Annotated in this window: 48 protein-coding genes and 6 tRNA genes (2 of these 54 running past the window's edge); 3 read left to right on the top strand and 51 right to left on the bottom strand. The window is 43.5% G+C overall.

Going from position 1 to position 57,671, the window contains the following annotated elements; translation table 11 throughout:
* The 21 genes from HMPREF9625_RS07880 to HMPREF9625_RS11380 form a co-directional block, all read right to left on the bottom strand.
* On the bottom strand, positions 1-1,390 hold the 5' portion of the coding sequence (locus tag HMPREF9625_RS07880) for an ABC-F family ATP-binding cassette domain-containing protein (RefSeq protein WP_009534164.1). The gene continues 440 nt to the left of window position 1, outside the view; only the first 1,390 of its 1,830 coding nucleotides appear in the window; the start codon lies at positions 1,388-1,390; the stop codon falls past the left edge of the window.
* A 113-nt stretch (positions 1,391-1,503) separates the two neighbouring features.
* Positions 1,504-3,105, bottom strand: coding sequence for an MATE family efflux transporter (locus HMPREF9625_RS07875; RefSeq protein WP_009534163.1), 1,602 nt, complete (start codon positions 3,103-3,105; stop codon positions 1,504-1,506).
* A 74-nt stretch (positions 3,106-3,179) separates the two neighbouring features.
* Positions 3,180-3,250: transfer RNA gene (locus tag HMPREF9625_RS07870), tRNA-Trp, on the bottom strand.
* A gap of 30 nt (positions 3,251-3,280) precedes the next feature.
* Complete coding sequence (gene radA / locus HMPREF9625_RS07865) at positions 3,281-4,654, bottom strand: DNA repair protein RadA (RefSeq protein ID WP_009534162.1); 1,374 nt, start codon at positions 4,652-4,654, stop codon at positions 3,281-3,283.
* A 24-nt stretch (positions 4,655-4,678) separates the two neighbouring features.
* Positions 4,679-7,135 (bottom strand): ATP-dependent Clp protease ATP-binding subunit, encoded by a 2,457-nt coding sequence (locus HMPREF9625_RS07860; protein ID WP_009534161.1) that lies wholly within the window; start codon positions 7,133-7,135, stop codon positions 4,679-4,681.
* 123 nt (positions 7,136-7,258) lie between these two features.
* Positions 7,259-8,464: a cohesin domain-containing protein gene (locus HMPREF9625_RS07855; RefSeq protein WP_009534160.1), complete on the bottom strand. Its 1,206-nt coding sequence runs from the start codon at positions 8,462-8,464 to the stop codon at positions 7,259-7,261.
* Positions 8,465-8,484: 20 nt separating this feature from the next.
* Entirely contained in the window at positions 8,485-10,242 is a 1,758-nt protein-coding gene (locus HMPREF9625_RS07850) for a cadherin-like beta sandwich domain-containing protein (RefSeq protein ID WP_009534159.1), read from the bottom strand.
* 254 nt (positions 10,243-10,496) lie between these two features.
* The gene (locus HMPREF9625_RS07845) at positions 10,497-11,894 is read right to left on the bottom strand and encodes an oxaloacetate decarboxylase subunit alpha (RefSeq protein ID WP_009534158.1); all 1,398 of its coding nucleotides are present in this window, start codon (positions 11,892-11,894) and stop codon (positions 10,497-10,499) included.
* 13 nt (positions 11,895-11,907) lie between these two features.
* Positions 11,908-13,056 carry a sodium ion-translocating decarboxylase subunit beta gene (locus tag HMPREF9625_RS07840; RefSeq protein ID WP_009534157.1) on the bottom strand — a complete coding sequence of 383 codons (1,149 nt, stop codon included), beginning with the start codon at positions 13,054-13,056 and terminating at the stop codon, positions 11,908-11,910.
* Positions 13,057-13,075: 19 nt separating this feature from the next.
* Positions 13,076-13,453 (bottom strand): biotin/lipoyl-containing protein, encoded by a 378-nt coding sequence (locus HMPREF9625_RS07835; RefSeq protein WP_009534156.1) that lies wholly within the window; start codon positions 13,451-13,453, stop codon positions 13,076-13,078.
* Between the two features lie 9 nt (positions 13,454-13,462).
* Positions 13,463-14,278, bottom strand: coding sequence for an OadG family protein (locus HMPREF9625_RS07830; RefSeq protein WP_009534155.1), 816 nt, complete (start codon positions 14,276-14,278; stop codon positions 13,463-13,465).
* Between the two features lie 10 nt (positions 14,279-14,288).
* Positions 14,289-15,659, bottom strand: coding sequence for a carboxyl transferase domain-containing protein (locus HMPREF9625_RS07825; protein WP_009534154.1), 1,371 nt, complete (start codon positions 15,657-15,659; stop codon positions 14,289-14,291).
* A 216-nt stretch (positions 15,660-15,875) separates the two neighbouring features.
* Complete coding sequence (locus HMPREF9625_RS07820) at positions 15,876-17,351, bottom strand: methyltransferase RsmF C-terminal domain-like protein (RefSeq protein ID WP_009534153.1); 1,476 nt, start codon at positions 17,349-17,351, stop codon at positions 15,876-15,878.
* Positions 17,352-17,368: 17 nt separating this feature from the next.
* Positions 17,369-18,475, bottom strand: a complete 1,107-nt coding sequence (locus HMPREF9625_RS07815; RefSeq protein WP_009534152.1) for an AI-2E family transporter — start codon at positions 18,473-18,475, stop codon at positions 17,369-17,371.
* Position 18,476: 1 nt separating this feature from the next.
* On the bottom strand, positions 18,477-19,871 hold the full coding sequence (locus tag HMPREF9625_RS07810) for an O-antigen polymerase (RefSeq protein ID WP_009534151.1): 1,395 nt from the start codon (positions 19,869-19,871) through the stop codon (positions 18,477-18,479).
* A 17-nt stretch (positions 19,872-19,888) separates the two neighbouring features.
* Positions 19,889-21,064 carry a CdaR family protein gene (locus HMPREF9625_RS07805; RefSeq protein WP_009534150.1) on the bottom strand — a complete coding sequence of 392 codons (1,176 nt, stop codon included), beginning with the start codon at positions 21,062-21,064 and terminating at the stop codon, positions 19,889-19,891.
* Positions 21,061-21,891 carry a diadenylate cyclase CdaA gene (gene cdaA / locus HMPREF9625_RS07800; RefSeq protein ID WP_408634646.1) on the bottom strand — a complete coding sequence of 277 codons (831 nt, stop codon included), beginning with the start codon at positions 21,889-21,891 and terminating at the stop codon, positions 21,061-21,063. The genes HMPREF9625_RS07805 and cdaA overlap by 4 nt, the downstream gene beginning before the upstream one ends.
* A 53-nt stretch (positions 21,892-21,944) precedes the next feature.
* Complete coding sequence (locus HMPREF9625_RS07795; protein WP_009534148.1) at positions 21,945-22,832, bottom strand: hypothetical protein; 888 nt, start codon at positions 22,830-22,832, stop codon at positions 21,945-21,947.
* Positions 22,833-22,843: 11 nt separating this feature from the next.
* Positions 22,844-23,542, bottom strand: coding sequence for a hypothetical protein (locus tag HMPREF9625_RS07790; RefSeq protein WP_009534147.1), 699 nt, complete (start codon positions 23,540-23,542; stop codon positions 22,844-22,846).
* Positions 23,542-24,843 (bottom strand): tetratricopeptide repeat protein, encoded by a 1,302-nt coding sequence (locus HMPREF9625_RS07785; RefSeq protein WP_009534146.1) that lies wholly within the window; start codon positions 24,841-24,843, stop codon positions 23,542-23,544. The genes HMPREF9625_RS07790 and HMPREF9625_RS07785 overlap by 1 nt, the downstream gene beginning before the upstream one ends.
* Positions 24,840-24,992 (bottom strand): hypothetical protein, encoded by a 153-nt coding sequence (locus HMPREF9625_RS11380; protein WP_009534145.1) that lies wholly within the window; start codon positions 24,990-24,992, stop codon positions 24,840-24,842. The genes HMPREF9625_RS07785 and HMPREF9625_RS11380 overlap by 4 nt, the downstream gene beginning before the upstream one ends.
* Before the next feature lie 176 nt (positions 24,993-25,168).
* Between HMPREF9625_RS11380 and HMPREF9625_RS07780 the strand changes: the two genes are divergently transcribed.
* The gene (locus HMPREF9625_RS07780; protein ID WP_009534144.1) at positions 25,169-25,666 is read left to right on the top strand and encodes a COG2426 family protein; all 498 of its coding nucleotides are present in this window, start codon (positions 25,169-25,171) and stop codon (positions 25,664-25,666) included.
* An 86-nt stretch (positions 25,667-25,752) separates the two neighbouring features.
* On the opposite strand, the gene HMPREF9625_RS07775 is transcribed toward HMPREF9625_RS07780, so the two are convergent.
* From HMPREF9625_RS07775 to HMPREF9625_RS07750, 6 genes are all read right to left on the bottom strand, one after another.
* The gene (locus HMPREF9625_RS07775) at positions 25,753-27,492 is read right to left on the bottom strand and encodes an ABC transporter ATP-binding protein (protein ID WP_009534143.1); all 1,740 of its coding nucleotides are present in this window, start codon (positions 27,490-27,492) and stop codon (positions 25,753-25,755) included.
* Positions 27,485-29,293 carry an ABC transporter ATP-binding protein gene (locus tag HMPREF9625_RS07770; RefSeq protein WP_009534142.1) on the bottom strand — a complete coding sequence of 603 codons (1,809 nt, stop codon included), beginning with the start codon at positions 29,291-29,293 and terminating at the stop codon, positions 27,485-27,487. The genes HMPREF9625_RS07775 and HMPREF9625_RS07770 overlap by 8 nt, the downstream gene beginning before the upstream one ends.
* 184 nt (positions 29,294-29,477) lie before the next feature.
* On the bottom strand, positions 29,478-31,424 hold the full coding sequence (locus HMPREF9625_RS07765; protein WP_009534141.1) for a fructose-bisphosphatase class III: 1,947 nt from the start codon (positions 31,422-31,424) through the stop codon (positions 29,478-29,480).
* A gap of 269 nt (positions 31,425-31,693) precedes the next feature.
* Positions 31,694-33,655: an ATP-dependent zinc metalloprotease FtsH gene (gene ftsH / locus HMPREF9625_RS07760; protein WP_009534140.1), complete on the bottom strand. Its 1,962-nt coding sequence runs from the start codon at positions 33,653-33,655 to the stop codon at positions 31,694-31,696.
* A 253-nt stretch (positions 33,656-33,908) separates the two neighbouring features.
* Positions 33,909-34,211 (bottom strand): metal-sensing transcriptional repressor, encoded by a 303-nt coding sequence (locus tag HMPREF9625_RS07755; protein ID WP_009534139.1) that lies wholly within the window; start codon positions 34,209-34,211, stop codon positions 33,909-33,911.
* A gap of 12 nt (positions 34,212-34,223) precedes the next feature.
* Positions 34,224-36,845 (bottom strand): heavy metal translocating P-type ATPase, encoded by a 2,622-nt coding sequence (locus HMPREF9625_RS07750; RefSeq protein ID WP_009534138.1) that lies wholly within the window; start codon positions 36,843-36,845, stop codon positions 34,224-34,226.
* Positions 36,846-37,219: 374 nt separating this feature from the next.
* Here HMPREF9625_RS07750 and HMPREF9625_RS07745 point away from each other — a divergent pair, with 374 nt between their 5' ends.
* Positions 37,220-37,702: an OB-fold protein gene (locus HMPREF9625_RS07745; protein WP_051129413.1), complete on the top strand. Its 483-nt coding sequence runs from the start codon at positions 37,220-37,222 to the stop codon at positions 37,700-37,702.
* A 169-nt stretch (positions 37,703-37,871) separates the two neighbouring features.
* On the opposite strand, the gene HMPREF9625_RS07740 is transcribed toward HMPREF9625_RS07745, so the two are convergent.
* The 3 genes from HMPREF9625_RS07740 to HMPREF9625_RS07730 are packed head-to-tail and all read right to left on the bottom strand — an operon-like array spanning position 37,872 to position 40,501.
* Positions 37,872-38,798, bottom strand: coding sequence for an aldo/keto reductase (locus tag HMPREF9625_RS07740; protein ID WP_009534136.1), 927 nt, complete (start codon positions 38,796-38,798; stop codon positions 37,872-37,874).
* Entirely contained in the window at positions 38,779-38,970 is a 192-nt protein-coding gene (locus tag HMPREF9625_RS07735) for a hypothetical protein (RefSeq protein WP_009538264.1), read from the bottom strand. Before HMPREF9625_RS07735 ends, HMPREF9625_RS07740 begins: the two co-directional genes overlap by 20 nt.
* A complete protein-coding gene (locus HMPREF9625_RS07730) occupies positions 38,960-40,501 on the bottom strand; it encodes a Y-family DNA polymerase (protein WP_009534135.1) in 1,542 nt (513 codons plus the stop codon). Before HMPREF9625_RS07730 ends, HMPREF9625_RS07735 begins: the two co-directional genes overlap by 11 nt.
* A gap of 261 nt (positions 40,502-40,762) precedes the next feature.
* Between HMPREF9625_RS07730 and HMPREF9625_RS07725 the strand changes: the two genes are divergently transcribed.
* Entirely contained in the window at positions 40,763-41,026 is a 264-nt protein-coding gene (locus HMPREF9625_RS07725) for a hypothetical protein (protein ID WP_009534134.1), read from the top strand.
* Positions 41,027-41,117: 91 nt separating this feature from the next.
* Here HMPREF9625_RS07725 and HMPREF9625_RS07720 read toward each other — a convergent pair whose 3' ends face one another.
* The 21 genes from HMPREF9625_RS07720 to rdgB all read right to left on the bottom strand — a co-directional run.
* Entirely contained in the window at positions 41,118-42,455 is a 1,338-nt protein-coding gene (locus HMPREF9625_RS07720) for a glucose-6-phosphate isomerase (protein WP_009534133.1), read from the bottom strand.
* Positions 42,456-42,702: 247 nt separating this feature from the next.
* A complete protein-coding gene (locus HMPREF9625_RS07715) occupies positions 42,703-43,395 on the bottom strand; it encodes a 5'-methylthioadenosine/adenosylhomocysteine nucleosidase (RefSeq protein WP_009534132.1) in 693 nt (230 codons plus the stop codon).
* Positions 43,396-43,476: 81 nt separating this feature from the next.
* Positions 43,477-44,553, bottom strand: coding sequence for an undecaprenyldiphospho-muramoylpentapeptide beta-N-acetylglucosaminyltransferase (locus HMPREF9625_RS07710; RefSeq protein ID WP_009534131.1), 1,077 nt, complete (start codon positions 44,551-44,553; stop codon positions 43,477-43,479).
* Entirely contained in the window at positions 44,546-44,965 is a 420-nt protein-coding gene (locus tag HMPREF9625_RS07705; RefSeq protein ID WP_009534130.1) for an HIT family protein, read from the bottom strand. The genes HMPREF9625_RS07710 and HMPREF9625_RS07705 overlap by 8 nt, the downstream gene beginning before the upstream one ends.
* 82 nt (positions 44,966-45,047) lie before the next feature.
* A complete protein-coding gene (gene uvrA, locus HMPREF9625_RS07700) occupies positions 45,048-47,876 on the bottom strand; it encodes an excinuclease ABC subunit UvrA (protein ID WP_334290491.1) in 2,829 nt (942 codons plus the stop codon).
* 250 nt (positions 47,877-48,126) lie between these two features.
* The gene (locus HMPREF9625_RS07695; protein ID WP_009534128.1) at positions 48,127-48,639 is read right to left on the bottom strand and encodes a Gx transporter family protein; all 513 of its coding nucleotides are present in this window, start codon (positions 48,637-48,639) and stop codon (positions 48,127-48,129) included.
* Between the two features lie 373 nt (positions 48,640-49,012).
* Positions 49,013-49,210 (bottom strand): cold-shock protein, encoded by a 198-nt coding sequence (locus HMPREF9625_RS07690; protein ID WP_007156460.1) that lies wholly within the window; start codon positions 49,208-49,210, stop codon positions 49,013-49,015.
* Positions 49,211-49,341: 131 nt separating this feature from the next.
* Positions 49,342-50,220, bottom strand: a complete 879-nt coding sequence (gene hslO, locus HMPREF9625_RS07685; RefSeq protein ID WP_009534127.1) for an Hsp33 family molecular chaperone HslO — start codon at positions 50,218-50,220, stop codon at positions 49,342-49,344.
* Positions 50,213-50,761 (bottom strand): SEC-C metal-binding domain-containing protein, encoded by a 549-nt coding sequence (locus HMPREF9625_RS07680; RefSeq protein WP_009534126.1) that lies wholly within the window; start codon positions 50,759-50,761, stop codon positions 50,213-50,215. The genes hslO and HMPREF9625_RS07680 overlap by 8 nt, the downstream gene beginning before the upstream one ends.
* A gap of 96 nt (positions 50,762-50,857) precedes the next feature.
* The gene (locus HMPREF9625_RS07675) at positions 50,858-52,201 is read right to left on the bottom strand and encodes an AI-2E family transporter (RefSeq protein WP_009534125.1); all 1,344 of its coding nucleotides are present in this window, start codon (positions 52,199-52,201) and stop codon (positions 50,858-50,860) included.
* A gap of 391 nt (positions 52,202-52,592) precedes the next feature.
* Complete coding sequence (locus tag HMPREF9625_RS07670) at positions 52,593-53,351, bottom strand: thiamine diphosphokinase (RefSeq protein WP_009534124.1); 759 nt, start codon at positions 53,349-53,351, stop codon at positions 52,593-52,595.
* Between the two features lie 23 nt (positions 53,352-53,374).
* Positions 53,375-53,914, bottom strand: coding sequence for a nucleoside deaminase (locus HMPREF9625_RS07665; protein WP_242822693.1), 540 nt, complete (start codon positions 53,912-53,914; stop codon positions 53,375-53,377).
* A gap of 34 nt (positions 53,915-53,948) precedes the next feature.
* Positions 53,949-55,145, bottom strand: a complete 1,197-nt coding sequence (locus tag HMPREF9625_RS07660) for a phosphopentomutase (protein ID WP_009534122.1) — start codon at positions 55,143-55,145, stop codon at positions 53,949-53,951.
* Between the two features lie 122 nt (positions 55,146-55,267).
* Positions 55,268-56,047, bottom strand: a complete 780-nt coding sequence (gene udp / locus HMPREF9625_RS07655) for a uridine phosphorylase (RefSeq protein WP_009534121.1) — start codon at positions 56,045-56,047, stop codon at positions 55,268-55,270.
* 36 nt (positions 56,048-56,083) lie between these two features.
* Positions 56,084-56,509 (bottom strand): cytidine deaminase, encoded by a 426-nt coding sequence (locus HMPREF9625_RS07650; RefSeq protein ID WP_009534120.1) that lies wholly within the window; start codon positions 56,507-56,509, stop codon positions 56,084-56,086.
* A gap of 194 nt (positions 56,510-56,703) precedes the next feature.
* Positions 56,704-56,783: transfer RNA gene (locus HMPREF9625_RS07645), tRNA-Leu, on the bottom strand.
* A gap of 18 nt (positions 56,784-56,801) precedes the next feature.
* Positions 56,802-56,874, bottom strand: a tRNA-Lys gene (locus tag HMPREF9625_RS07640).
* 4 nt (positions 56,875-56,878) lie between these two features.
* Positions 56,879-56,950, bottom strand: a tRNA-Gln gene (locus HMPREF9625_RS07635).
* Positions 56,951-57,022: 72 nt separating this feature from the next.
* Positions 57,023-57,096: transfer RNA gene (locus tag HMPREF9625_RS07630), tRNA-His, on the bottom strand.
* 87 nt (positions 57,097-57,183) lie between these two features.
* Positions 57,184-57,257, bottom strand: a tRNA-Arg gene (locus HMPREF9625_RS07625).
* A gap of 118 nt (positions 57,258-57,375) precedes the next feature.
* Positions 57,376-57,671, bottom strand: partial view of an RdgB/HAM1 family non-canonical purine NTP pyrophosphatase gene (rdgB, locus tag HMPREF9625_RS07620; protein ID WP_009534119.1) — the end only. It continues 901 nt past the right edge of the window; only the last 296 of its 1,197 coding nucleotides appear in the window; its start codon lies beyond the right edge, outside the window; its stop codon occupies positions 57,376-57,378.

The raw sequence follows: 57,671 nt of genomic DNA, 5'->3' as shown, positions 1-57,671 counted from the left end.
AATAGCGATCATGGCTTATAGTTAAAACGATTCCGGAAAAATGATCTAAAAAGTCCTCCAAAACCATGAGACTTGCAATATCCAAATCATTGGTCGGCTCATCTAAAAAGAGTACATTGGGTGCCGACATGAGAATACGCAAAAGATAGAGTCTTCTCTTCTCCCCTCCGGAAAGCTTGGCAATAGGTGCAAACTGCATTTCCGGAGTAAAGAGGAAACGCTCCGCCATTTGCTCCGCGGAGATAAGCCCTTCCGTAGTGGGCAGATAATCCGCAATATCTTTAATACTGTCTATTACCCGCTCTTCCTCTTTCAATTCTTCATTTTCCTGCCGAAAATAGGCAATCTTTACCGTCTGTCCTATTTCCACCTTTCCGGAATCTACGGGAACCTCTCCCAGTATCGATTTCATAAGACTCGACTTCCCCGCTCCGTTTTTTCCGATAATCCCGATGCGGTCATTTCGCAAAAAATGATAGCTGAAGTGAGAAAACAGCTCTTTATCTCCATACTTTTTACTTAAATCATCAATAAAAATCGTTGACTTCCCCAGTCTTGTATAAATTGAAGAAAGCTTCAACTCCTCTTCTTCACTGGGGCCATGCATTTGAGAAAGTTTTTCATAACGTTCCAATCTGGCCTTCTGCTTTGTACTTCTTGCTTTTGCTCCTCTCCGAACCCATTCCAGCTCTTTTCTAAGAAGATTCTGTCTTGCTTTCTCCTTTGCAACAGCTATGGACATATGGTTCGCTTTCTCCTCCAGGTAGCGATCGTATTTACAATCATAGGAAATAAACCGATTTTCATCCAATTCCACTATCCGGTTGCAAACAGAATCTAAAAAATAGCGATCATGACTTACCAAAAGAATACTTCCTTTGAATTGCATCAGCTTATTCTCCAGCCACTCCGCAATTTCTTCATCAATGTGATTGGTCGGCTCATCTAAAAGGAGCAAATCCGGCTCCGTATTTAAAACAGCAAGTAATGCCAGCTGTTTTCTCTGCCCTCCCGATAGAATCTTGCAGGGCGAATAATAGTCCATAAGACCGATTTCCTGCATGATTTTCTTCCCAAAGGCCTCACCTTCCGCATCATCCATACGGATTTGAAAATGTTCCTTCAGTACATCTATAATTTTTTCTTCGTCCGGAAACTTTGTTTCCTGTCGAAGGTAAGAAATCTTTAAATTCCTTTTTTTCACTACCGTACCGCTATCCAACTGCTCTTCTCCTGCAATAATGCGAAGAAGAGTAGACTTACCGCCTCCGTTTTTTCCGATAAGAGCAACCTTTTCTCCCTCTTGCAGGTAGAAACTTGCATCGGAAAAGAGAACTTTATTCTGATAGCTTTTACTGCCATTCTCTACATTGACAATACTTAGAGCCATATTTTCTCCTTGCAAACGACTACATTAACCACTTTTTTTCTTAATTCTTAATAAAAAATTCTCAAAACGGTGATTCCCACAAAACACAGATCAGCTCCTTACATCAATCTCATTTAAATAATCGGCGTTCTCCCTTTCAGTTTTTTTAAGCACTGGTAAAAAGCAGGAATCAAAAAAGAATCAGCAAAAAGCCATGCCAAAGGCGAGGCAAAGCAAGCAGCAACATATCCAAAAATCGGGATAAAGACAAAAGCAACCAAAGATCTTGCAATCATCTCGCTCACTCCTGCCAGCATGGCAAAGCCTGAAAATCCCATACCTTGTATGGAAAAACGCCAAACGTTGACAATGGTAAGCGGAATATAAAAAAGAGAATTATAGATTAAAAACTGCCTTGTCATGGTAAGCACTTCTGTCTCTTTGGCGTCAATAAAAATCTTCGGAATTTCTCCACCCGCAAAAATAAGAATCACACAAATCAAGATAGCATAAAAAGCACCTAATTTTGTGGCTTCCCAAACCCCTTTTTTAATCCGATGATATTCTCCCGCACCTGCATTTTGACCTGCATAGGTCGCCATCGTTGCTCCCAACGCATCAAAAACACAACAACAGAATCCGCTGATTCTCTGCCCTGCAGCAATAGCAGCCATAGGGGATGCACCTAAGCCGTTAACCGCTGTCTGTAAAACAACGGAGCCGATTGCAGTAATGCTGTACTGTAGTCCCATTGGAATCCCCATAAATAAAAGCCTTTTATAATAATGTCGCTCCCAACGCAAATCCCCCTTTTTCAAATGTAAAATAGGAAACTTTTTCTGCATAAAAACTAAGCAGAGAAGACCGGAAAGAAGCTGAGAGATAACAGTTGCATAAGCCGGTCCATCCACTCCGAAGCCCAAGAAATAAATACTAACAAAATCCAGAATAATATTTAAAACTGCAGCAAAAACCAAAAATAACACCGGCGTTTTGGAGTCGCCCAGAGAACGAATAATGGAACTTGTCATATTGTATAAAAAGGTCGTGGGAATTCCCAAGAAAATAATAAAAATATAGTCATAGGCGTAGGAAAAAGTTTCTTCAGGTGTATTCATCCCTCGCAAAATAGCATTGGTTAAGAATCCTATAATCACCGTCATTATACCGGCAATAATTAGATTGAGCCAAAGAATATTTCCTACATATTTTCTTAACTTATCTTCCTGCTTTGCACCGAACTTCTGTGCAACCGGGATTGCAAACCCCGCACAACAACCAATTACAAAACCATTAATCATAAAACTGATAGCTCCGGTTGAACCCACACCGGCAAGCGCATTCAGTCCCAAAAGCTTTCCCACAATAATAGTATCCACCATACTGTAAAACTGCTGAAACAGCGTTCCCAGTAACATCGGTAATGCAAATCGTAAAATCAGCTTCATGGGATCTCCCTTTGAAAGATCCAACATGACAGTCTTCGTTTTATCTTCTTTTGCTTCTACTTTCACTTTTGTTTTTACATCTTTTTTTATTATTTGTTTTACTACTTGTTCTACTTCTTGTTCTACTTTTTCTTTTACTTCTTTTTCTACTTTTTGCTCTACCTCTTTTTCTACTTTTTGCTCTACTTCTTGTTCTACTTTTTGTTCTGCTTCTTTTTCTACTTTTTCTTTTACTTCTTGTTCTATAACTTTTACTGCTTTAATCTTCTCTTCCCTTACCTCTTTCATCGCCCCTCCTTCATAAAATTAAAAACCCCAGGTTTTAAGCCAATCGTGACTCAATTCCCGAGGTTCTCTGATAGCAGGGGATGAGGGATTCGAACCCCCATCGGCGGTTTTGGAGACCGTTGCTCTACCCTTGAACTAATCCCCTTTGCTGAAAAAACAACGTTATAATTTTACTCTAGTTTTTAAAGATTGTCAACGCTTCTCTTATGTTTTTTACAGGAATCAATTCAATATCTTTACTGATATAGACATCCTTTTGAAAATGGTATGCAGGCAGAACAATCCGACGAAAGCCAAGTCTCTTCGCTTCTTCTATTCTTTGCTTGCTTTGGCTGACAGCCCTAACCTCCCCGGATAATCCCACCTCTCCGAAAACCATGATATCCTCTTTGAGCGGAATATTACGGTAACTGGACAGAAGTGCCAGAATAACCGCCAGATCTACAGAGGGCTCGGAAATACGCATGCCACCTGTAATGTTAATATATGCATCAAATTTGGAGCACTCTATCCCCAAACGTCTTTCCATAATAGCAAGCAGCATATTCAGTCGATTATAGTCCATTCCGTTTGCGGTACGTCTCGGGATACCGAAACTCGTCGGAACCAATAGACCCTGTATTTCCATAAGAAGCGGCCTTGTTCCTTCTATACCGGAGGAAACTACAGAACCGGAAGACTCTACAGCCCTTCCGGAAAGGAGAAATTCGGAAGGATTTTTCACCTCCTCCAGTCCGTTTGCCTCCATAGTAAAAACAGCAATTTCATTGGTGGATCCGAAACGATTTTTCTGTCCGTAAAGGATTCTAAGCTGTGTATTCTTCTCTCCTTCAAAGTAAAGAACCACATCTACCATATGTTCCAAAATCTTCGGTCCTGCCACATTTCCATCCTTTGTAACATGACCCACAATGCCGATAGCAATTCCCTTTTCTTTAGCAATACGTAAAAGTGCAGCAGTACATTCCCTTACTTGGCTGACAGAACCGGGAGACGCAGCTATTTCCTCCAAGTACATGGTCTGAATCGAGTCAATAACCATAAAGTCAGCCTGTATTTCCTCTACCGCTTCTGCAATATTCTTTAAATTGGTTTCAGAAAGAAAATAAACCTCACCCTCCGCTTTTTGCATCCTTTCCGCTCTTAATTTAATCTGTTTCAGAGACTCCTCTCCGGATACATAAAGCACTTTTTTCCCTATTTTTCCAAGATACAGACTCATCGAAAGAAAAATAGTGGATTTTCCAATACCGGGATCCCCTCCCAAGAGAATAAGGGAGCCGGTTACAATACCGCCTCCCAAAACCCTATCTAGTTCACTATAGCCCGATGAAAGTCGGTCTTCTTCTCTCAAGACAATATCCTTCAGCTGCTTTACTTCTGCTCTCTGGGTGCTTCCAATTCTGGAAAATGCCTTGCTTTTCTCCGGACTTTCTTTCGGGGCCTCCACCATAGTATTCCAACTTTTACAGGAAGGGCACTGTCCAAACCATTTGATGGTTTCATACCCGCACTCTTTACAAAAAAAACGACTTAGACTTTTTGCCATGCTTCCTTCCTTTTCCTATTTTTCTTACACTTTTTCTTTTCTAACAGCGGTTCTTAAACTCTCTCCGTTTTTATCTACACGCAGGTTCACCCTTTCTCCTGCCTGCACATCTCCATCCAAAATAGCTTCTGATAGCAGATTCTCTACCTCTGTCTGAATGGTTCTCTTCAAAGGACGAGCACCGAATTTCGGATCATAACCCTTCTCTATCAGAAAAGTCTTAGCCTTCTTATCGAGGTTAATGCCAAGGTTCATCTCCCCCTTAGCTCTCTTATATAGGTTCTTCAAAAGAATATCCAAAATCTTGGACATATCTTCCTTACTAATTGGACGGAAGACAATGATTTCATCAATACGATTCAAAAATTCCGGTTTAAACAAGCGTTTCAGCTCCTCTAAAACCTTATTTTTCATGTAATTATAATCTCCGTCGCCCTGTCCTGCCGGAGAATCAAAGCCCAATTTCTTGGGACTCATGATTTGTTCCGCACCGACATTGGAGGTCATAATGATAATCGTATTTTTAAAGGAAACCTTCCTTCCCTGCGAATCGGTAATATGTCCATCATCCAAAACCTGTAAAAGAATATTCAAAACATCCGGATGCGCCTTTTCTATCTCATCAAAAAGAATAACGGAGTATGGGTTTCTTCTAACCTTCTCGGAGAGCTGTCCCCCTTCATCATAACCGACATAGCCTGGAGGAGAACCAATCATTTTGGAAACGCTATATTTCTCCATATATTCGGACATATCTACACGAATAAGATTCTGTTCCGAACCGAAAACCACTTCAGCAAGTGCTTTGGAAAGTTCCGTTTTTCCTACACCGGTAGGCCCGAGGAACATAAAAGAGCCGATAGGACGCTTTGGATCCTTTAAACCTACTCTTCCTCTCTTAATCGCCTGCGATACGGCATGAACCGCCTCATTCTGCCCTATTACTCGAGTATGAAGAAGGTCCTCCAGCTTACGAAGCTTTACACTCTCCGATTCGCTCAGTTTTTTAGCCGGAATTTTAGTCCATTCCGAAACCACATTGGCAATATCCGACTCCGTCACATGAAGCTTATTCTCTTCCGTGTCTTTCTTCCAAAGCTCCAGATCGTGATCCAGCTTTTTCTTCTTTTGCTCCTGTTTCTTCTTAATCTGAGAAGCTGCCTCAAAATCCTCCTTCCGGATACACTCTTCTTTCTCTATCTCCAGCTCCATAAGCTGTTCTCGAAGACGTTTAATATTTCTAGGCTCTCCACTGTTCAAAATACGAAGCTTGGAAGCGGCTTCATCAATAAGGTCAATAGCCTTATCCGGTAAATAACGGTCATTAATATAGCGGGAACTGAATTTTACGGCAGCTAATATAGCACCATCATCAATGCTTACCTTATGATGTTCCTCATACTTTTCCTTAATTCCCCGAAGAATCGCAATGCTTTCCTCTTCACTTGGCTCTTCTACCGTAATCGGCTGGAATCGTCTTTCCAAGGCAGCATCCTTTTCAATATGCTTTCTGTATTCTTCTAAAGTTGTAGCGCCGATAATTTGCAGCTCTCCCCTTGCCAAAGCCGGCTTTAAAATATTTGCCGCATCCAAGGCGCCTTCCGCTCCCCCCGCTCCGATTAGGGTATGAATTTCATCAATAAAGAGGAGAACCTCACCATCATTTCTCGCCTCGGAAATAACACGCTTAATTCTCTCTTCAAACTCTCCCCTATACTTAGATCCGGCAACCATCGCGGAAAGATCCAATGTAAGAAGTCTTTTCTTGGCAATAATTTCAGGCACATCGGAAGAAGCAATCCTGTTTGCCAATCCTTCCACAACTGCCGTTTTTCCGACTCCGGGTTCTCCGACCAGGCAAGGATTGTTCTTGGTTCTTCTGGAGAGAATCTGTATCATCCTCATAATCTCCGCTTCTCTTCCGACCACGGGATCCAGCTTTCCCTCTCTTGCCAAAGAAGTCAGATCTCTGGAATATTGATCCAAAGTCGGCGTCTGAGAATTTCTTCCTGCACCATCCTTTTGGGATTTATTTTCCACAAATTGATCTCTTCCCATAGCGGAATTCAGCTGAGAATATATTTTCTGTGCAGATGCTCCCAAGGTGGAAATAATCCTGGAAGCCACGCAGTTTCCGTCCTTTAACATTGCAAGAAGTAAATGTTCTGTTCCTACCAAATGAGAGCCGCTTTCTTTGGCCTCCTGCATTGCCTGTTCCAACAGTCGCTTTGCGGAAGGTGTGTATCCGCTTGGGTCGGCAATGGAAAGTTTACCATCCGTACTGATAAACTTGGCAATCATTTCTATAATTTTATCTTCCGTAACATTGTTTGCCTTTAAAACCTTTCCGGCAACCGCTGTCCCTTCCCGAACCAGCCCCAAAAGGATATGTTCCGTCCCGATGTACTGGTGGTGACATTCCTCAGCAACCTCAATTGCCAGCTGTAACGCTCTTTGGGCCTGTATAGTAAACTGATTCATCTTTTCACCCTATTCCTTTATACTTATATACGCAGAAAACCGTGACCCTTTATTCTTCTCAATAAAGACCTTCACAGTTTTATACGCCACCTTCATTACAGGCGGATTCCCTATTACAACTCTTTACAAATCTTCAATCTCTAATTCTGTATCTTCTGATTCCTCTTCCTTTTTCTTTGTCTCTTCTCTTCGCTCTACGGAAATGGCTCTGGTTGCACCTAAATCTTCGTCCTCCAAATCATCTTCTATAAGCGATTCCCGTACAGAAGTAATCATCTTTGTCTGATCCAGCTTCTCCTCATCCTTATCAAACGATTTCAAAGAAATACCCTCTACATTTGGACGTAGCTCTTTTTTATCGATTCCTATGTTATCCTTCTGAAATGCGATAATTCTCTTCAGTCTGTTTCTTTCCTGCCATAAGAAAGCGGCAAGTACAACCGAAAGTAAAGCCAAAAATCCGAAAACACAGGAAAGAATAAACTGCGTATTAAACTTTCCCACCAGACTGTCGTATCGATTCAGAAGCTCGGGATAGCTTTCTGCGTTTTTCTTCTGCTCTTCCTCCAGAGGATCCTGAAAATATCTTTGAATGGTCTTCTCTTTTAAGTCGTAACGATAAAAGTTCAAGTCTCCGGCATCATTCATACCATAGATAATGATGTACTGGTGGTCAGACTCCGCCTTCCACACCCATCCCTTTACCTGGTGTCCGTCAACATCAATGGTACTCTCCAAAAATCCTGCCGGAACCTGTACGTCTGAACCGGGATTCATGATGGTAATGCTCTTATCCTTAGCGGTAAGCTTTACTCCTTCATTTACTGTTTCTTCTTTTTCTTCCTTGCTTTCCTCCGTCTCGGACGATGCACTCTCGGATGCGGATTCTGCCGGCTCCGCTTCACCGCCTGTTGCAGTTACGGTAGAAGCACCGACATGGGTGAGATTTAACAAAGACTCGTCCTGCGTGTAAACCTCCTGCTTTTCCACGTTAATTGTAGAGGTCCCGGCACTCAATACTTTGAACTCCAAAATATATGCCAAGGTATTGCTTTCGCTTTGGTCTCCGCTTCCATGAACCCGAAGCGTTCCCGCTCCTCCATCCGTATCCGTACCGGATACAAACTGCAGGGCGTTGCCGTCGTAGCGCAAGCTTATATCTGCACGAGAAAGGGGAGTATCACTTTTTACTTTTAAATTCAAAGTAATGTTCTCTCCTACGTTCCCTGACGGATCGGAAAAGCTGAGCTGACCGTCTGCAGCAAAACAGGTGAAGGAAAATAGTATGCCCAGCATTAAGCTTATCAAGATTGTTTTCATTTTCATCATAGCTTCTCACTTCCCTTCCTTTATGACAAAGGAGCCTTTCCTACCTCGATAATTTCCACTCCGCTTTCGTTTCCGCCACTTCCGGAGCTAGTCTGATTTGCTGTAGCACCGCCATAGTTAAGCTTAATCGTATAGTTTTTCTCGCTTCCGTTCTCCGCTTTTACGGTAATAACAACGCTATCTCTTCCTTCTACGCTCTGATTTCCATTTCCCTTAATCTGCGCCTTAGCATCTACCGCAGTTGCTGCAATATCTAAAGACTTCGTTCCATTGGACAGACTGATACTGTAGTTTTCATTTTCTCCACTAAAAGAGGGACTTAAATTGTATCCCGATATCGATAAGGAGGTAAGTCTGTTGTTGGGACTTCCCGTTCCGGTCGGAATAGCCGCTCTTTCAGCAGGCATATTTTCATAGATTGGAATGTTAAAAACAAGTGCTTTTTGTCTCATCTCGGCAGTATAAGCCTTAGCAAGCTTTGCCCCTTCCTCTGCCGCTCCTTGCACATTGGTCATATATTGGTGCTTATACAGATTGGCTCCTTGTACATTCCACTTCTTTAAGTACAAGGTATTCTGTCCCGCATTCAGATAGTTTTCTGCAAAAAACTGCGCCCCTCCAAGGATAGATTTTTCATGAGAATTCCACGGTCTTCCATAGGAACCGCTCTGCCCCGCGTACCATAAGCCTCTTTCTACAGCCCCCATACCGTTTGCCGCGTAGGCTCCTACATTAAAATAGTTGTAGAAACCGGATGCACCGGAAACGGAACCGCTGGTCCCCTTTCCCTGTTCCTGTAAAATCATAGCTGCAAGGACATAGGGATTTTGCTTTGTAGTTTCCGCCGCTTTCATGAGAATTCCTGTATAGTCGATACCGGAACGCTTTACTGTGTCACCTCCGGTATTTCCACCGGAACCGCTTCCGCCGGACACAAACTCTCCCGGCCCCGCAGCTGAAACAATGACATTGTCTCCGGAAACGAAGGAAGAAGTATCATCAGTAGGAGCGGCAGCCGTACTTTCCTGTTGAGAAGCAGTACTTTCTTCCACAGTTGAAGCAGTCGCACTTTCCATAAATGTGCCCTTTAACACGGAAGAAAGACCTTCTGCGGTCTGTTCCTCCGGATTATAATTATGTAACAAAAACTGGAAGATATAGGACTCATCCATAAAATTTCTCGGATCAAGATAATAAGCAGTTAAAGCTCTGGAAGCTGCCACCCATTTGGCCCCGTCAAATCCCGGCCATGTTCCGCTGTTCCAGTCATATTTACCTGCATCGGTTGATTTCCAAGAGGAAATGGCATTTTTATCCACAAGGCTGCTGGTACCTTCCATCTCTCCATTCAACACCGCATCCCAATTCAGATTGGTCTTCATCCCCTGAAAACGCCAGCTCGGAAATTCCGCATGAAGATTACGAAGTCCTTCCTTGTAGGACTCCGGAAAGCCTTGTTGATTCAATTCATTTTCAAAAGCTTCGTCTCTCTGATATTGCACCGGGAACTTCACAAAATCGGAACGGATATATCCTTGGCCTCCGGCATACTTAACCGGATACCAAGTCGAACCGTCACTTCCCTGCACCGGGTCATTTACGGTAATGGAAGCATTCGAAAAAAGATTGGTGACTTTATTGCTCTTCACAGTGGCCTCCGCACGAATATTCACCAAACTTCCTTTTACCAAGGCCGCCCTTTCTCCTGCCAATGCCGGCATAGACGCCATAGCAAAAGACAATGTTAAAGCAAGGGCTGTACAAACTTTCTTATGCATATCTTCTCCTCATTCTAGGGGCTTTATTCTCTTTTTAAGATTTCTACTCTATTCTTCGACATTTTCCTGTTTCAGTTTAATTTTTTTGCTATATCCCGTCAATGCATATACAAAGAATTCAGATAAAAGTAATGATTTAAACCATGACCTTGAGTAAAGAAGGATAAATGCCAAGTTCGCGGAGATCGAAACAGGTTTTATCCCCCATTCCAATCCCCGCGAAGATTCAATATGCTGTCTTTTTTTATTAAAGCCTAGACCGGATAAGCCTTATTGGCTTTGTCCGCACTGCTTAGTGCTACACCACTCTTTTGTGCATCTCTGTATTCAAAGAAGTCCTTTGCAACCTGCGGAAAAAGTGCATAAGACAATACGTCCTCGGGCTGTCTCGTCCATTCCTTAGCTTCTTCCTCAAACTTCTTAAGCTGCGGTGCAATATGATCTGCGGGACGGTCTGTCATCTGTTTCTCGCCCTTTAAGATCTTCTCTACCACTTCCGGATTCATCGGCTTTACCGTTTTTCCGAATTCCCCGGCTACAAGCTTATAAGACTCCTTCGGCACCATCTTATAACGTTCTCCGGCAATAACGTTCATTACCGCCTGTGTTCCCACGATCTGAGAAGACGGCGTAACGAGGGGCGGCTCTCCGAAGTCCTTTCTCACTCTTGGCACTTCCTCCAGCACTTCCTGCAGTTTATCATCTTTTCCGGCCTGGTGAAGCTGAGAAATGAGGTTTGAAAGCATTCCTCCGGGAACCTGATACTTCAGTGCCTTAACATCCACACCGAGAACCTTTGTGGAAAGGAGTCCTGACTTAATACACTCTTCTCTGTACGGCTGGAAATAATTAGAAATTGCAATCAACTTATCGAGATCCAAACCGGTATCATATTCCGTCCCCTGTAAAGCGGCAACCATAACGTCCGTAGACGGCTGAGAGGTTCCCATCGCAAACGGAGTAGACGCGGTATCAATAATATCCGCACCCGCCTCAATTGCCTTTAAATAGGTCATGGAAGCCATACCGGTAGTATAGTGCGTATGCATCTCAATCGGAAGCTTTGTTCCCTTCTTTAAGGCTTCAACAAGCTCTGTCGCCTGCTTCGGAAGAAGTAAACCCGCCATATCCTTAATGCAAAGAGAGTCGGCACCGAGGCTTTCTACCTCTCTTGCAAGATTCTCCCAATATTCCAGAGTATAGGCATCTCCCAAAGTATAGCAAAGCGCAATCTGCGCGTGTCCCCCCTCTTTATTACAAGCCTTTACCGCAGTTTCAAGATTACGAATATCGTTTAAGCAGTCGAAGATACGAATAATATCTATTCCGTTTGCAATGGACTTCTCTACGAAATACTCCACAACATCATCCGCATAGTGATTGTATCCTAGAATATTCTGTCCTCTGAACAGCATCTGCAGCTTTGTATTCTTAAAATGTCTCTTTAACATCCGAAGACGCTCCCAAGGATCCTCCTTTAAGAAACGGAGACAAGCGTCAAAGGTTGCTCCACCCCAGCACTCGACAGCGTGATAACCGACTTCATCCATCTGATCTAAAATCGGCTCCATCAGCTCGCTGGGCATTCTGGTGGCAATTAAGGACTGGTGCGCATCTCGAAGCACCGTTTCCGTGATTTTAACTTTAGCCATAAACTCCCCTTTCTTATTTTACCCCAAAAACAGCCATAAAGACACCCGCTGCAACAGCAGTACCGATTACACCGGCTACATTCGGCCCCATAGCGTGCATAAGCAGGAAATTGGTCGGGTCGGACTCAGATCCCACCTTCTGTGAAACCCTGGCTGCCATAGGAACTGCGGAAACACCTGCAGAACCGATAAGGGGATTAATCTTCTTTCCGGATAAATAATACATTACTTTACCTAGTAATACGCCGGCTGCCGTGCCGAAGGCAAAGGCAATCAGTCCCAAAAATACGATTTTCAAAGTATCCAAGTTTAGGAAGGCCTCCGCAGAGGTTGTTGCCCCTACAGAAGTTCCCAGTAAAATAACGACAATATACATCATGGCATTTGCTGCAGTATCTGTCAGCTGTCTTACTACACCGGATTCCTTAAAGAGATTTCCAAGCATCAGCATTCCGACAAGCGGTGCCGTGGTTGGCAGTAAGAGGCAAACCACAATCGTTACCACAATAGGGAAGAGTATCTTCTCCAGTTTGGAAACCGGACGAAGCTGTTCCATCTTGCACATTCTCTCTTCTTTGCTTGTAAGGGCTCTCATAATCGGCGGCTGGATAATCGGCACCAATGACATATAACTGTATGCCGCAACCGCAATCGGACCAAGAAGCGCCGTCTGTCCGAGCTTGTTGCAAAGGAAAATGGAAGTCGGGCCGTCCGCACCTCCGATAATGGAGATTGCAGCGGCAGCGGCACCGTTAAAGCCCATAAAAATGGCAAAGAAGTATGCCGCATAAATACCGAATTGAGCAGCTGCACCAAGAAGAAAGCTAATCGGATTCGCAATAAGAGGCGAGAAATCCGTCTGTGCTCCTACTCCAAGGAAAATCAGGGACGGTAAAATCGTCCATTCATCCAAACGGAAGAAATACCAAAGCAGCCCTCCCGTACCGTTTATTGATTTTTCCGGGCTCAACATGATGTCCGGATAAATATTAACCAACAACATTCCAAACGCAATGGGAACCATGAGAAGAGGCTCAAAGCCCTTGGCGATACCCAGGTAAAGAAAAATCAAAGCAACCAGAATCATAAGATAATTCCCGTAGCTCAAACTGAAGAATGCTGTTTGTTCTAGTAGATTTAAAAATGTCTCTACTATATTCATAAATTCATCCTCCTAAGTTCTAGCCCTCCAGGCTTACCAGTACCGCTCCGGACTCCACACTGTCTCCCACGTTAACATGAATTGCTACTACCTTTCCATCCTTCGGAGCAACAATGTCATTTTCCATTTTCATGGCTTCTAAAACCAGAACCGGTGTACCGCTCTTCACACTGTCTCCCACATTTACTTTAACAGCAAGAACCTTACCGGGCATCGGTGCAGTCACGGAAATATTTCCCTGTGCCGAAGCCTTTTGCACAGGAGCTGCCGCAGGAATAGGTGCTGCAGGCTTTGCCGCGGGAGTCGCCGCAGGAGCTGATGCACTTCCCACATTTCCTTTTTCATCCACAGTCACATCATAAGAAACACCATTCACCGTAATTGTATATGCTTTCATTTTTAACCTCTACTTCCTTCTCTTTACCGAGCGTACAATCAATCCGTTTTCCAAAGTTCGAGCACCACTGAAAGGATTCTTTCTTCCCAAATCTTCTTCGTATGCCTTAACGGCAGCCATAAGAATTATACTGAGGAGTTCCTCTGAAATCCCTTCTTCCTTTTCCAAAACAGCAGGAATGCTTTTCGTCTCTACTGCTGTACTTAGCTTTTCTTCCTTTTTCAGTTCCAAAGCCTGACGGTCTTTTTCTTTTTTAGCCTCTGCCCGTCTTACTTCCCACTTATGGACCTGATCAAAAAGACTGATAATCCATGCAATGAAGATTAAAACGGCAAAAACAGTTCCCATCCCGACTATCATATTTTGGAAAGCGGAAAGCAGCTTTTCCTGCATGGTATAGACCGGGTTAAAGCTTAATTCCGTAAATTGATAGTAGCCGTCCGGAATGACCGCATGGAAAATCAACTCTCTCTTTTCAAAACCGGCATGCAGATTAATAACATAACTGTCATCCTCTGTTGTCACTTCCACATTTTCCACTTTTTGGAACTTGCCCAAATCTTTTTTGTTATTCTTAAAGTTTGTCAATGCATTGTAAAGAACTTCTTCTTTTGCCTTGTACGCCTGATTAATACTATCTTCCAGTTCCTGCTCGTCTTCTCCCTCAACTTCAAGGAAATAGTCGGTCATCATCTGGGTTAGTCCGGAACGCTCTTCCTCTGTTAAAGACAGCGTTGTCTCTACCTTCTTTTTCCTACAGGAGAAAAGAAAAAGAGAAAGAAGCATAATCGCAAGGAGGAAGAATAATCGTTTTATTTTCTTCATAATTCCTCCCTTAGATGCTGCCGTATTTTTTATGGAAATCAAAATTCGCCTTGCCGTAAAGCATATCAAAGGCGGAAATCACTCTCTGCCTTGTTTCTTCCGGTAAGATAATGGCATCAATATATCCGCGGTAAGCCGCACTCTTTGCAGAACCTTTTTCCTCAAGGAACTGCTTGGCCTTTTCTTCTCTATCCTCCAAAGTCTCATCAGGATATAAAATATTTGCAGCTAACTTCGCATCCATAACCGAAATCTCGGATTCCGGATATGCGAAAACCAAATCCGCTCCCAAGCCCTTACTGCCAAGACAAGCGCCTGCAGAACCGACTGCCTTTTTTACCAAAGTCACCAATGGTACGGAAGCATTTCCATAGGCGGACAGGAGCTCTCCCATTTCCTTGGTCATGTGCATCTCATTGCAGCTGCAGTTCTCAAATCCCGGAGTATCACAAAGAGTAAGAACCGGAATAGAGAAGCTGTTACAGAAACGAAGGAAACGATTCATCTTCACAACAGCCTTCCAGTGAAGTGCTTCTCCTGTTGTTGCAATGCCTCCCACTGTCTGTCCGTTTAAGCGCAGAAATGCAGTAACTGCACCCTCTCCGTAAGCTCTTCTTACTTCAAAAATCTCCCCCTCATCGGAAAGTGTGCTAAGTGCTTCTCTTGCAGGCATTGTAAAAAATCCGTCCACTGCACGATTTAAATTGTCTTCCACGTCTTCATTATAGGCTTCATCTTCATTGTTTGCCGGCAAGAAGGAAAAGGCTTTGCGAATTTCGGTAATCAATTCTTCTTCCGTTCCGGAAAAATCCAGATTGCCGGCTTCTTCCTGTGCTTTAGCCTTTGCAAAATCATCATTTTTATTGCCTTTCACCGCATCGGGAGCGTTTAAGAACAATCTGCCGTCCTTATTCTCCATAAAGCTAAAATCAGAAAGAGAAGCAAGCACTGCCATTGCTCCGCCTGCCTGACCGTAAACAACAGAGTATAAGGGAATCAACCCCTTTGCCTTTGCCTTCTTCTCATAAATACGGGAAAGAGCAAAAAGAGAATCTGTCGCTTCCTCCAGACGAATTCCGCTGGAATCCAAAAGTTCCAAAACCGGAGCCCCCATCTTCAGTGCCATATCATAAAGCTGCGCAATCTTTTTACCGTGCATTTCTCCCAAAGAACCCGAAAGAATATTTCCGTCCTGGGCATAAACATACACCGGCTTTCCGGATATACTGCCATAACCGCAGATAACGCCATCCGTGGCTTCCTTTTTTCCCTCCTGAACAAAATCCGTACTTCGACTTCTTACCAAAGCACCGATTTCGACAAAACTATGTGCGTCCAGCAAGGACTCAATGCGATTTCTTGCAGAGCTACGCTGATCCATATTTCTCCTCCATTCTATTCCTGAGTCCAGACAATATTCTTAGGTATTGTAAACGATTAAATATATGAGTTCAAGGGATTTTAAGACGGTTTTAAGATGATTAAGTCAAAACATTGAAATTATGCGTTATTTTTTTAACAAAAAGATTTTTCCTTTTTTCTTGTCAGATGGTAGCTTTTTTCTTTTACCATAAAAATCCCGGACCGTATTCTTTTCCTATTTTTTATAACGTAATCCTTTGGGATAAAAATTTCGAAGACGCCCGTTTCGAAGATAGCCAAACCCCAAAGGAAGACCGTCACAATAGAGAATGGATATTCCCGCCTTATGTTCCTTGCCCTCAATAAGTTCCCCTATTCCCTCTATTTCTTTCTCTTCTACTCCGATTTCATTGCCCAAAAGATAGTCTTCCACTCTTCTGTCCGTTCTTTTTAGGAAAAGGGAATAGAGAAGGCTATATTTCGTCTTCGGTCTCCGCTGTTCCACGATAGAAAAAATGTCCTTCAAATCCACCGCATGGCTTAAGCCGTGACTATACTCCCATTCCTTTTTTCCTTCCTCATAAATACTTATACCTTGCCTAAATAATTTTAATTCAGAAAAAGGACGGAGCTGTGAGGCATAGCAGAAAATCATTTTGTTTTTTTGAAAAACCGTATAAGAAAGCTCTCTCTCCTCTTCTGCAGGTTCTTCTCCGGATTTCTTAAACACCGCAAAATACTGCCCCTCTCCACTGCTGTTATGAAAATACAGTCTCTTCTCCATTAAAAGCCGATAATCCGGATTCTCCCTTTCTATCCATTCTCGGATATCTTCATTCTCAGTCCTTTCAAAGGTACAGGTGGAATACGCAAGAATTCCACCTTCTCGAAGCATGGTGAAGGCTTCCCGAAGTATTTCCTTTTGGCGAAGAGCACATTTTTCCACAAGCTCTTCCGACCAGTCTTCCACTGCCTCTTTACTTTTTCGGAACATCCCCTCACCTGAACAGGGAGCATCCACCAAAATTCTGGAGAAAAAACCGGGGTATAACGCAGCTAGATGTGCCGGGCTTTCATTGACTACGGAAAGATTAGCATAGCCCATTCTTTCCGCATTTTTCGAAAGAATTCTTGCCCTTTCCCCCACATATTCGTTGGAAAGAAGGAACCCGCCTCTCTTACTGTCCAATCGGTCAGCTATTTGCATGCTTTTTCCTCCAGGTGCGGCACAGAGATCCAAACAGCGATCAAAGGGGCGTATCTCCATATGCGGAACGACCTCCATTGCCGAAGGGTCCTGAATATAGTAAAGCCCGGCTTCATGATAAGGGTCTCGTCCGATTGTAATCCCCTGCGACGCAAGATAGCTTTCGTCCACGAGGAATTCTCTTACCTCTGTTTTTTCTAAAATTTCCGACGAATTTTCTTGCAAGTCTTCCGGAACATTGTTCTGTATATCTTCTACTAAACCTCTCTCTCCTTTTTCTTCCTCACAATCAGAGTAATTAAAAGAAAACAAGGGAATCAAGTTCCAGTCCTTTTTCCAATCCGAAAAAGAAAATCCGTGTTTCTTCGCTTCTCTTAACTTTTGTGTATTTACACGGATTCCCCGTTTCGGCTCCTCCGAAAAAGACTGAAGAAATTGCTTCCACTCCTCTTCATCCGAAAACAATTTTCGCATTCTTTCTAAAAACACCTCGGGTAAATGCATAAACTCCTCCATTACTCCTATTGATAAAGGGCTTTGACCAAGATTTCCTTCAATTCTTTACTTGCCAAAATTAAACCGTCGTAAGCTCCATAATGATAAAAACGGAGAAGCAGCATGCCGACCGGTAATGCCAGCACCATACCGGACAAGCCATAAAACTTATACCCGAGAAACAGGAATAGTAAAGCCAAAAGAGGAGGAAGACCAATCGCTTCTCCGATAATCTTCGGCTGCAAAAACTGTCGAATCACTTGTGTCAAAAGATATAATACAAGCAAGACGGCAAAGAAGCCAAAACGCCCCTGTATTAGAATGAAAAGCATCCATGGCCACATGATAAATCCGACTCCAAAAATCGGAAGTGCATCTAAAAAAGCGGTAAGGAAGGCAAGTAAAACCCCATAGGGCACCCTCAAAAAGCTAAAACCTATTGCAAGGAGTAAAAAAACACAAAACATGATTTCTATCTGTGCAAGAATATATCCTTTGATAATCTTTTTCCCATCTTCTCTTAAAAGCTTTCCGTAACGACTAAAGCTTTCCGGCACTATCTTTTGTAAACCTTGAAGGATTCCTCTTCCTTCTTTCACAAAGGAAAAGGAGGATAAAATCATGATAACAAAGTAGAGCACAAGTTCCGGTAGACCTCCAACCAGATGCAAGGATAAACGGATAGCGGGAGATGACCAACTGCGCAGTATATTTTTTCCATATCCTTCCATTTTTTTCGGCATATTCGCGAAAATCTCCTGAAAACCTTCCGGTAGCAATTGTCTCACCTTCTCCAGACTATCCAATGCCATATTTTTTGCAGAGAGGAGATATTCCGGAAAGCCCGCCATTTTTACAGAAAGAAAAGGCCCCCCCAAAAGAAATAAGAGATACAACAGCCCCAAGACAATAACAAACAAGAATACAATAATCAAAACTGTCCAATGTTCTTTTTTAATTCCGGGAAAAGTTTTCGAAACAAAATGGATAATCGGGGATGCAAGCACTGCTAAAATTGCTCCCAAGAAAAAAGGCAGAAAGAACAGAAGCAATCTGGGAATCAGAATCAAAAAGATAGCGGTTAAAACAAGCGGAAAACAGATCCGATACAACAACAGTCCTATTCTCTTCATTTTATTGCTCTCCTTCCATTTGACCGGCTTTATCTTTGTCCAGCCTCTGCTTTTTCCATTGCCAAAGCATAGTAAAAAAGAGACTGATTCCGAAATAAAAAATACTGGATGCATTGGAAAACCAAGTTGTAAAGAACGAAAGGGATAGATAAAATGCAAATTGGGCAATAATCCCAAGAAGAAAGGGATTGTCTTTCCGTTTCATAAGGGAGCTTAGGATCGCAGCCAAACTCCCCAGCACTGCAGAAAAAACTCCAACTCCGAGAATCCCAAAATCATAATATGCATCATAGAGAATTCCCAAGGTACTCAACTCTTCCTTGGTAAGGTATAAAGGATAGGAGAGCGGTAAATCCACGAAATATTTCAATCCTGATAAGGTCAGGAATGGATATGCCATTCTAAAGCCGTGAGAATGACTTTCCACTTCCTTTGTCAAGAGATTAAAATTCTCATAATTATTCGCAATGTACATATATGGTTGCACGAAAAAGATCGGAATATTTTTATTTTTCATTGCAAAAATATCCAGAAGGTAAGATACGGAGTGTGCCCTCTCCACTGTCAAAACAATGTATGCAGTAAGTAAAAAAAGAAATAAAAGAAGAGCCTTCTTCCATTGTAAAGAATAACCCAGCAACAACAAAGACAAAATATACAGTGCCATAGAAAAAAGGAGCTGGAAACGGGAGACTAAAAGTATCGGTAGCAGAAGCGAAAGAAAAAAACTGATTAATCCGAAAGCAGTAATTCTCTTCTCCAATCTCATGAGAAAGGGCAAAAGCATCGGCACCAGTACAAAAAGAGTCGTGAAATAATGCAGTCCTTTTAAGTGAAATGCAGAGTAGGCATGAGGAGTATGCTCCGTAAACAAAGGGATATACCCTAAGACCTTTGCTTCAATAAAAAAACAGAGATAGGAAATACCCAGTAGAACAAGAATACAGAGTTTTAAAAAGGACAATAATTCCCTCTGCTTCTTTCTCTCATCCTTAATAGGAATATCTATTTGTTTTTCATTCCCGCTAGAAAATGGATTGGAAATGCTAAGTGCTTCAGATTGCAAATTCTTGTGAAAAGCAAGTTTTTTCACTATATAGTACAGCAAATAAAAAATAAAATATGCCAAATAAAAACTGAGCCAGCTTTCCATAGTCCACGAAGAAGAGAGGGTACTGAGCTGTAAAACCGCTATCCCCTCTCCACCGAGTAAGCCTAAAGCAAAAAGTCCGCAAAGAGGAAGATTACTCTTCTCTTCTTTTTTTTCGACAAAATATAAAAACAGGGCTAAAAACAGAAAAAGTATAGAAGAAACCCCCGCATGGCCGAATTTTTTTGCCAGATAGGCCAAAAAATATAGGATGCTGTATATTCCAAGTATTTTAAATATTCTCATGCAATAATATCCTGCTACTATGGGCTTTTGTTCTCTGTCACAGAAGCTTTCCCTTCCTGCGTACTTTGACGACTCTCCTCTACTGAAGCTTTTTTCTCAGCAGAAGAACTATTTTTGATACTTGCTTTTCCGTCGCTTCCTTCTTCACTTCCAAAACTGCTCTCTTCCTTGGATTCTGTAGTACTTTCTTCTGTAGACTTGCTCTCTTCCTTGGATTCTGTAGTACTTTCCTCCGTGGTTTCCGCATTTTTCTTCAGCCTAGCCGTAACGGTCACGGTATTATTCGGTTCCGTAAGCGAAACGCCTTTTGCAAGATAGTCATCCAAAGAATATACCTTTTGTACATCACTGCTCATTCCGGAAATATCTAAAGGCGGAAGATCAATACTATTTATACTTTCTAAAAGGCTCTCATTTCCGGAAACGGATACAGTCTTAGGTGAGATATCCAAGTTTTCCAAACTGTAACCGCTCTGCGGTACGCCTGTAGCATTCACTGCAATCTTCAAGTCCTTTTTCTTGTGAATCACTACGGTATAATCCACCTCTTCTTGAGAAAGCGTAACATTCCCTAAAGAATCGATGGTTTTTCCGTTTGCATCATAAAAAACAGCCTTTCCTTTTCCACTGGTTGTTTTGTTCAGCCCATCAACATTAATCAGTAAACCCACCGAAGAGATTCTTCCAATGGTAGACTCCGGTCCGGTTGCATAAATCGTGTCCGGTTCCGTATGAATAGAAGCAACCACATATCCGTCTTCTTCCTTACCGCTCCTATGGGTTGTCAGCGTAAACTTCTTTCTTTGTAAATCCTCCACACTGACATGGACTACAGACGGACGAGCTACAATATCCTGTATACTGGCAGAATTTTCCGGATTCTTCAGCTCAACATATACCGGCACGGAACCGGTAATGGAATAGTCATTCAAGTCAATATAAACATTAAAGTCTGAAGCTTTCACGGATGATGCCTTATTGCTTCGAACCGTATAACTTATTGTAATGGTCTCTCTATCCACTTCCCAGGTTTTATTTTCCGACGAAAAAACATCCTGATTTAAAATATTTAACTCTACATTCCGGCTTCCTTTTTGTTCCGGATTGGAAATATTAAAAACAATCAACCAAAGAAGTAGAGCCAAAAAAACGCTGAATAGTTTTAAATTTATATTTCCTTTAAAAAATTTCATGACTGCTCCTTCTTTTTCTCCTTAGAAAAAATTCGGGAAAAGATGGACTTCCGTTCTTCTCCTTCCTTCTCTTCCTTTGGCAGATACTTCAAGAGTTCCTCCGGCTCTCTGATACGATAGAGTTTTCCTTCACTGGCTACGGATATTCTTCCCGTTTCTTCAGAAACAACCAAAGTGATGGCATCTGAATTCTCTGATATACCAAGAGCGGCTCTGTGTCTCGTTCCATACGCCTTGGAAATCTCCGCATCAGAAAGAGGAAGATAACAGGTCGCAGAAGTCACTCTATCATGGGAAATCACTACCGCTCCGTCATGAAGCGGTGTATTTTTTTCAAAAATATTGATAAGCAGGGCTGCCGTTACGATTCCGTCTACATAGATTCCCGTCTTTTCGATTTCTTCCAAACTCTGTGTTTGCTCTATCACAATCAAAGCACCGGTCTTATGCTCCGACATCGTACTGCAGGCAGCAATCAGTTCTTCATTAATATGCGTGTTTTGCCTTGTATCCAAGCCTCTAAATTGACTGATTAGGTTTCTAGAACCAAGCTGTTCCAAAGCCTTACGAAGTTCCGGCTGAAAAATGACAACTATAGCGATAATTGCAGCGGTAGAAAGCCTTTCAATCAACCAAACAATGGTAGTCAGGCGGAAAAATACGGCAAAGGCCGTAAAAAGAATGATGATGAGTATTCCCTTTAAAAGCTGCCAAGCCTTGGTATTTTTTATCCAAAGGAGAATGATATAAATAAGAGCGGCAAGTATAGCTATCTCTATGACTCCCGTGAAACTGAAAGACGGAAGAAGACTGATCCAGCCCTTCATTTTTATAAATGCACTCACTTCCCACACCCTCCTACAAAACCATACTCTTTAAACTACGCTTTATTCTTCGGAATTGCCTTTACATAGTAATAATAAGCATCATCCTCAAATTGTACAAATTCCGTTCCCCGATAATCCGCATCCCGAAAGAAAAACAAAGCAATCACGCTAAAAAGGATGGAGAAAAGATAGGAAAGTAAACTTAACCCTATATTCATCTTAACGGAAAGAAAAGGCAAAACAAAGAATACCAGTCCCTCCACGCAAATTCCCGTTATTAAGGCAATAATCCAAGAGTAATTAAAACTAAAATTTCGAATAATATAAATAGCCAAGGCCGCCAAAGTAAACAAGACAAACATACCAATCATTTCCTTGTTGTGTAATAAGGGCGCCATTTTTTTGGATAAACCTTCAAATTGATCCAAAAGATCACCTGATAAAATGAATTGCTCTTTATATTCTCGAATGAATTGCAAAAAATAATAAACAAGAATACCCAAAGAAAGAGAAAGAACTGCGGAAAGCCCCATAGAAAGTCCTACAAGCAGAGGAAGAAAATAGGGTATACCCAAAAAAAAGCAAAGAGGCATTGCCGCTATTAAAATAGCATACTTTCCCCTTACACTGCTTTGAATGATAAAGATTAAAACAAAAAACAATCCCCCAATCCCCAAGAGCAACAATGACTTCGTATAAAAATAGTAAAGTAAGTAAAGCCCGGCAAGGCAGGGCACAAAAGAAAAGGGTAAGAAAAAGGACAATAGTCCAAGTACAAGAATCACAAGAGGATTCCCCGTCTTTCCAGTCATCCCTAGATAACGGTTAAGGGAAAAGAGAAGAAACATGGAAAAAAGAGAACGAAAAATCGGAACAATCCAATAGTCATTTTTCCCATATATCTTTTGTATAGCTTCCCGATACTGCCTCATATTATCCATCTTTTTCTCCCTTACTCATCCAGCCAATCTTCTTCATCCAACCAGTTCTCATTCTCGGTTCGTTTTTCCAAATCTATCTTCTGCAATGCTTTTTTAGAACTGGTTTCTTTGCCGTTTTTCACTTGACTTTCTTTAGGCGCTCTTTCTATAGCAATTCCTTCCTTACTGCCTCGCTCCTGTCTATCCCTACCATAAAGAGGTGTGAACTCTAAACGTTCTCCCTCTTTTTTCATCTGCAGAATGATATCCTGTACTTCTTTTTTTGCTGTTTTCGTACTGCTCTCCTCTGTTTTATCCCTTACACTGCTCTTCTTGTCTTTAGCAAAAGAATAACTGAGAGATAGGATTTCTTCCAAGCTTTGCTCATACTGTTTTCTCACTTCCACTGCTTTCTCGTAAGAAAAGTAAGAAAAGAAGAGAAAAACTGCTACAAAAAAAGTTAAGCCCAAAAGATAAAAAAGTACAGCCCGCCGTCCTAAACTAATCAAAAAAGGAAAACTCATCTTCATGAGCAAGTCCTCTCCCTGCATTAAAAGATACATAAGAGATAAGAGGAAGAAAACTGCCGTATAACGAATAATGCCCTGCAGTATCCGATTGGAAATGTAATCTTCCCTATAATATCGGGTTATCTCAAGAGCTTCCTCTCCTTTATGCTTTTCGTAGATTGCCAACTTGGTCATAGCAATAATCTTGCTCTTTTTTAACATTAATATCCTCTTGCGCTTCTTGCACGTTCTGCATAGGGAGAACCGGGGAACTCACCTACAACGGCATCAAAGTTTTGGTTTGCCTCTGCAGTATTTCCCATGGTCTGCTGCAATCTTGCCAGTAAGAATAAATTTTCCGCTTCTCTTCGGATCTGTACACTTAAGCTGTAATAGCGTAACGCCTCCTCCGTTTTTCCGGAGTTCCATGCCGCCGTTCCCAGCTCCTGCAAACGTTGAAATACATTTCCTTCCATCTGCGACTTTACGGAGCTAAGCATGTTTTGCAGACTTTCATCCGTGATACTGCTTGGATCCAATTTTATATAAGCGTCCGCGGCAGTCAGTATATCTCCGGTGGAGAGAGCATTGTTGATATTGACAAGGCTTTGATATTGTGCCATGAAAGAAGCGTTCTGGTTCTCATACCGATCCAGACTTGCCTTCGCTTCATCATAATCCTTTTGTAATTTACTGTTCTGCTCTTCCATATTGCTTAGCTTTTGGTTGGCCGCGTCCAGCTTCTCCGTATATGAAATCAATTCCTGATTGTTCTTGGTATTGGCACTGCGAATTCCCGCAGGAAGCATCATAAGATAATACACAAAAAGACCGATTACCGCTCCCAAAACAAGAAGCAAAGAAACGGACCAGGGAGAAAGTTGCTTGATCTCCTGCGGAATCAAAACATCATCATCCGTCATCTTCCTGTGGGAAAATACATTCTTCAGTCTGTTCTGCTCTATTTCCGCCCTTCCCGTATTTTTCTTGACAATATCCATAAGCACCAAAGCCTTGGGATTATTTCGATCAATCTTCAAAACAAGGTAAAGACTCTTTCCCGCCTTAACCCAATCACTTCTTTTCATGTACAAAAGTGCCAGGAGTATGTGCGCCTTCACATAGTTTGGACTATCGGCAATAACCTGATTCAGCTGAAATACCGCAAGATCTTCATTATTGTGCTGGGCATAATCTAACGCTTGATTATAGCGTTTTACATTGTCGGAACAGATACGAAGAATTGCCGGTTTCCTTTGAATCTCATCCAAGTAATAATCAGCAAGATTGTCTTCAGGTAAAAGATTCATACTGATAACCCATTGTACCAAAGCGTCCGCCACTTCTCCCATCTCAAAAAAGATGAGGCCGAGTAAATTTCTTGCCTCTCTCTGATACTTATCATAATGTAAGGCCTTCTTTAATAACTCTGCCGCACCGCTCAAATCCCTTAGTCTGGCTCTTTCCAATCCCAAGTTATAATAACAATTGGCAATTCTTTCTAAGGTGATGTCATATTTCATTGGGTATTTCCCTTCTTCATGGCATCCTCAAATAACTGCGTCATTAAATCATTCATATCCGTTAAATCCACCTTTAAGATGGCATCTTCCAGTTGGTCCACATCCAAACTCGGTTTAAATCTTTGAATTTCCTCTTCAAAGTCTATCATAGTACTCCTTTTGAAAATCGGTTTTACCTATCCAATCTATATATGAACAATCTGTGAAACTATCTTGACTCCTGCTTTGCTATCCGATACACTCCATAAATCATCGAAACAAAGCGCACCATTGTTAGATTCTAGCATAAGTTATAGGGTCATTCAAGCAAGGGAGAAAGGGAAATATGGAAAGTTTTATTACATTTTTTACACGGATTATGGGGCAGTATCTGTCAAAAGAATCCATTGTATTTATCCTCTCTATCATGCCGATTATTGAGCTCCGCGGAGGACTGATTGCCGCGTCTCTTTTGAAAATCCCCTATGTACAGGCTCTGTGCCTTGCGATTATCGGAAATATACTCCCCATTCCCTTTGTGCTTTTCTTTTTCTCCAGGCTGGTTCTTTTTTTAGAAAGTTTTTCCTACACAAAACCGATAGCGAACTGGTTCCGAAAAAAAGTGGATGCAAATAGGGAAAGTGTTGAAAAGTACGATTTCTGGGGCTTAGCACTCTTCGTCGGAATCCCTCTTCCCGGAACGGGTGCATGGACCGGTGCCATGGTTGCCAGTCTCCTCAAAATGGATAGAAAAAAGTCACTTCTTTCCATTCTTCTGGGAATCCTTCTGGCAAGTTGCATTATGTCTTTAATCAGCTACGGCCTACTGGCAAAGCTGTTGTAATATTTTTTGAGGTATATCATTAAAACCGCTATTAGGTTTTTCGAGGCAGAAAAAATGCAGTCCTCCCAAAAGGAAGACTGCATTTTTTATTTTCTGACCTTCCAGCTGACCGCCTCTTTTCTTTCCTGAATAAAATCCCTGTACAGGCCGTCTTCCTTAAGGAGTTCTTCATGACTTCCGCTTTGCACGATTTTACCGTGATCGAGAACCAGAATCTGATTTGCCTTGGAAACGGTTTTTAAGCGATGGGCAATCAGAATCACGGTTTTTTCTTTTGTGAGAGAGGAAATGGCACGCATCAGCTCGTTTTCATTTTCCGGATCCACGTTTGCGGTTGCTTCGTCCAGGAAAATGACGGGCGAGTCCTTCATCATGGCACGGGCAATGGAAATTCGCTGCTTTTCTCCGCCGGAAAGAGAGGCGCCACCTTCTCCGATTACAGTGTCATAGCCGTCAGGGAGCGCAGTGATAAAGTCGTGACAGCAGGCCTTCTTGGAAACCGCAATGACTTCTTCTAAAGAAGCTTCCGGACGGGCGAAGCGGATATTGTTCAAAATGCTGTCGTGGAAGAGATAGACATTCTGAAAGACGAAGCTGAAATTCGCCATAAGGCTGTCCATGTCGTAATCCTTGACATTCCGTGCGCCGAGCAATACCCTTCCCTTTTCCGGATCCCAGAAACGTGAAAGAAGACTGACCAAGGTGGTTTTTCCGCTGCCGCTCGGTCCGACAATGGCTGTCGTCGTGTGTTCGGGTATTTCCAATGATACTCCGTCTATGATTAAGCGCTGATCATAGGAAAAGGCAAGTTCTTCCGCAGAGATGTCTCTTTTTTTCGGCTCGATCTCCTCTCCCGAAATACTCATTTGCGGGGTACGAAGGATTTCTTCAGCTCTGTCCACACTCATTTCCACGATACGGAGGAGGGCGGAATAGCTTCCGGCACTTTCCAGACTCGCATTTACAATAAAAGCGGAGATGACCATGATAATGGCATTTAAGGAGGACATACTGCCTGCGCAGTAGAAGAGGCAGGAAAAGAGCACCATGGCGACTCCGCTTAGCTTCGCAATAAGGCTTTGCAGAGCCATTATCGGGATAAAGGAAAGCTCCATTTCCGTGTTGATTTGTGCATTTTCATGAATGGCCTCGTTTAGCTCCCGGCTCTTTTCTCCGCTTAAATGGTAGGCCTTGACCTCCGCCATACCTTGGAGGTACTCGAGCACCTTTTCCACAAGAGAGGCTTCGGCTTCGATTTTTCGTCCGGAAAGCTTTCCGGCTGCCTTTTGCAGAGCACTGTTACAAAAGAGGAAGAGAACAAAGCCGGTAAGCAGGACGAGAGCGATACGGTAGTCAAAGAAAAAGAGCATGAGAATGATGAGGCTTGTGGTAAGCAAGCCTTCCGAAACCTGCATAATCACACGGGTAGCTAAACCTTCCAGCATCTGCATAGTGTTCGTTGCGACAGAGCTGATTTGCCCGAGGGAATTCTGATTAAAATACCCCATGGGAAGGTAACGAAGGTGTTCCGCGATTTCCACCCTTTTCCTTGCACAGGTATCGTAGCCCGCTTCGGTTTGCAACATCATGCTTTTCGACTTGATAAGACTGATGCCGAGGATGCTGAGAAGCATGATGCCGAGGCTTAGGAAAATGTCCTCCATGCGGATTTCGGAAGCGAGAAGAGCCTTTAGCATTACAGCAATAGCGGGAATTTTTAAGGCGTTGAAAAAAGCGTCACCAACTCCGAGAAAAAGGGAAAGGGTAAATTTCCTGCGGTTTTCCACTCCGCAAAATTGAAAGAAATGACGAATGATACTAAGCATTGTCCTTCACCTCCTCATGCGCTTTCCACATCGCGCTGTACAGTCCTCCTCGAGATAAGAGTTCTTCATGGGTTCCGGAGTCATTGATTCTTCCGTCCTCTATAACGAAGATTTTATCTGCATCAACGATGGTGCTTAGGCGGTGCGCAATGACAATCAAGGTCTTTCCCTCGGTGAGCTTGGAGACAGAACGCTGAATCAGGGCTTCATTTTCCGGGTCGGTATAGGCGGTCGCCTCGTCAAGAATCACAATGGGAGCGGCTTTTAACATGGCTCTTGCTATGGAAATTCTCTGGCGCTCGCCGCCCGAAAGATGGCCGCCTGCGTTTCCTACGAGCGTATCATAGCCCTTCTCCAGAGAGAGGATAAAATCATGGCAGCCGGCCTTCCTCGCAACTTCTTCCACCTCACTGTCCGTTGCGGCGGGATTTCCCAGTCGGATATTTTCCCGCACGCTCCTATTAAACAGAAAGTTATCCTGAGAGACGAAGGCGAACTTTTCAGAGTAGAGTTCCTGCGGAATCTCCCGGATATCCTTTCCTCCCAGGAAAATATCGCCTTTCTCTACATCCCAAAGCGAGGCAATCAGCCTTGCAATCGTGCTCTTTCCGCTACCGCTCGGGCCAACCAGGGCAACGAAGCTTCCTTCCGGAATCTCCATGGAAATGCCGTGCAATACCTCTTTTTCTTTGTAGGAAAAATGGACATCGCGAAGCGCCAGGTCGTTTTTCTCCGGAGAATCTCCCTCTTTCGGGCGCTCCATTTCCGGGGCATTCAGAAGAGCTCTTACCTCGCCCATAATGGTTCCCATGGTTTGGAAATCATCGCCATAGCTCATCAAAGTGATAAGAGGGGTAACAAGTCCTACGGAAAGAATGAGAATCATCACAAAGTGATTGCTGCTAAGCGTTCCGCTACGAACCAAAATTCCCCCAATCGGAAGAACGGGGAGGAGGGTTGCCGGCATGACGGCAAGAGAAAAGGTCATAGGGAGAATATAGTATCGCATCCAAGAAATGTAGCTGTTTGCCGCTTCATAAGCGTCCTTTACAAAGCGTGCGTAACTGGACTTTGTTTTTCCAAAGACTTTGATGACCTGAATCCCTCCGATATATTCCACGGAGGTATTGTTCAAGGTTTTCGTGGATTCTACGGCATGCTCATAAAACTTCTGACTGCCACCCATCATGACGGCAAAGCTTACGAGTCCGATAGGAAGAGTAAGAAGCTCGGCAAGTCCCATTCTCCAATCCAGACTAAAAATATAGAGGAGAATACAAAGGGGAATCAGAAGGTTCGCTGTGAATTCCGGCACAATATGCGCGAGCGTGGTCTCCATACTGTCAATCCGCTCGATGATCGTGCTTTTTAAGGCTCCGGAACTTTGCTCCTGCACGGCACCTAGGGGCATACGGAGGAGCTTTTCCGTGCAACGTTTTCGAATCTCCCCGAGAACCGCAAAGGTCGCCGCATGGCTTTTTCCTGTAGAAAGGGAATGAAAAAGGACTCTCCCTATCCAAAGGAGCGCTGTAATAAGACATTTCCCAAGGTAGAAGGAGAAGTCCCGGTTGCCACTCATCAGGCCGTCTACAATTTCTACCATAACAAAATACGGGGCAAGGGAAAAAGCCACCCCGATGATGGCGAAAAGTACGCTTTTTACATATTCCCTCTTGTGAGAGCCCGTCTGAGACAGGGCCCAAAGAATCGGAGAAGGTGCTTTTCCATCATGACGGGGATTTTCCGTAGGACGAGAATTGTTCCATTTATTTTTTCCCTCTTCTATCATTTCTCCATTCATACTGCCTCCTTGATGGTTAGCTTATGCTAACTAAATACTATACCTCTATTTATAGTGCGTCAAGAAGATTCCCTTTTGCAATGAAGTTTATGATTTATTCTTTGTATAATTTATATTCATTTTTTTATTCTTTTCTTATTTCACCTCTAGCTCTTTCGATTTGTCCTCCAATGAATAAAACATTTTATTTTCCGCTATACTGCTCCTTCAGTTCTCCATTTCCATAAGCCTCCAACAGCTCCCAAAGATCTTCCATCTGCTGTCGAAGTTCTACCCCCTTATCGGTTTCTCCAATCCGAATTCTACCTTTCATCCTTTCTACCACCCGTATATCCGGTGTATTTTCTTCCCCCTTATGAAAATCTTTGTGTTCCGCCAAAGACAAGTGCTTCGAATCATAAATCAAAGTGTAGCCGGCAATACCGGTTTTAGAATGATAGGCCTTGGAAATCCCGCCATCTATAATAAAAAGTTTTCCGGAAGCCTTGATCGGGCTCTCGCCTTTCTTACTCTTCACAGGAACATGGCCGTTAATAATATGGGAAAGCTCCGGATTTTCACGAAATTCCTCGATAATTTTATCTACATAGCTTTCCTTTTCAATCCACTTATAATACGCATTGTAGCTTTCCTTATGGGTTTCCGGATCTTCAATGAGACAGTGTTCAAAGGTACACATCTTATCTTTACCGAAAAGAGGGGACTTCGGACCGCACCAAAGATACCAGAAAAAGTCCGTGGCATAGAGCTTCCCGTTCGGATCCATTTCCCTATTCATAAAATAAGCTTCGATGCACTTCTGTTCACAGTAATCCATAAGACGCTTTCCCGAAACTTCCCCGTCTCTTGTGGAAATCGATAAAAACTCCCCCTCCTCCGTCATCGGAATACAGCCATGATATAAAATATTGTGATTCACAATCTTATACATGGAACCATGGGTAAAGAAAAAATCAATATGCTTTTTCAGCATCTTGGAATGTGTAAAACTGTAAACAAGCGTATCCATAAGCTCCTGCTCTTTTTCCGATAAAACATAAGGATCCGCCCAATTGATTGTCGGAAAATGACAATCCTTTAAAGGATAAATCTTTCCCTCCAATTCAATCTCTCCTTTTTCGGGATTGATTTTATGAAGGAGCATCCTATGCGTAAGACCATACTCCGGATGCCTTTGAATGAGCTGCCCCTCTTCCTTCCACATGATCACACTGATGGTCTTACACATCTTCGCAGCAAGCTCCGGCTCTACCGAATCCGCAATATTCTTATCCCAAAGATGCGGATAAAATGAGCTACAAGGATCATTTCCATACACTTCCTGAGCAAACATGGATAGAGGACGAAGATTGATGCCGTAGCCGTCTTCCAGGACATCAAAACTGTTGTAAGATGTGGCAATGCGAAGAACATTGGCAATGCAGGCAGGATTTCCCGCAAAAGCGCCCATCCAGTCCACATCATGGTTCCCCCACTGAATATCAACATCATGAAAGCACATTAACTCTTCCATAATACTGTCCGGATGCGGTCCTCTATCAAAAATATCCCCAATAATGTGGAGACTGTCTATACTCAAATTTTGAATCAGCTCGCAAAGGGCAATGATAAACTCCCTGCCTCGTTCCACATCTAAAATCCCCTGCAATATTTCTCTGTGATATAGCTTTGTATCCTCCTCTTCATCATGCAAAAGCTCATCAATGGCATAAGCAAAATCCTTCGGGAGTTTCTTCCTGACCTTGGATCTTGTGTACTTTGAGGCAATCTTTAAGCAAAGTGCAACCAAGCGATGAATGGTAATTTTCTGCCACTCCTTGTCTTCCAAAAAGGTATTTCCCTTATCTAAAAAAGTTTCTCTGGGATAATAGATTAAATTAGCCAAGCGAAGCTGCTCATCCTCCGAAAGAAAATGAGAAAAAATCTCTTCAATCTTGGAACGAATCACGCCGGACGCAGAACGCATAAGAAAAATGAAGGCTTCACTTTCTCCGTGCAGATCGGAAAAGAAATACTCCGTTCCTTTAGGCAGGGCACATATTGCCTTCAAATTGATGATTTCAGCTGCCGCCTGATTGGCAGTCGGAAAGGACTTCGCAAGCAAACGAAGATAATCCAGGTCTCTTTTCATACTCTCTCCCCGATTTTCTATGAAATTTCCTCAAAGCTTTCACTTCTGAATACGCAAATCTTATTCCCTATATCGTATTATTCAATTTTTAACGCTTTTTCATCTTACTGCCACTTTAGCACAAATCCTCAAAAAAGAGGATATAATTTTCTTTTACAAAAAATAAAAAAGAGTTACAAGAAACTCATTAAATCTGATTTTTACAAAGATAAAAATCGGAAATACTCTCTCGTAACTCTTTTCACTGAGCAAAAGCGTATACAAAACTTTTATAACAAAGTATCCTTCTCTTCTCTTGCCACTACAGAAGGATCAACTTCCTTTCGGTTTAGAATCTCCATAAATTCCTCTCCGGAAATGGTCTCCTTCTCATAGAGGAACTTCGTAATTTCATGCAGCTTCGTGATATTGTCTTCCAAAATCTTATATGCCTTATCATGCTGCTTCTTCACGAGTGCTACAACCATTTCGTCTATCTTCGTCTGCGTTTCCGGAGAAACGGTCAGTGTCGCATCTCCTCCAAGATACTGGTTGTGTAACTGTTCCATCGCCACCATACCGATGCTGTCTGCCATACCGTAGCGGGTAATCATTGCTCTTGCGGACTTCGTAGCGCGCTCGATATCGTTTGAAGCTCCGGTGGTGCAGGTATGGAAAATGAGCTCTTCCGCACATCTTCCGCCGGTCAGCGTTGCAATTTCATTTTCCAGCTCTTCCTTGGAATAAAGATAATGGTTTCCCTCTTCCTCCACCTGCATGGTATAGCCTAAGGCACCCGAAGTTCTCGGAATAATGGTAATCTTATGAACGGGGGCGGAATCCTTCTGCATGGCCGCAACCAAGGCGTGTCCCACCTCGTGATAAGCTACAATCAGCTTTTCCTTCTCCGTCATCACCTTATTTTTCTTCTGGTAACCCGCAATAACCACTTCTATAGATTCTTCGAGATCAGACTGAATCACTCTTTCTCTTCCGGCACGAACGGCACGAAGAGCGGCCTCGTTAATGATATTGGCAAGCTCCGCACCGGATGCTCCCGGAGCGGCCTTTGCAATAGCCTCCAGATTCACATTGTCGGACATCTTAATCTTCTTTGCATGTACCTTTAGAATATCCACTCTTCCTTGGAAATCCGGAAGCTCTACCGGAACTCTTCTGTCAAAACGCCCCGGACGAAGCAGCGCCGGATCCAACTGGTCAGGCTGGTTGGTTGCCGCGAGAAGAATAATCGCCTTCGAGCTGTCAAAGCCGTCCATCTCCGTAAGAAGCTGGTTTAAGGTCTGTTCTCTTTCGTCGTTTCCACCTAAACCTCCTGCGCCTCTCTTCTTACCGATGGCATCAATCTCGTCAATGAAAATGATACAGGGAGACTTCTTCTTTGCCTGATCAAAGAGATCTCGCACCTTTGCTGCACCCATACCGACAAACATCTCCACGAATTCCGAACCGGAAATGGAGAAGAAGGGAACCCCCGCCTCTCCGGCCACGGCCTTCGCAAGCATGGTCTTACCGGTTCCGGGAGGGCCTACGAGGAGAGCACCCTTTGGAATCTTCGCACCGATTTTCGAATATTTGTCCGGATTGTTTAAATAATCCACCATCTCGGTAAGAAGCTCCTTCGCCTCGTCCTCTCCGGCTACGTCCTTAAAACGAATACTGTCATCTTTCTTCTCATACTCTCTTGCATTGGACTTTCCGAAGCCGCCAAGACCGAAGCCTCCGCCGCCTCCCATGCCGCCCATCGCAGAAGTCATGCGCTTAGAGAGCCAATTTCCAACTGCCATGAAAAGAAGTAAAGGAACAATCCAGGAAAAGATAAAATTCAAAAGGAAATTATTTTCCACAGGAAGAGTCTCATTGTACTTTACTCCCTGCGCTGTAAGCTCGCTTAAAACTTGGGCCTCCGTAAATTCATTCTTGATTCTTGTAGTACTATAGATGGTCGTTTTTCCATCCTTTTCCACTTCGTACTTGATGCTGTCCTGTCCCAGCTCTACCGCCTTGACTTCCTTATCCTCTACCGCCTTTTGAAAGTCGGAATAAGTACTGCTCTCTATCCGCGCCTGCTTAATCGCCGGAAAAACAAAGCTGTTTAAGAGCAGAGTAATAATCAATGCAACAAAAATATAGAATAGGAAGGGTCTCGGCCTATTCCCGTCACCCTGTTGATTTCGATTATTCCTATCCGGAAAAAAATCATCGAAATTCGGAAATGAATTTTTATTATCCATACGCTTCTCTCCTTGCTGTTTTAACCTGTCCATCTATTCGAAAAAGCGCTCTATCTTCTGTACCGCTTATTATAATAAAAAGGACTCTATGCGGGGCAGTATAGAGTCCTTTTGTGTTTAAAGTATGAAAATCTTCAAGAATAATTCTCTTTTTCTTTTCTTTTAGAAATAGAGGATTGTCTTTAGAATTTGGGGGTTCTTTAGAATTTGAATTTTTTAAGTACTTGCTTAAAGAGAAAAGCTTATCTTAAAGCTACATAATCTTCTTAATCAGTTCGCAAAGCTCCTCTACTGCATCTTCTTTTCCGCCCTGTATTTCTTCCACCACACAGGAAGCAATGTGCCTCTGTAACAGTTCCTTACTGAAGGCCTTTAGTGCGGAAGATACGGAACTGACCTGCGTAATAATATCCACGCAGTAGCGATCTTCAAGGAGCATATTCCGAATCCCCTTAATCTGGCCTTCCATGCGGTTTAGACGAGAGATTAAAGCCTTTTTCTCCGCTTCATCCCGAGGATGCAGTTTTTTTCTTTCGGCACAGTGACATTTTTCCATGAAGCACCTGTCTTATTCTATGTTTGTCACGACGTAGTCCTCTTTCTCTACTGCCGCTTTTAGTGTAGCATTATCCACTTCTTTCTTTAAGAAAACGGTCGCCGTCCCGCTCTCATGGCTCACTTCCGCATGATCCACCCCTTCCACGGCCTCCAGTGCCTTCTTTACTCTGGCCTCACAATGCCCGCACATCATTCCTGTAATATTCATCTTCTTTTCCATTCTTTTTTCCTCCTGTTTTTTGTTTTCATTTAGATTGTTTATCACTGTTCCTCTTTGGGAAAATTCCGCCAAAAGCTTTACTTCCTTCTCTTTTCCGATTCCTCTTTTTCTGTCTCCTTTAGCCTCTTTTACGGAAAATAGATTCAGTCGAAGAGCATTGAGACAAACCGTGACACTAGAAAGGCTCATGGCAAGAGCCCCTACCATCGGATTCATCTCAAAATTCCAGTGGAAGACCGCAGAGTAAAAGCCTGCCGCAAGCGGAATACAGATCACATTGTAGAAAAAGGCCCAGAACAAATTTTCATGAATATTTCGAATCGTGGCACGAGAGAGACGAATACTTCTCGGAATATCCAAAACCTTCGACTTCATGAGCACGATGTCCGCAGCATCGATGGCGACATCCGTTCCGGCCCCGATAGCAATACCGAGATCCGCCCTTGTTAAGGCTACGGCATCATTGATTCCGTCTCCCACCATAGCTACTTTTCCGTAAGCCTGCAGCCTCTTAATCACTTTTTCCTTTCCATCAGGAAGCACTTCACTAACCACCAAGTCTACGCCGGCTTCTTTTGCGATAGCTTCCGCCGTACTCTTCCGGTCTCCTGTCAGCATCACGGTAAAAATACCCTGCTTTTTCAGTTCCGCTATCGCATCCTTTGCATCTTCCTTTAAGCTGTCCGCTACGGAAATGGCACCCAAGACTTCCTCTCCTTTTACGAAAAAGAGATTGGTCTTTCCCTCTTTGGAAAGAGAATCCAGTCTTTCCAAAAATCCCTCTTCCACAGAAAAATGCTCCCGCACATAGCCTTCAGAGCAGGCAAAAAGTCTTTCTCCCTGATAGCTTGCCGACACACCGTGTCCCGTCATGGCCTGAAAATCCTCCACCGGATAAGGACTGATATGATGCTCCTCTCCATAGACTTCTATCGCCTTCGCAAGCGGGTGCTCGGAGTTTTTTTCAATGGAGACCGCAAGCTGCAAAAGTACCTCTCTCTTTTCTTCCTTCACAGGAGAAATGTCCGTCACTATAGGGCTACCGTTCGTAAGTGTCCCGGTTTTATCGAGAGCAAGAATTTCTATCTTTCCGGCTTCCTCCAGAGAAGATGCCGTCTTAAAAAGAATCCCGTTTTTTGCTCCAACACCGTTTCCGACCATGATTGCAACCGGTGTTGCAAGCCCCAAAGCGCAGGGACAACTGATAACCAAAACCGCCACTCCCCGAGAAAGTGCGGAAGAAAACTCCGCTCCGCTTCCCAGCACAATGAAGAACGTAAGTAAAGCCACTCCCATTACAAAAGGAACAAAAACAGCGGAAATCTTATCCGCAATACGGGAAATCGGTGCCTTCGTTGCCGCGGCATTGGAAACCATTTCGATAATCTGTGAAAGGCTCGTATCCTTCCCGACACGGACCGCCCTTCCTGTGATAAAACCGGAACGATTCAAAGTGCCTGCAGAAAGCTTTGCTCCCTCTTCTTTATCTACCGGAATGGATTCTCCGGTAAGTGCCGACTCGTCTACCGCCGTTCTTCCGGAAAGAACGATGCCGTCTACCGGAATCTGCTCGCCGGGCTTCACCAGAAACGTATCGTTCACTTCCACTTCTTCAATCGGAACAGTGCTTTCCACTCCGTCTCTTACTACCACAGCGGTCTTTGGACTTAAATTCATAAGCCCCTGCAAGGCACTCGTGGTTCTTCCTTTGGAAATAGATTCCAGCATCTTCCCGAGGGTAATCAGAGTCGGAATCATTGCCGCCGTCTCAAAGTAGAGATGATGCCCGATATGATGCGCCATTTCTTGATTTCCAATCTCCAAGTAATAATTTATCCCGTATAAAACTCCCAGTGAATACAAGAAGGATGCCGTAGAGCCAAGTGCCACAAGACTATCCATATTGGGGGAGAGATGAAACAGGGCAGAAAAGCCGGAAGTAAAAAACTTCTTGTTAATCAACATGACAATAATGGCAAGTAACATTTCCGTAAGTGCCAAAATTCCCGGATATTGTAAAACTGTAGGCAACGAAAAATGGAAAAGCATCGGTCCCATGGATAAAGACATAAGTAAAACGAGGAAGAGCAGTGAGTGCAGAAAACGCTTTTTTAATGCTGCCGTTTCCTGATCTGAAAAGGAAGCCTGCCCTCGATTATTTTGACCCGCACTACTTCTATTACCGTTCTGATAATCCTTGGTCTTGCTCTGATTTTCTTCGGATACAAAGCCGTAGCCGGCTTTCTCCACTGCTTCCTGAATGGTCGTCTCTGAGGCCTCTCCTTCCACGATTAAGCTGTTCGTAAGGAGAGAAACCGAGCAGGACGTTACGCCGGGAAGCTTTCCCACTGCCTTCTCCACCCTTGCCTGACAAGCTGCACAGGACATACCTGTTACCGTATATTTTTTCATTTAACCCTCCTACTCTTAAGATAAAGCAGTTTATGAGACTGTCTTATAAACTCCTCTTTCGGAGAGAATAATATACCCCTGTAGGGTATATGTCAATGCCTCATAGCTTTATTTCTCAAAAATACGCTATTTTCTTCTTCCATCGTTTAGCTTTTTCTATATCATGATACATCCGGGTGATTTCTTGTTTTTTGAAAAAAATAGATTCCATTTAATAATATCAAAGCAATACATTTTCAAATTTGTGCTATTTGAACAATTTTTATTTCATATCTCTTTACTATATATATATATATATATATAATCGCAATATACGAATTCTATAACAAAAATATTTTTACATGGAGGAGGAAGCATAGAAAAAAGGACATTTAATCAGAAATATCGTTATTGCCATTATTGTTATTGGTGTATTGGGAGCTGTCATGGGAAAGAAAGGTACTGAAGGCGAGTCTTCAAATGATAAGAGTTCTCCAAAAACAGAAACGGTCAGTAACGAACAAGCAGTAGAAACGGAAGTGCCCACTGAAGCGCAAATCGAATATACAGCATATACCACAGATGAAATGATTGATGATTTGGAAGCCAATGCAATGAATGCAACAGATAAGTATAAAGGAAAATATATTCAAGTCACCGGTAAACTAAGTAACATTGATGCACAGGGCTCTTATATCTCACTATCGAAAGAAGCCAATGATTTTACCCTTTTAAGTGTTCAATGTTTCATAAAAACAGATGAGCAAAAAGAAGCCATTAAGACCATGAATAAAGGGGACACTATTACCTTAAAAGGAAAATGTACCGATGTGGGAGAAATTCTGGGATATACTCTGAATATTGACAGCATTGGATAAGTATTCTTGTAAAATAGAATAATTGTATAATGGGGATGTAAAAAACAAAGCGGATGTTTTGATTTTTTATATCCCCATTTTTTTCATTGCTTTATCTATACTATAAAAAAGCGGAATCTTAGTTGTTTTGCTAGGTTTTCATACGATACTATGCTGCCACACTATAGCACTATGGTAATTTCTTTCCGGACGCAAGATAGAGCTGATACCACTCATGATGGGTCAGTTCCACCTTCGTTGCCTCGCAGTAATCCTCTAAATGCTTTGGATTCATCGTACCTGCAATGACCTGCATCTTCGCCGGATGCCGTAATATCCAGGCAATCGCAATAGCGGTCTTGGATACTTTATATTTTTCCGCAAGCTCGGAAAGTGCCTGATTTAACTCCGGAAAGTCAGGATGATCCACGAAACATCCCTCAAACTTACCAAACTGCAGAGGAGACCAAGCCTGAATCGTAATATCCTCCAGACGACAATAGTCTAAAAGCCCGTTGTCCCGATCAAGGGATAAGTCCGTTGTCAAATCATTTACATAAAGTGTCTGGTCAATCAGCTGGGATGCTGTAATGGAGAGCTGTAACTGATTGATACTAAGGGGCTGCTTCACAAACTTCTTTAAGACTTTCAGCTGCATCATCGGGACATTGCTGACACCGAAGAAACGAACCTTTCCGCTCTTTTCCAAAGCTTCAAAGGCCTCCGCTACTTCCTCCGGATCATAAATCAGGTCGGGTCTATGCAAAAGGAGAACATCCAAATAGTCCATTTTTAAACGTTGGAGGCTCTCATCCACACTTGTCAGAATATTCTCCTTTGTCCAGTCGAACTCATTTCTCTCAAAGCAAAGTCCACACTTACTTTGAATCCGTAAATCTTCTCTTTTTATGGATGTCTCCCTAAGGGCATCACCAAAACGCTTTTCCGCCTCTCCTCTACCGTAGCAGGTCGCATGATCAAAAAAATTGATTCCGCCTTCCACCGCTTTCTCTATCTGCCTTGCCACTTCCTGCACAGATAAAGAGGGCATACGCATACAACCTAAGATGATGCGGGATACCTCTGACGGACCGTTTTTAATGTTCTGATATTGCATGATTTTCTTCTCCTTCCTCTATCATCTCCTCATAGCCTTTTAATGCCGCAAAAGAGAAAAACTGTACAGCCCTGTGGGACAAACTGCTTCTCTTTCTGCAAAGGCTAAAAGGATATTCACAATACAAAATTCTTTCGTACTTTGACAATGTTCTTCTTTCTTCACTCTCCACTACTATGCCCCCCTATCTGTCTGTTTCTTTCTCTCCCCCGACTCCCCTCTATATATTGATATGCCTTTAGGATAGAATTCCTTCCGTACTTCTGCATGACCTGAAGGGAAGCATCTCTCGCTTTGTCTTTTTTCAGCTTATCACGCTGCAAACCTTCTGTCGCGGTGTTTTTTCCTTTATCGCTCTGCTCCGCCTCATTTTTTTCTCTAAGATAGTCGAAAAGTGCAATCTGCCCTACCTTTTCCTCGCTAAAGTCTTGTACATCCTCCGCTGACAAAGATATCTTCCGAAGTGACAGCCTTGCATCCATAATTTCATCATAGATGGACAAAATCGCCTCTACAATTTCCGACTCTCCATTGGTTTTTTTCTCCAAATGTCGTAATCCATGGGCACTTCTTGGTACTATTTTCCCGTAATAGTTTCTTCTTGTCTCTCCGCTGTAAGACCCTCCTATATTTTCCTCGTCAAAAGAAAGATAGAGCTGTAGCATCTCTGTGTCCAAATTCTTCTCTCTAAGCTCATAGGAAAGGGAAGATGCCATCTCCTCCACCACAACTCTGCCCAAGTTGGCATTATAGGGATAGGGCAAGACCTGTCCGGAAGATATACTCTTTTTCTTTGCACTGAGGCTATGAATGTCCGCAATTCTGCAAGGCTCGTACCCCCAGGCATGGTCAATCAAATATTCCGCCTGTATTCCGAAGAGCTTATATAATAAAAGCTGGTTCACTTTCTCCTTCACACCGGCACGGGATACCAGAGCAATATCTCCCATAGTATAGATTCCGTATCGTCGGAGTCGTTCTTCTGTTCCCCTTCCGATTTGCCAGAAATCATGAAGCGGTTGATGACTCCAGAGTCTCCTTCTATAAGACTCCTCCGTAAGCGAAGCAAGCCTTACTTCCTGCCCCTCTACTTTCACCTTCTTCGCCAAAATATCCATGGCCACCTTAGCCAGATAGAGATTCTCTCCAAGTCCCACAGTGGCAACGATTCCCATCTCCGTATAGACCTTCTCCGCAATCTCTCTCGCCAGACTCTCCGAAGACATTCGATAAATCTCTCGGTAGGGGCGTAAATCTATAAAAACCTCATCAATGGAGTAGACATGGATATCCTCTTTAGATACAAAATGCAGATAAATTTCATAGATACGTCTGCTATATTCCATATATAGAGCCATCCGGGGAGGCGCTGTAATATAAGACAGAGCCAAAAAGGAATAAGCTCTTAAATCCGAGTCCAGGCAGGAACTACCGACCAATCTGCCCTCCTTTGCTTCCTTCTTCCTGCGGTAATTGACCTCCTTTACCCTCTCAATCACTTGAAAAAGTCTCGCTCTTCCGGGAACACCGAAGGCCTTCAATGCCGGACTGACCGCAAGGCAAATAGTCTTCTCCGTCCTTCCCCCATCTGCCACAACCAGATAAGCATCCATGGGATCCAGACCTCGCTCTACACACTCACAGGAAGCGTAAAACGACTTCAAATCGATTGCCATAATTCCGCAAGACTCTTTCCTCTCCATCTCTCCTCTCCTTTTCCCGGAGTATATAACAGAACATTTGTTTTGTAAACAGTTTTTCATAAATCTCTTTATATGCAAAACAAACTATCTCATAGCTCTCAAAAAATGGCGTCTTAAGAATACCTTCTTCTCCCTTTTGACAAATATTCCATTTCAAGCTAAGCTAGGAAAGCTTTGATAAGGACAAATCAGGCTTTTTTTTACTACATTTGGATTAAAGAAAAAAGAACGATATTTTTTATTTTCAGATAAAGGATGAATATGTTTCGATTAAGCGGACAAATATGGAAAAACGGAAAAGTGATTGCTTCCTGCGTCTCCAGACAGGAAGGAGCGGAAAACAGAACTAAAAAGGTCTATACCGCCTTGGAAGAAATCTGTCATCACTTTGATTTGCCGGTTCCCATCTGGCTTCCGGCAAGAATTCGGGAGTTTCAAACTCGTTCCAAAACGACCTTCCTTTCCGACTCCTTTATGGAGGAGATTTCCTTTGACGGATTGGAGATTCAGGTGATTGAAGAATAAAAGGGGCTGTAAACATCAAAATAATTTTGATTTTTTACAGCCCCTTTTTCTCATAACGAGTATCACACGCAAAGCGTGCGGTATCTCGCTTTTACTTCTTTGCCAGTTCCTTTGCGAGTTCCTCATAACCGGGCTTTCCGAGAAGTGCAAACATATTTCTCTTGTAGCTCTCTACACCGGGCTGGTTGAAAGGATTCACGCCGTTTATATAAGCGGAGACACCGCAGGCAAACTCAAAGAAGTAGAAAAGCTCTCCGAGCGTTCTCTCACACTGCTTATCAATCTGCAGAAGGAAGTTCGGTACATTTCCGTCCGTGTGCGCCAGGATTGTTCCCTGCATAGCAGCCTTATTGACAAAATCCACGGTCTTTCCGGCAAGGTAGTTCATGCCGTCCGTATCAATCTCCTCTTTCTCCAGCACAAGTTCCGCTGCACTTTCCATGACCTCTAAAACCGTCTCAAAGTGCAGTCTTGCACCCTCCTGAATAAACTGTCCCATAGAGTGCAGGTCTGTTGTAAAGTCTACGGAAGCCGGGAAAATGCCTCTCTGGTCCTTTCCTTCAGACTCTCCGTAGAGCTGCTTCCACCACTCGGAAATATAATGGCAGGATGGCTCATAGTTTACAAAAATCTCAATCTTCTTATCCTTACGAAGCATGATATTTCTTGCCGCAGCATACTGCAATGCCGGGTTTACTTCGTAATCCTGCTCTAAAAGAGCCTTTCTCATGGAAGCGGCACCCTCCATCAGTTCGCAGATATCGGCTCCGGTAACGGCAATGGGAAGAAGTCCAACCGCGGTCAGCACGGAGTATCTTCCCCCTACATCATCGGGTACCACAAATTCTTCATAGCCCATCTCATCGGCAAGGCTCTTCAAAGCCCCTCTTGCCTTGTCGGTTGTCGCATAAATTCTCTTTGCGGCTCCTTCTTTTCCGTACTTTTCTTCCAGCATAGCCTTAAACACGCGGAAGGCAATGGCCGGCTCGGTAGTGGTTCCGGACTTGGAAATGATATTTACGGAAAAATCCTTTCCCTTTAAAATCTGCTTTAAATCGGCAATGTACTTGGAAGAAATATTGTTTCCTACATAGTAAATCTCCGGTGTCTTTCTCTCTTCCTTCGGAAGCTCATTGTAGAAGCTGTGATTCAAAAACTCATTGGCTGCTCTTGCTCCAAGATAAGACCCGCCAATACCGATGACCAGTAAGACATCCGAATCCTCCTGAATCTTCTTTGCCGCTGCCTGAATCCTTTTAAACTCCTCTTTATCGTAATTCTCCGGAAGGTCTACCCAGCCGAGAAAATCATTTCCGGCACCGCTCCTCTTTACTAAAATCTCTTTTGCCAAGAGAGTCTGTGCTTTAAAATTCGCCATCTCCTCTTCGGAAACAAACTGTCTTGCCTTCGACAAATCCAACTTCAGCATATTCTTCTCCTTTTCTCCTATTATCCTAAAATAGCTTCTATCATAAAAAATATAAAATACACAACTTCCGTTATTATAAAAACAGGCAAGAGGACACGCAAGTCTTTCTTCCCTGTTTTAGAAAACTTATCTTAAAAGTACATTAAAAGCCTAAAGCAAAAAATGAATTCTAATTCTGCCCAAACTCTTCGCAAAATCTTATTCTAATTCAGCCCAAACCCTTCGCAAAATTTTATTCTGATGCAGATTAAACCCTTCGCAAAAACTCCAGCATAAAATCTACCGTTTTCTCTATGGCCTTTGCTTCAAATTCCTCATACACCATGCTTGCCTCATCATTTGCCTCATCGGAAATGAAGCGAAGAATCACAAAAGGAATGCCGTTCTTTGTCGCAATCTGCGCTATAGCGGCACCCTCCATTTCACAGCAGGTGGCATCAAAGGTCTTCTTCAAATACTCCTTTGTTTCATGAGAAGACACAAAGCGGTCTCCGGTAACTACCCGTCCTATATAACTATTATGTTCAGGATTGATTTCCTGATTTACCTCTACTGCAATTTCCAAAAGACGCGGGTCCGCATCATATCCCAGCTTCTCATCTCCCGGCACCTTCCCGAGGGGATAATCAAAGCGTGTCACATCTACATCGTACTGCAAGGCATCCCTTGAAATCACGAGGTCTAGGATATGCACCTCCGGAGAAATCGCTCCGGCAATTCCGGTATTAAAAATATAGCTCGGTTGAAAACGGTCAATCAAGGCTTGGGTACAGGCTGCTGCATTGCACTTTCCAACCCCTGCACGAACCAGCACGACATCCTTTCCGGAGAGTCTCCCCTTATAAAAACGATAGGGACCCTGTACGATTTCTTCCCGCTCTTCGCAGAGCTTAACCAAATGGGCAACCTCTTCCTCCATGGCACCGATGATTCCAATCATTTTCTCTCCTTTTTTTCTATACTACGCTTCTTTTTTCTACACTACGCTTCTTTTTTCTACACTACGTTTCTTTTTTCTACACTACGATTTTCCATCCAGAACCGACTGAATAACAGCCAACACATTCTTTCTGCCGTCTCTTTCCTTAGAAGCTTCCATCGCTTTTATATACTTCTCCTTGTTCTCATGAAGCTTTTCAAGACAGTCCGGGAGTACCGCCGGATTCTCCTCCAGCTCTTCCTGAGGAAGCACTACGGAAAATCCCTGCGCAGAGAAGGACTCCGCATTTAATATCTGGTCTCCTCGGGAAGCCTTTTTCGGTAAAGGGATTAGAATATTCGGCTTCTTAAGAGCAAGAATCTCATAAATAACATTTGCCCCTGCACGGGAAATCACAAAATCCGCCGCCTGATAGAGGTCGGCGAGCTCCTCATTCACATAAGGGAACTGCCTGTAATACGCTAAATCGGAAAGAGACTTGTCCTCATTCTTCTTCCCGCAGATATGGATGATATCGTAGTTTTGTCCGAGGCTCTCTATATTCTCCCGAACGGCGGTGTTGATTGCCACGGATCCCAGACTTCCGCCGATCACCATGAGCACCGGCTTTTCTCCGGAGAAGCTGCAAAGACTTAAGCCCTCTTCCCGGCTTCCCTGTAAGAGCTCTTCTCTAATCGGTGCACCGGTACAAACTGCCTTTCCCTTGGGGAGAAGGGAAACCGTTTCCTGGAAATTACAGCAGATTTTCTTCGTGAAAGGAATGGTCAGCTTGTTTGCCAGTCCGGGAGTAAAATCCGACTCATGGCAAATAATCGGGATTCCAAGGCTTGCCGCCGCAAAGATAACCGGCACCGCCACAAAGCCTCCTTTGGAAAAGACCAGATCAATCTTCCAAGCCTGAATCTGCTTTCTTGCCTGAAAAAATCCGCCGATTACCCGGAAGGGATCTGTGAGATTCCGCAAAGAAAAATAACGACGCAACTTCCCTGTCGAAATCCCGAAATAAGGGAGTCCCGCCTTTTCCGCAAGCTCCTTCTCTATGCCGTCCTTTGACCCCATGTAGTAAATTGTATGCTTTTCTCTTAATTCCCCGAGTAAGGCGAGATTCGCGGTCACATGCCCCGCCGTTCCTCCGCCGGTTAACAATATCTTAGCCATGAAGCTCCTTTACCATCTTTTCCTGCAAAACTTCCATTTCTCCATCAGCATATCCGGAAGGGTTCCAAGAGACAATATTTCCTTCCGTCCCGAAACGCGGAATAATGTGCACATGAAAGTGATGCACGGTCTGTCCGGCTACTTCGCCGTTATTCTGCACGATATTGCAGCCCTTTGCCCCCGTTGCCTTCATGATTGCCTTCGCCACTCTTTTTGCCAGAGGAAAGACCTTCTGAAGCACTGCATCATCCAGACTAAAGAGATCCTCTCCGTGGCTCTTCGGTAAAATAAGAGCATGACCGGGTGTGCCCGGTGCAATATCCAAAATCACCCGAAAATCCGCATCCTCATAAATCGTCTTTGCAGGAATTTCTCCGTTTGCAATCTTACAAAAAATACAATCCGCACTCATTTTTGCCTCCTTATCATCGCTGGATTTTTACCGTTTCCAAGTTAATCTACTACAAAGACTACTGCAAATACTTCTATAAAGACTACTGTAAATACTTCTTCAAATACTGTCCGGTATAAGACTTCGGATTCTTTGCCACTTCTTCCGGAGTTCCGGTACAAAGCACCGTTCCGCCGCCGGAGCCACCCTCGGGTCCCATATCGATAATATAATCGGCACATTTAATCACATCTAAATTATGTTCGATAACCAACACGGTATTTCCGCCGTCGGCGAGTCTTTGCAGCATTTCCACCAGCTTCCGTACATCCTCAAAATGTAGTCCCGTAGTCGGCTCATCCAAGATATACAGTGTCTTTCCGGTACCTCTTCGGCTCAGCTCCGAAGCCAGCTTGATTCGCTGCGCCTCTCCTCCGGAAAGCTCGGTGCTGGGCTGTCCCAGACGGATATAGGATAGTCCCACGTCCATCAAAGTCTGCATCTTACGACTAATGCTAGGGATGTTTTCAAAAAATGTCAATGCCTCTTCCACCGTCATGTTTAAAACATCATAGATGTTCTTTCCCTTGTATTTTACTTCCAGAGTTTCTCTGTTGTAGCGTTTCCCTCCGCAAACTTCACAGGGCACATAGACATCCGGCAGGAAGTGCATCTCTATCTTTACGATGCCGTCTCCGCTGCAGGCTTCACAACGGCCGCCTTTTACATTAAAGGAGAATCTTCCCTTGTTGTATCCTCTTTCCTTGGCATCCTTGGAACTCGCAAAGAGGTCACGAATGAGGTCAAAGACCCCGGTATAGGTTGCCGGATTCGAACGGGGCGTCCTTCCAATCGGACTTTGGTCTATATCAATCACCTTATCCAAGTGCTCCGTTCCCGTGATTTTACGGAACTTGCCCGGTACCAATCTCGCCTTATTTAAAGTTTTTGCGCAGTACTTGTGCACGATTTCATTTACGAGGGAGGATTTTCCGGAACCCGAAACCCCGGTCACACAGGTAAAGACTGAAAGCGGAATCCGTACATCGACATTCTTTAAGTTGTTCTCCTCCGCACCGTAAACATCCAAGGTATGGATATAGGGTCTTCTGCTTTTCGGGAGTGGAATCTTCTTTTTCCCGCTTAAATACTGTCCCGTTATGGAAGCCGGATTTTGCATGATTTCTTCCGCCGTACCTACGGCAACCACCTCTCCTCCGTGCTCTCCCGCACCGGGGCCGATATCCACAATCATATCCGCTTCCCGCATGGTATCCTCATCGTGCTCCACGACGATAACGGAGTTTCCAAGATCCCGAAGCCGTTTTAAGGTCGCAATCAGCTTATCATTATCTCTTTGATGAAGACCGATGCTCGGCTCATCCAAAATATAGGCAACCCCCACAAGACCGGATCCGATCTGAGTGGCCAGACGAATTCTCTGTGACTCTCCTCCGGAGAGGGTTCCCGCGGAACGGGCAAGGCTTAAGTAGTTTAATCCGACATCCAGCATAAACCTGGATCTTGCCTTGATTTCTCGAAGAATCTGCTCCGCAATCTTCGCCTCCATGGGCTTTAGCTTTACAGAGCTTATCCAGTCAAAGAACTCATCCATGGAAAGCATGGTCGCTTCATGAATATTTTTCTCTCCGACAGTCACGCCTAAAGATGAGGGCTTCAGTCTCGCCCCGTGGCAGCTCGGACAGGGAGTAATGCGCATAAACTGCTCATACTCTATCTTCATCTTCTCGGAAAAGCACTCCTTATATCGGCGCTCAATGTTGGCAAGTAAGCCCTCAAAGGCCACCTGATGCACTGCGCCCTTCCCGTACTGCGACTGATAATGTACCGTGACTCTCTCCCCGTTTGTTCCGTTAATGATTAGATTTTTCACCTTTTCCGAAAGCTCCTGAAAAGGTGTATCCAATGAGAAACCGTACTTCTCACTCATGGCCACAAGCATGGCATGAGTAAAGCTTCCCTCATCCTTCGAGTTCATCCAGCCCAGTACGGAAATAGCTCCTTCATTCAAGGAGAGGCTCTCATCCGGAATCATCAGCTTCACGTCAAATTCCATCTTATAGCCAATACCGAAGCAGGTCGGACAGGCTCCAAAGGGATTGTTGAAGGAGAAGCTTCTCGGCTCAATTTCTTCAATACTGGTGCCGTCAAAGGGACAGGCAAAATTCGTGGAGAGCTGAAGCTCTTCTCCGTTTAAAAAGTCTACAAGAAGGAGACCGTTACTAAGGGAGAGCACCTGCTCAATCGAATCCGTAAGCCTCTTCTCTATTCCCTTACGCACAACCAGACGATCCACCAGAACTTCAATCGTATGCTTTATATTTTTCTCTAAGGAAATCTCCTCTTCGAGCTCATAGAGATTGCCGTCAATTCGTACACGAACATAACCGGAACGGCGAAGGCTCTGCAGGAGCTTTTCATGCATACCCTTTTTTCCCCGTACAACAGGAGCAAAAAGCTGCATCTTCGTCCCCTCCTCCTTCTTCATGAGGAGATCCACCATCTCGTCCACGGTCTGCTTCTTAATCTCTCTTCCGCACTCCGGACAATGGGGCAGCCCCACTCTTGCATAGAGAAGACGCATATAATCATAGATTTCTGTGACGGTTCCTACCGTGGAACGCGGATTTCGGTTTGTCGATTTCTGATCAATGGAAATCGCGGGAGAAAGTCCCTCTATGAGCTCCACATCCGGCTTTTCCATCTGTCCGAGGAACTGTCTTGCATAAGAAGAGAGCGACTCCATATAACGCCTCTGACCCTCCGCATAAATCGTATCGAAGGCAAGAGAGGACTTTCCGGAGCCCGAGAGTCCCGTAAGCACCACCAAAGAATCTCTCGGAATATCCAGATTGACATGCTTTAAATTGTGCTCATTGGCACCTCGAATTTTGATCCACTTCTTTTCCAAAATCTGCCCTTTTTCCAAAATTTGCCCCTTTTCTATCTCTATTCTAATTTTTTACCTTCTATCTGTTGCTATTTTCTATCTATTTCGACTTTCTTCCTACTTTTACTTCTGTCTTCTTCCGCTTTCCGCTTTTTCTTTTCCTAAAATGTCGGAAAAAGAAAATGAGCAAGCCTTGAAATAAATGAAAGTCGTTTACATATAAGAACGTTTGTTCTTTTATAGGATAGCACCGAACTACTCTTCTTGCAAGCTATCCCCTTAATTCTCTGAAAAATTTCGATAAACGTTTCGCTACTATAGACGCTAAAACTCCCATCACGATTCCTGCTGCCATTCCGGCAAGTAAAAGCAGGGGCAGGTAAGCAAAAAGAACAGGATTACGAAGAAGAAGGGCCGCCATCAGGATTTGTCCGACATTATGGAAAATACCGCCTAAAAGGCTTACGGAAATGAAGGATAACTTGAAACATTGTTTCGCAAGAATCATCACAAAAAAACTCAGGAAAAATCCCGCCATGGAATAGCTCAAGGTCATCAGGTTTCCGAAGAGCATGGATAGAAGTAACACACGAAGAAAACTGATGATTCCCGTCGGCAGTATGCCCAGTGAAAAGAGACCGATGATATTGACAATATTGGCAAGGCCCAGCTTGATTCCCGGAATCGGAAAAGGCGTAGGAATCATCGATTCCAGATAACCCAGAATCATGGAAAGCGCGAGCAGCATCGCATAAGACGTCATTTTTCTAGTATCTTTATCCATTTTCCTCCCTTTAAATATTCAATCGTGTAAATCAGTCCTTAGTTTAACATGTTATGCACTATAAAAAAATCTATTTTTCTCTATGCCGTGATGACAATTTTTCTTTATATTTAAAGCTTCTCACGAATTAGTCTGTACGAATACAAAAAAAGGACGGCTTCACGCCGTCCTGCTTCTTTTCTTTTAACTTGACACTTCTTGCAATGCTGTCCCTTTCTCAAAGAAAACAATACTGTTTGCTACAGAGAAAGAAATCTATATTACAATACGGTACAAAACTAAAGAGAAAGTGAGATGATTGATGCTTTGTGTCTGTCTATCCGGGCTGTGCACTGCACTTCTCAGCTTATGTACGCAAAGCTTATCGTATCTCTTAAAGCTTTACTACATTGGTAGCCTGAGGTCCTTTAGCACCATCAACTACTTCAAACTCTACTGCCTGTCCTTCTTCTAAAGACTTGAATCCGTCTCCGGACAAACCAGAGTAGTGTACGAATACATCCTTTCCTGTCTCATCAGAGATGAATCCGTATCCCTTTTGGTTGTTAAACCACTTAACTGTACCTTTCATTACTGTATCCTCCAAAAAAACGATTGTAACCGAAATTGATTACAATGGGTTAAGGATAGCATACCATTTCATCATAGTCAACTAATTTTCTTGTGAAAACACATGGGTTTTAGTCGATTTTCCCATATTTTCTACCGCTTTAGCAGTTCTTCCAATTCCTTTTCCGTGAAGACATAACGCTTATTGCAAAAATCGCAACGAACCTCCTGCGCCTTGTGATCGGAAATCAAAGACTCTATTTCCTTTTTACCAAGAGAAATCAAGGCCTTTTCCACTCTTTCTCTGCTGCAATTGCAAAAATAAGACAGCTCTCTCTTTTCATGTATTTCAGGAGAAAAATCACCAAGCAGAAATTCCAAAAGACTCTCCGGCGTATGTCCATCCTTTAAAAGGTCCGTTACGGAATGTACCGTTTTCAGCTTCTCTTCCAGCTTGTCGAGTAAACTCTCCTCGGCAAAGGGTAAAAGCTGAATAATAAAGCCACCCGAAGCCTCTACCGTATTTTCCTTGTTCAACAGTACCCCAAGCCCGACAGAAGAAGGAATCTGCTCACTGATGCTAAAGTAGGCATTGACATCTTCGGCAATTTCTCCGCTTAAAAGCTGAGTCTGCCCCACATAGGGCTCCCCCAATCCATTGTCTCGAATCACGGAAAGAATGCCCTTTCCGACAGCTCCTCCAACATCCAAGTGTCCGTCTGCCTTCGCAGGAAGGATGACATAGGGATTGGCACAGGCAGCTTTCACTGTCCCGTGCGAATCGGCTGTGGCTACCAAACTTTTCATCGGACCGTCCCCCTTAACGGAAAGGGTAATCAGGTCCTTATCCCCCTTTAAATCCACTCCCATCATAAGAGCGGCACTCATAAGCCTTCCCATGGCCGCCGTTGCAATAGGGGAGGTATTGTGGAGCTTCCTCTGTTCCTCCGCCGTGTCCCTTGTCGTACAGACAAACGCACGAATCTGTCCCTCTGCCGCAGTTGCCCTCAGTAAATAATCTCTACTACTCATTTGCGGAAAGTTCCTTCTCTCTCTCTTCATCTTTTCTCATGCAGCACTTCTTGTACTTCTTTCCGGAACCGCAATGACAAAGGTCGTTCGGGTACAGCTTCTTTCCCTCTCTTCTTACCGTACCGGACTTCTTCTGCTCCTTATATAGCTCTTTTCTTCTTTCTTCCGTTAAAATGTCGTTCCACTGCGGAAGATCATAGAGCCAGGAAGCCTTCGCCTCTACCATATTGTAGTAGAGCTTCTCCGGATCAACCTGAATCTTTACCTTCGTATCCGACTCCATGCTGTCAATCGGATTGTGGAAGCCCGCTAAAGAATCATCGATACCATCCAAGATACCGACAAAGATAAACTCTTCAATACCGAACTGCTCGGCAAGCTCCTTTACGCTTCCCTCGTAAACCTTCTTCGGATCGGAAAGTACCTTCTCATAGAAGCCCTTCTCCAACGTAAAATACTTCTGCCAAAGCGCTTCCTGCTCTGTCTTATTCATTCCGTTTCCGTACGCCGCATTTCTCCAATTTTCTAATAATGTTGCCATTTTTCTTTCTCCTTATAGATTTCGCCAAAAGCTCTATGCTGTATTCCGGCTCTTATTTCATTTAAACCGTATTATTATAGCGGAGTTAAAGTATTTTTACAATTCCCCCGATAGCTCCACTTCATCCGCTGCAGCTTCTATGTCCTTGATTATCTGTGCCTTAGAAAGCTCATCCGTATCTTTCGCATACTCTTTTCCCTTAGGTTCCGCTACTTTATCCGATTTCTTTCCTGAAAATTTCTCAAAGTCTTCGTACTCTGAAGAAGAAATCGGTAGGTTCTTTTTCTGTAAACGTCTGTCCATATAGCGTCGAAGAGTGTTCATAATGACCGCCCAGAAGGGAACCGCAATAATCATTCCTACAAAACCGAACAGACCGCCAAAAAGAAGAATGGAGAAAAGAACCCAGAAGCTGGAGAGACCCGTAGAATCTCCAAGAACCTTCGGTCCGATGATATTTCCGTCAATTTGCTGAATAATCAAGATTGCTATGGCAAAATACAAGCTCTGTATGGGACTGGTCAATAAAATCAAAATGAAGCAGGGAATCGCGCCAATAAACGGGCCGAAAAAAGGAATGACATTGGTTACCCCGACAATCACGGATACGAGTAAGGTGTACGGCATCTTCATCAGGCTTAAGACAAAAAATGTAAGAATACCGATAATGATACTGTCAATGATTTTCCCGAGAATAAATCCGCCGAAAACCCGGTGTACATACTGCATTTCCTCAATGATTCCCTTGGCTTTTTTCTGAGAAAACAAAGCAAAGAGCAGTTTTCTGAACTGTCGTCTTAAAAGGTCCTTCATGTTTAGAAGATATACCATAACAATGAGGCCGATTAAAATATTCTTTACAATTGTCAAGGTACTCCATATTCCGTTTGTAAAGAATGTAGCGAGATTCTGCAGATGAGCAAAAATTGCCTGCGTATTATCCGGTTTTCCCGTAAAAAAACTGCTGATTTCTTCATAGGCTTTTTCCGCATAAGGACGCAAGTCCGGAAACTTTTCCAATATAACCGCCAAATTATTATAGGAACGGTTAATCGTATCGGGAAGACTGAAGTAGAGACTTAAAACCGACTTGGTTAACTCCGGAATAAGCATGGACACTAAACCGCTTGTCAGAAAAAAAAGGAAAAGAATGCTTGCTACTGTACCAAAAAATCCCAGGAAACGTTGAGATGCTTTTTCCCCCAGGAAAAAGTAGTATACTTTTCCAAGAATTTTCACAACAAAATTATACACAGGACTCATTAAATAGGCCAAAACCGCACCATATATAATCGGCATCAAAATCTGTAAAAAAACGGCAAGATTCTGTTTTACGGCATAAAAATTATTGACCAAAACATAGACTAAAGATACTGCAGCCAATACGGAAAATGCGGTTATTCCCCATTTAATCTGTTCCTTCCAATCCTCGTGTTTCATCCTTCTTCCTCTATTCTAAGCTCCCAGCTCGGAATCCCTTCTCTCCCTCGATTATCCCCCTATATGAACTCTTCACTCTCTCCACCAAGGGCATATTATAAAAAAAGCTCCACATCAAACGATATGAAGCAAAAGCACCAGATAAAAACAGACTACCGAAACGCCGTACCACACGTTTGACTCCTAGCACTCAGCCAGGTGGGTAACCTCACGGATAGCTCAAGGATCCTTTACCGCGGACGGAAGGCATGCTTTCCTTATCACAAATCTTGGAATCCCGTATGTCATATTTGTAGGTTCAAATTGTGTGGCCTCGTACGTCCCAGCAGAAGTCTGTATGAGATAATACAAAGGTATTTGTCTTTCTCGTCTAAATTATAGCAAAGGCAAATTAGGCTTGCAAGAGTTCATAAGATAAAATCAAGATTCCGTTTTTCACTTCTATTTCCGCTTCTTCCCCGATAAATTCGTTACTCACTCCTACCGGCTCCGTATTTCGCAAACAGACATTTTCAATCAGATACTTAAATCCTTTTTCGGAAACACCGCTACAAGAATCACTGAAGGAAAAGGCTGAAAAGTAGCCTTTGTATTCCTTGGAGAAGCATTTTATCCCATTCCGTAACGCCGTAAATACCTGCCTTTTTCCATAAAGGTAGCCCTCTCCTCCCTTTTCTGTAAGGAAGGCTAAACTCTGTAAAGCAGCATAGCTGTGATCCATGCGTTCTCCCCCCAACGCTCCTAAAATATGCATTTCTTTGATTCCCATCTCCAGCGAAAGCTTCACTGCCGCATGAAGGTCAGTGTCATTTTTGATTGCAGGAAGGGAAATCGTAGGAAGAGAGACTTGCTTATTCCTTTCCAAAAATGCTTCCGACATACAGTTTTCTCCAAAAATAGAATATTGTTTTGCAATACCGTGCTTCTCTTGGGCAGAAAAAGGAGCCGTGGGCTTTTCCTCTCTTATGGAATAAGAGTCAAAATCTCCCAAAAGCAGGTTTGTTCTGATACCCTCTTTTTCACAATGCTTCATTCCCCCGTCTATAGCAATGACAAAGTCCTCTTCTCCTATAGAAAAAGGAAGCCCGAAAAAGCTTCCCGCCCCGATAAGAATGGATCTTTTGTATTTTTTTTCTGCAAATTCTTTCATCCTTCTTCCTTTTTCAGACAATTCTACTCTTCTTTCAGCCGAAGTTTTGCAAAAAAATCCTGTAAAAGTTTTCTTGCTTCTTCCGCTTGAAGACCTTCTGTAATCTCCACCCGATGATTCAGCTCCTTCATCTGTAAGATGTTCATAACAGAACCGCAAAAACCCGCCTTGGGATTTCGAACAGACATCTGAAGCCGAGGGATCCTTGCCTGTAAAATTGCTCCGGCGCACATCGGGCAGGGTTCGAGATTGACATACAAGGTGCAATCCTCCAGCCTCCAGTCCCCTATCTTCTTACAAGCCTCCTCTATTGCCAAAATCTCAGCATGGCACAAAGCATTTCCGTGAAAATTTCTTTGATTAAAGCCTGTTCCGAGAATTTCTCCCGGAAAGATTCCTTTTTCCCTACAAAGTCTTCCCATTGGAGAATCGGGCTTTAATCCATCATAAAGGATAACTGCTCCAATCGGTACATCTCCTCTTTCTCTCGCTTTTCCGGCAAGTTCTAAAGCAAGATTCATTGCAGTACGCTCAGCATCCGTGAAATTTATATTTTCCTCCATACTCCCCCGATTTAAAGTAATTTTATTCATAAGCCTATCTTGTAAGCTCAGCTAAAATAGACTTTCCTATCAGACCTTCCGGCATTTTTACGGAGAAGTTCTCCGCTATACTCGCACCAAGAACGGCAAAGCTGTCCTGCTCCGCTCCTTCTCCACCCTGAATTCCCTTGTAATACACAAGAAGAGGTACCTGTTCTCTCGTATGATCCGTACCGCTATAGGTCGGGTCATTTCCATGATCTGCAGTAAGAAGAAGCAAATCATCGTCTTTTAAAACAGACAAAAGTTCTCCCAGCTTTTCGTCAAAACGCTGAATCTCCTCTCCATAGCCGACGGGATCCCTTCTATGCCCGTAAATGGCATCAAAATCCACTAAATTTACAAAGCAAAGACCGGTAAAGTCCTTCTCTTTTGCCACAGCAATGCATTGCTCCATACCATGAACGGAAGAATTCGAATGCTCCGCCTCGGTAATCCCCTCATTTACAAAAATATCCGCTATTTTCCCAATGGATATTACAGAGTAGCCGGCTTTTTCCAGAGCATTTAAGACAGTATCCCGTGGCGGCTTTACGGCCAAGTCGTGCCGATTGGAAGTTCTTTTAAACTCTCCTTTTTTCGTCCCGACATAGGGTCTTGCGATAATTCTTCCCACCTTCCATTCGGGCTTCATGCAGATTTCTCTGGCAATTTCACAACAACGATACAGTTCCTCTAAACCGAAAATCTTCTCATCCTCGGGAGCGGCAATCTGCAATACGGAATCCGCCGAGGTATAAACAATCATATCTCCGGTTCTCCATTGCTCTTCTCCCAATTCGTCCAGTATTTCCGTACCGGAAGCCGACTTATTGCCAATGACCTTCCTCCCCGTCCTTTTCTCTAATTCCTCAATCAATTCCTTCGGGAATCCGGTGTCGGTAAAGGTAACAAAAGGAACTTCGGTCTTGATTCCCATCATTTCCCAGTGTCCGGTCATGGTATCCTTTCCACTACTGGCCTCATTTAAACGGAAAAACTTCCCTTCCGGAGCTTCTACCGGAGCAACGCCCTTTAATTTTTTAAAATTCCCGATTCCGAGCTTTTGCAGATTGGGAATACGGAAACTTTCCATCTTTTCCGAGATATGTCCCCAGGTATCCGCACCACTGTCCCCAAAAAGCGCTGCATCCTTAGCGTTTCCGATTCCCAGCGAATCCAAAACGATGAGAAATACTCTTTTGAATTTCATACGCATCCTTTCTACACTATATTTATCCGGCCTTTTCGCTTTTACTGTTTTAAGCTTTTATTCATAGCACCGAACCCTGCGGGCTTTTCAGCGCAAAGCTCCGCAGACTGCTCTATTTCCTTTTAGGAGGAAGCCTGTTCTCTTCGTATCATTTCCTTAATGGCCTCGATTGCCACCTGAATTGCCTTATCCGTATCATGATATATCGGATTGGACATCCCCGCCTTGACTCTCTCCTGATTCGAAACAATAAAGAGCACCGTTCCGATTTTCTTCTTCAAATATGCCGCAACCGTAAAAAGTGCCGCACTTTCCATCTCCGATGCCTTACATCCCAGCTTCAGCCAAGCCTGCCATTTATCTAAAAGTTCATAAGAAACCGGCAAGTCTTCCGGCTTATGTTGTCCGTAAAAGGCATCCTTACACTGTACAACCCCCACATGATTTTTAAAGCCGAGACGATTGGCCGCATCATACAATTCCTTTGTCACAAAGAAATCCGCCGTAGCGGGCCACTCGATAGGAGCATACTCCTTGGAAGTCCCTTCCATGCGAATTGCAGACTCTGCGATAACCACATCTCCCGACTCTACGGAAAGCTCCATACCGCCTGCTGTACCTACTCGGATAAAGACCTCTCCTCCGCATTGTGAAAGCTCTTCCAGGGCAATGGATGCGGATGGACCACCGATACCCGTAGAGCAAACACTCACCTTCTCTCCAAGGAGCGTTCCGCTGATTGTTACATACTCCCTATTGTCCGCAACCTGTACGGGATTGTCAAAATACTTGGCAATCTTTGCGCAGCGCTTCGGATCTCCCGGTAAAATAATATACTTCCCTACCTCACCGGGGCGCACACCGATATGATAACATCTCTCGTCTTCCGAATAATTAATCATAAGCAATCTCCTTTCCAAAGATTTCCAACTTCCGCCTTAGTCCAATGCAGACGGTAAAAAAGCGTGAGGCAACAATTCCTCTAAGCTATATACATGATAATCGTCCGTCGATTTTGCGAGTATTACCTGAAAATCATGAATATCCGTAAATTCCGCCATAACCTGTCTGCATATACCACAGGGGGCACAGTATTCCGTCTCTTCCTTTCCGATAAGACCGCCCACAATCGCAATTCTTCGAAATTTCTTACAGCCCTCACTCACTGCCTTAAAAAACGCAGTTCTCTCCGCACAATTCGTTGCTCCGTAAGAGGCATTTTCAATATTGCAACCTAAAAAGATTTCACCTGTCTCCGACTCCAGGGCTGCTCCTACACGAAAATGCGAGTAAGGCACATAGGCCCTTTCTCTTGCCTCAAAAGCTTTTTCAATCAGATGTCTTTCTTCCGCTTCCTTATGCATGGTCCTTCTCCTTATTTTCCTTCCAAAACAACCTTTCCTCTAGCATAAGGTCAAAAGGAAAAAAAGTCTATGATACAGATTTGGTAAATCATGAAAATCCAAACGAAGGCAAGCTTCAATAAAAATAAAAAAATAGCGAGTATACTCGAATTGAGTTGTACTCGTTACAGATTTCCATCTCTATTTTCTTATACTGCGGATGACAGGACTTGAACCTGCACGGTCGCCCACCAGAACCTAAATCTGGCGCGTCTGCCAATTCCGCCACATCCGCATACCTTTAAAAAAGGAATGAGACACGCGGGAATCGAACCCGCGACAACTTGATTAAAAGTCAAGTGCTCTACCGACTGAGCTAGTGTCTCATAACAGGGCCAGTTGGATTCGAACCAACGACTGCAGGCGTCAAAGGCCTGTGCCTTACCGCTTGGCGATGGCCCTAGGTCAAACGAGTTGACGCTCCGCGTCGCCCGTAGGAAAGCGAGAACGAGAAATATCTCCCTACATAAAAAGGGTGGCCACCGGGAGTCGAACCCGGGACCTCCAGAACCACAATCTGGCGCGATAACCAACTACGCTATGGCCACCATGCTATTCTCGCAAACAAGCTGTTACTCTAAAGCAAAAGACTCGTTTTGAACAAGATGCCACACGTAGTCGTGCACACTTGTTAATGATCCAGAAGGGATTCGAACCCCCGACCCACGGCTTAGAAGGCCGTTGCTCTATCCAGCTGAGCTACTGAATCAAGGTCACATCAGATGCGACTCGTTTATAGTAGCGAATTTCATTTTGTTTGTCAAGAATTTTTATCTAAAAAGATAGGCAAAAATATTTCTGCAAAAAGAAGTTCGCTTTCGCTTACCTTATATATACTTCGCTTCTGTACGAAGATTTCCCTTCTTATCCAGGTAGAACATCGCATAGCTCGGCTTTCTGTTCTCCTGTCTGGGGAAGTTTATGGAGCCGGGATTGATACAGAGCACCCCATTTACCATCCGACTAAAGGGTCTATGTGTATGTCCGAAAAGAGCCATACTGCAATTTCTTGCTCTTGCTTCATCCGCTAAGCCTTGTAAGTCAAATCCCACCCCGTAAAGATGCCCATGGGTCAGGAAAAGCCTCTCTTTTCCCAATCTCATTTCAATTTCCTTGGGTAAGT

The organism is Oribacterium parvum ACB1, from assembly GCF_000238055.2.
GTDB lineage: Bacteria > Bacillota > Clostridia > Lachnospirales > Lachnospiraceae > Oribacterium > Oribacterium parvum.
The sequence above is the reverse complement of the archived record's forward strand: the minus strand, read 5'-3'. Positions and strand labels throughout refer to the sequence as shown.

Coding starts and splice junctions, on each gene's coding strand:
- HMPREF9625_RS07790 (WP_009534147.1), bottom strand. CDS start 23,542: ATGTTAAAAAAGAGCAAGATTATTGCTATGACCAAGTTGGCAATCTAC.
- HMPREF9625_RS07765 (WP_009534141.1), bottom strand. CDS start 31,424: ATGAAAAGAGACCTGGATTATCTTCGTTTGCTTGCGAAGTCCTTTCCG.
- HMPREF9625_RS07775 (WP_009534143.1), bottom strand. CDS start 27,492: ATGCTTAGTATCATTCGTCATTTCTTTCAATTTTGCGGAGTGGAAAAC.
- HMPREF9625_RS07710 (WP_009534131.1), bottom strand. CDS start 44,553: ATGGCTAAGATATTGTTAACCGGCGGAGGAACGGCGGGGCATGTGACC.
- HMPREF9625_RS07805 (WP_009534150.1), bottom strand. CDS start 21,064: ATGAAATTTTTTAAAGGAAATATAAATTTAAAACTATTCAGCGTTTTT.
- ftsH (WP_009534140.1), bottom strand. CDS start 33,655: ATGGATAATAAAAATTCATTTCCGAATTTCGATGATTTTTTTCCGGAT.
- HMPREF9625_RS07845 (WP_009534158.1), bottom strand. CDS start 11,894: ATGGCTAAAGTTAAAATCACGGAAACGGTGCTTCGAGATGCGCACCAG.
- HMPREF9625_RS07770 (WP_009534142.1), bottom strand. CDS start 29,293: ATGAATGGAGAAATGATAGAAGAGGGAAAAAATAAATGGAACAATTCT.
- radA (WP_009534162.1), bottom strand. CDS start 4,654: ATGGCAAAAAGTCTAAGTCGTTTTTTTTGTAAAGAGTGCGGGTATGAA.
- HMPREF9625_RS07810 (WP_009534151.1), bottom strand. CDS start 19,871: ATGAGAATATTTAAAATACTTGGAATATACAGCATCCTATATTTTTTG.
- HMPREF9625_RS07725 (WP_009534134.1), top strand. CDS start 40,763: ATGTTTCGATTAAGCGGACAAATATGGAAAAACGGAAAAGTGATTGCT.
- HMPREF9625_RS07695 (WP_009534128.1), bottom strand. CDS start 48,639: ATGGATAAAGATACTAGAAAAATGACGTCTTATGCGATGCTGCTCGCG.
- HMPREF9625_RS07855 (WP_009534160.1), bottom strand. CDS start 8,464: ATGATGAAAATGAAAACAATCTTGATAAGCTTAATGCTGGGCATACTA.
- HMPREF9625_RS07660 (WP_009534122.1), bottom strand. CDS start 55,145: ATGAAATTCAAAAGAGTATTTCTCATCGTTTTGGATTCGCTGGGAATC.
- hslO (WP_009534127.1), bottom strand. CDS start 50,220: ATGAGTAGTAGAGATTATTTACTGAGGGCAACTGCGGCAGAGGGACAG.
- HMPREF9625_RS07825 (WP_009534154.1), bottom strand. CDS start 15,659: ATGGATCAGCGTAGCTCTGCAAGAAATCGCATTGAGTCCTTGCTGGAC.
- HMPREF9625_RS07840 (WP_009534157.1), bottom strand. CDS start 13,056: ATGAATATAGTAGAGACATTTTTAAATCTACTAGAACAAACAGCATTC.
- HMPREF9625_RS07705 (WP_009534130.1), bottom strand. CDS start 44,965: ATGAGTGCGGATTGTATTTTTTGTAAGATTGCAAACGGAGAAATTCCT.
- HMPREF9625_RS07730 (WP_009534135.1), bottom strand. CDS start 40,501: ATGGAGAGGAAAGAGTCTTGCGGAATTATGGCAATCGATTTGAAGTCG.
- HMPREF9625_RS07780 (WP_009534144.1), top strand. CDS start 25,169: ATGGAAAGTTTTATTACATTTTTTACACGGATTATGGGGCAGTATCTG.
- HMPREF9625_RS07835 (WP_009534156.1), bottom strand. CDS start 13,453: ATGAAAGCATATACAATTACGGTGAATGGTGTTTCTTATGATGTGACT.
- HMPREF9625_RS07850 (WP_009534159.1), bottom strand. CDS start 10,242: ATGCATAAGAAAGTTTGTACAGCCCTTGCTTTAACATTGTCTTTTGCT.
- HMPREF9625_RS07680 (WP_009534126.1), bottom strand. CDS start 50,761: ATGGCAACATTATTAGAAAATTGGAGAAATGCGGCGTACGGAAACGGA.
- HMPREF9625_RS07650 (WP_009534120.1), bottom strand. CDS start 56,509: ATGCATAAGGAAGCGGAAGAAAGACATCTGATTGAAAAAGCTTTTGAG.
- HMPREF9625_RS07785 (WP_009534146.1), bottom strand. CDS start 24,843: ATGAAATATGACATCACCTTAGAAAGAATTGCCAATTGTTATTATAAC.
- HMPREF9625_RS07715 (WP_009534132.1), bottom strand. CDS start 43,395: ATGATTGGAATCATCGGTGCCATGGAGGAAGAGGTTGCCCATTTGGTT.
- HMPREF9625_RS07670 (WP_009534124.1), bottom strand. CDS start 53,351: ATGAAAGAATTTGCAGAAAAAAAATACAAAAGATCCATTCTTATCGGG.
- HMPREF9625_RS07740 (WP_009534136.1), bottom strand. CDS start 38,798: ATGCAATATCAGAACATTAAAAACGGTCCGTCAGAGGTATCCCGCATC.
- HMPREF9625_RS07875 (WP_009534163.1), bottom strand. CDS start 3,105: ATGAAAGAGGTAAGGGAAGAGAAGATTAAAGCAGTAAAAGTTATAGAA.
- HMPREF9625_RS07795 (WP_009534148.1), bottom strand. CDS start 22,832: ATGGATAATATGAGGCAGTATCGGGAAGCTATACAAAAGATATATGGG.
- HMPREF9625_RS07720 (WP_009534133.1), bottom strand. CDS start 42,455: ATGCTGAAGTTGGATTTGTCGAAGGCAAGACAGTTTGTTTCCGAAGAG.
- HMPREF9625_RS07665 (WP_242822693.1), bottom strand. CDS start 53,914: ATGGAGGAAAATATAAATTTCACGGATGCTGAGCGTACTGCAATGAAT.
- HMPREF9625_RS07830 (WP_009534155.1), bottom strand. CDS start 14,278: ATGAAGAAAATAAAACGATTATTCTTCCTCCTTGCGATTATGCTTCTT.
- HMPREF9625_RS07675 (WP_009534125.1), bottom strand. CDS start 52,201: ATGAAACACGAGGATTGGAAGGAACAGATTAAATGGGGAATAACCGCA.
- udp (WP_009534121.1), bottom strand. CDS start 56,047: ATGATTAATTATTCGGAAGACGAGAGATGTTATCATATCGGTGTGCGC.
- HMPREF9625_RS07820 (WP_009534153.1), bottom strand. CDS start 17,351: ATGCATTTACCCGAGGTGTTTTTAGAAAGAATGCGAAAATTGTTTTCG.
- HMPREF9625_RS11380 (WP_009534145.1), bottom strand. CDS start 24,992: ATGATAGACTTTGAAGAGGAAATTCAAAGATTTAAACCGAGTTTGGAT.
- HMPREF9625_RS07860 (WP_009534161.1), bottom strand. CDS start 7,135: ATGAATCAGTTTACTATACAGGCCCAAAGAGCGTTACAGCTGGCAATT.
- HMPREF9625_RS07750 (WP_009534138.1), bottom strand. CDS start 36,845: ATGAAAAAATATACGGTAACAGGTATGTCCTGTGCAGCTTGTCAGGCA.
- HMPREF9625_RS07690 (WP_007156460.1), bottom strand. CDS start 49,210: ATGAAAGGTACAGTTAAGTGGTTTAACAACCAAAAGGGATACGGATTC.
- HMPREF9625_RS07755 (WP_009534139.1), bottom strand. CDS start 34,211: ATGGAAAAATGTCACTGTGCCGAAAGAAAAAAACTGCATCCTCGGGAT.
- cdaA (WP_408634646.1), bottom strand. CDS start 21,891: ATGAAGGGCTGGATCAGTCTTCTTCCGTCTTTCAGTTTCACGGGAGTC.
- HMPREF9625_RS07815 (WP_009534152.1), bottom strand. CDS start 18,475: ATGAAGAGAATAGGACTGTTGTTGTATCGGATCTGTTTTCCGCTTGTT.